Source organism: Spirosoma sp. SC4-14 (genome assembly GCF_037201965.1).
GTDB lineage: Bacteria > Bacteroidota > Bacteroidia > Cytophagales > Spirosomataceae > Spirosoma.
The window spans coordinates 7,453,782-7,511,452 of the sequence record NZ_CP147518.1 but is presented as its reverse complement, the minus strand read 5'-3'; the positions used below and the strand labels follow the sequence as shown (position 1 = coordinate 7,511,452).

Sequence of the window (57,671 nt, the reverse complement as noted above, 5' to 3'; positions counted from 1 at the left end):
CAAAGGTATTGTACGATAAAGGGTACATCCAGAACTATAAGTTCGACGATAGCTCTGCTCAGGGAACGATCAAAATCGCTCTGAAGTACAATCCAACAACAAAGCAGTCTGCTATTGTTGATCTACAGCGTATTAGCCGTCCTGGTCTGCGCCAGTATCGGGGAGCTGATAACCTGCCTCGTATCCTCAACGGATTGGGTGTAGCTATCATCTCGACTTCGAAAGGTGTAATGACCGATAAAGAAGCGAAAACGCTTAATGTAGGTGGAGAGGTATTGTGTTACGTGTATTAATCCGAACTGAACGATGTCACGCATAGGTAAGAAACCCATCGCCCTTCCAAGCAATGTTACGCTATCTGTAGATGGCCAGAACGTTGTGACTGTTAAAGGGCCAAAAGGCACACTGACCCAATCGATTGACCCGGACATTTCGGTAGCAGTCGAAGACGGGCAGATTCAGGTGTCGCGCCCGACGGAGCAGAAACGTCATAAAGCCCTGCATGGCCTATACCGTTCCCTGGTGAACAACATGGTACAGGGAGTAAGTGAAGGCTTCAAACTCAATCTTGAAATTATTGGGGTGGGTTATAAAGCATCCGTTGCTAACAATGTTCTCGAATTGCAACTTGGCTACTCGCATAATGTATACGTAGCTGTGCCATCAGAGATCAAGGTTACGGCTGTAACTGAAAAAGGCCAGAACCCAAAAGTTTATCTGGAAGGTTCAGACAAGCAGCTTCTTGGTGATGTAGCAGCTAAAATCCGCTCATTACGTAAAGTTGAGCCATACAAAGGCAAAGGTATCCGCTTCGTTGGCGAGCAAGTTCGTCGGAAAGCTGGTAAATCTTCTTCGAAGAAATAGTTTAAAGCCCCCTAACCCCCAAAGGGGGCGCTTGGCTTCCGAAAGCCGAATTTTTGGAAGTATTTCCCCCGCTGGGGGTTGGGGGGCTATATTTGGTCGGAATCAAATAAGATGGCAACAACGAAACAAGAAAGAAGACAACGGATTAAGTATAGCATCCGGGCAAAAGTATCCGGTACGGCTGAACGTCCTCGTTTGTCTGTTTTTCGCTCTAACAAAGCGATTTACGCTCAGTTGATCGATGATGTAGCAGGCAGCACAATTGCTTCTGCTTCTTCGGTTGAACTGAAAAGCGAAGTAGCTGGTAACACGATTGAAACCGCGAAAAAAGTTGGACAGCGGCTGGCCGAAAAGGCAGTAGCTAAAAACATTGATTCAATTGTGTTTGATCGTAACGGCTATTTGTATCACGGTAAAGTAAAAGCACTGGCCGACGCAGCCCGCGAGGGTGGCCTTAAGTTCTAAAGGATGAACACGAACGCAGCAAGACCGACAAAGTTTAACGAAGCCGACCTGAAAGAAAAGGTGGTAGCCATCAACCGCGTAGCGAAGGTGGTGAAAGGTGGTCGCCGGTTCAGTTTTTCGGCAATTGTCGTTGTCGGAGACGGTAACGGGGTCGTCGGATACGGCTTAGGCAAAGCCAACGAAGTAACAGACGCCATCGCAAAAGGCGTTGAAGATGCTAAGAAAAACTTAGTACAAATTCCGCTGTTGAAGCATACAGTACCTCATGAAATGGAGGGTAAATTCAGCGGTGGATTCGTACTGTTAAAGCCAGCTGCCCCCGGTACGGGTGTAATTGCTGGGGGTGCAATGCGCGCCGTTCTTGAGTCGGCTGGCGTGCGCGACGTATTAGCGAAATCAAAAGGTTCGTCAAATCCGCACAACGTAGTGAAAGCGACTCTGGATGCACTTTTGAAAATGCGTTTGCCTCACCAGGTTGCCTTCCAGCGTCAGGTGAGTCTGGCGAAAGTCTTTAACGGTTAATAGGAAAGGAGCAACAGACATGGCACGAGTACGCATTACGCAGATCAGCAGCACCATTAAGCGGCCGCTGTCTCAAAAGAACGCGATCAAGTCGTTGGGCTTGGGAAAAATCAACCGTAGTGTTGAGCTGGAATATAACGACTCTTTAAAAGGTGCAATCAATAAAATTCAGCACTTGGTAAAGGTTGAAGAAATTTAAGTATCTTTGCGATTCTTTTGGCTTCCTGAACGTTATAGTCTAGTACTATTGTCGTGTTGAGAAGTCAAAAGAATCATCTTTTTAATAATACCAACATGAATTTAAGTAACCTTAAGCCGGCAAAAGGTTCCGTTAGGGAGCGCAAGCGAGTCGGACGCGGTCAGGGATCAGGCATGGGCGGAACGTCTACGCGTGGTCATAAAGGAGCGCAGTCGCGCTCAGGGTATAGCCGCAAAACACACTTTGAAGGTGGGCAGATGCCTCTTCAGCGTCGTGTGCCAAAATTTGGCTTTAAAAATATCAACCGGGTCGAATATAAGCCTCTGAATCTTGATTCGATTCAGGCATTGGTTGATTTAACAAAAGCTACTGTTGTCGACATTGATTTCCTGCTTCAGCATGGATTGGTTGGCAAAAAAGATCTTGTGAAAATTCTGAGCCGTGGCGAACTGACATCGGCTGTAGAAATTCACGCACATGCTTTCTCGGTAAGTGCTAAAGAAGCCATCGAAAAAGCAGGCGGAAAAGCAGTTGTACCCGCTAAACCAGCGCAAGAGGAAGCCGCGAACTAAGTTGTGAGCACGGCGTTAGCCGCCTACGTTTATGAACCGACTGATCACCACGTTTAAGAATATTTTTGCAATCGACGAGTTGCGGAGCCGAATCCTCAACACGTTATTGTTTATTACGGCGTTTCGTCTCGGTTCCGCAATTGTGCTACCGGGCGTTGATCCTAACAAACTAAATCTGAACCCTCAGGGTTTACTTGGTCTGTTAGACACTTTTTTGGGTGGTGCGTTCAGTAAAGCGTCAATTTTTGCATTGGGCATCATGCCGTATATCTCGGCATCGATTGCTATTCAGCTACTTACCCTGGCTTTGCCTTACTTCCAGAAAATGCAGAAGGAAGGAGAATCGGGTCGGAAACGGTTGAATCAGATTACACGGGTACTTACAATCGGTGTAACGACTGTGCAGGCTATTACGTACGTAAATACGACCATCCCTGCCGATGCTCTGTTAATTAGTCGTAGTCTGTTTACGATCTCATCAGTCTTTATTCTGACATCAGGCACTATTTTCTGTATGTGGCTGGGTGAGCGTATTACTGATAAAGGGATTGGTAATGGGATTTCGATGATTATCATGATTGGGATTGTATCCCGCCTTCCGGGTGCCATCATTGGTGAATCTCAGTCGCGCGGATCAGGTGGAATTCTGCTTTTTGTACTTGAATTGGTGGCCCTGTACTTTGTTGTAATGGGTGCTGTAGTACTTACGCAGGCTGTTCGCCGTATTCCCATTCAATATGCAAAACAGGTTATTGGCAATAAAGTTGTTGGCGGTCAGCGTCAGTATTTACCCTTAAAGCTAAATGCTGCCGGTGTAATGCCAATCATTTTTGCTCAGGCATTGATGTTTATTCCTGGGTACGTATCGGGTCTGTTTGCAGAAAAAAGTGATTTTGCTGCAGGTATCCAAAATGCTTTCCAAAGCTATACGACCTGGCAATATAATGTTCTGTTTGCCTTGCTGATTATTATCTTCACATTCTTCTACACCGCAATTTCGGTTAACCCAACCCAAATTGCTGATGATATGAAGCGTAGTGGTGGCTTTATTCCAGGCGTGAAACCAGGTATCCAGACTTCCGAATATATTGGTACAGTGCTGGACCGGATTACATTGCCAGGTGCCGTAATGTTGGCTATTGTTGCTATTTTGCCTGCCATTGCTAATCTGCTGGGCATGACCAGCGGCTTTGCTCAATTCTTTGGCGGAACTTCACTGCTTATCATGGTTGGCGTAGTACTTGATACTTTACAACAAGTTGAAAGTTATCTGTTAATGCGTCGCTACGAAGGATTAATGAAGTCTGGTCGGGTACAGGGACGGACAAATGAGACAGTTGCTGCCTGATAAAAAATGGCGAGTTCTGACAAAAAGGATAAAATGATTTATTACAGGAGCGATGAAGAAATTGCCCTGATAAAAGTCAGTGCCCAACTGCTGGGGAAAGCTCATGCTGAAGTAGCAAAGCTGATCCGGCCGGGTATACAAACCAAGGAACTTGATAAGGTAGCGGAAACGTTTATTAAAGATAATGGTGGGTATCCATCGTTTCTAGGATATAATAAGTTTCCTGCTTCACTGTGTATATCGGTTAATGATGTAGTAGTACACGGATTTCCGAGCCGATATGAGCTTCGTGATGGTGATATAATATCCATTGATTGCGGAGTTAAACTAAACGGTTACCATAGCGATAGTGCTTATACATACCCTGTTGGCGATGTAAATTCGGCAACACGACGGCTGCTCGAACGAACAAAAGAGTCGCTCTACATTGGTATAGAAAAGGCTGTTGAAGGAAACCGGGTTGGTGATATTGGTTATGCTATCCAGACGTACACAGAAAAATTTGGGTATTCGGTAGTCCGGGAATTGGTCGGTCATGGTGTTGGGCAAAACCTTCACGAAGCCCCAGAAGTACCGAATTATGGCAAACGAGGGCAAGGTCCAAAATTACGGGAAGGAATGATTCTGGCAATTGAGCCTATGATCAACTTTGGTAAAAAAGGAATTGTTCAGGAACGGGATGGATGGACCATCCGTACTATTGACCGTAAACCTTCAGCTCATTTTGAACATACAGTAGCGGTTCGGAAAGGCAAAGCTGAAATTCTGACTACATTCGAATACATTGAAGCAGTTACCGCAAATACAAGCCTGATGGTTGAAAATCAGGCCCTGATGGCGGCATAAAGCGAATATGGCAAAGCAGACTTCTATAGAGCAAGACGGTGTAATTTTGGAGGCATTATCAAATGCAATGTTTCGGGTCGAACTAGCAAACAAGCATGAAGTAATTGCTCATATCTCTGGTAAAATGCGGATGAACTACATCAAAATTCTGCCTGGAGATCGCGTAAAGTTGGAGATGTCGCCTTATGATTTAAGTAAGGCACGGATTGTGTACCGATACAAGTAAGTGAAGAACGTAGAATGTAGGGTAAAGAATAGTTAGTTCAGTAAGCATTTACTCTTCATTTTTCCGCTTTTCACTCTTAACTCTAATAACATGAAAGTTAAAGCATCCATCAAGAAGCGCAGTGAAGACTGCATCGTGATCCGTCGGAAAGGGAAGCTGTACGTGATCAACAAAAAGAATCCCCGTTACAAACAAAGACAAGGCTAAGAATGGCACGTATCGCAGGTGTTGATATTCCGGACAAAAAGCGTGGCGAAATCGCGCTGACATACATCTATGGCATTGGCCGCAGTCGGGCAAAGAAAATTCTGACCGACTCAGGTATCAGTGTTGATAAAAAAGCCAGCGAATGGTCGGATGAAGAAGCAAGCGCAGTGCGGAATGCTATTTCAAACGAGTATAAAGTTGAAGGCCAACTACGTTCAGAAGTTCAATTGAGCATCAAACGTTTGATGGATATTGGTTGCTACCGTGGGCTGCGTCACCGCAAAGGATTGCCCGTTCGTGGTCAGCACACCAAAAACAACTCTCGTACTCGTAAGGGTAAGCGTAAGACTGTTGCTAACAAGAAGAAAGTCACCAAATAATTAATTGGTCGTTTCGAGTCATAGTTAGTCATGTGGGGTTATTCAGCCGAATAACAAATTATGGCGGTTTTATGACATTGACGATTACCTAAAACAATGGCTCAAGCAAAGCGCAAAGACAAAGCGAAAAAGCGGGTAGTAGTTGTTGAACCCGTTGGCCAGGTACATATCCGGGCTACTTTCAACAACATCATCATTTCGATCACCAACATGAACGGCCAGGTTATTTCCTGGGCATCAGCTGGTAAAATGGGTTTCCGTGGTTCTAAGAAAAACACACCATATGCTGCTCAAACTGCCGCTCAAAACTGTGCTGCTGTAGCCCACGATCTGGGTATGCGCAAAGCAGAAGTGTTCGTGAAAGGTCCAGGATCTGGCCGGGAGTCGGCAATTCGTACCATTCAGAATTCGGGTATCGAAGTAACCACAATTCGCGATATTACTCCGCTGCCACACAATGGTTGTCGGCCACCAAAACGTCGTCGCGTATAGTTACGGATGACATGAATAGGGACAGGCGACATTCGGTTGTGTCTGTCCAAATGTTTCACAATTATTCATTCATTAAAGAATGGCACGTTACATTGGGCCAAAAGCCAAAATCTCGCGCAAGTTCGGCGAACCTGTTCTGGGGACGAGCAAAGCGCTCCAAAAGAAAAATTACGGACCGGGTATGCACGGTCGTGGGCGCAAGCGGAAGCAGTCTGAATATGCCCTCCAGCTAACAGAAAAACAAAAGGTAAAATACACCTATGGTATCCTGGAGCGCCAGTTCCGGGCATTGTTCCACCGCGCACAGGTTCGCGAAGGAATTACGGGTGAAAACCTTTTGAAATTGTGTGAAGCTCGTCTGGACAATACCGTTTATCGTCTGGGCATTGCTTCTTCACGTCGTGAAGCACGCCAGTTAGTATCGCACAAACACATTGTTGTTGATGGCGAAGTAGTCAACATTCCTTCTTATTCGTTGAAACCAGGTCAGTTGATCGGTGTTCGTGAAAAGTCGAAATCGCTCGAAGCAATTACTTCAAGCTTGTCGGCTCGCAGCACAAAGCGCTACAATTGGGTTGAATGGGATGGTCAGCAAATGACGGGTAAATTTATTAGTTACCCCGAGCGGGATCAGATTCCAGAGAACTTCAACGAACAGGCAATTGTCGAATTGTATTCGAAGTAATCAGCTGGCAAACCCACATTGGGTTTGCTGGAATTTATATATAGTTTGCAGTTACTCAGGGTTCGGTTTTCAGAGCCGATGCTTAGCAGACCTAACTGAAACTGGAAAACTGATAAACTGAAAACTCTTTTTTTGAGTCTTCACGCCAAGGCAGAGAACTGCTGTAAACAATACGAAACGTATGTCAATTTTAGCGTTCCAAATGCCCGACAAAGTCGTAGTGGAGAAAGCTGACGACTTTCACGGGGTATTTGAATTCAAACCCCTTGAAAAAGGATATGGTGTGACAATCGGTAATGCGCTTCGGCGCATTCTGCTGTCATCGCTGGAAGGATACGCCATCACAAGCGTAAAGTTCCCCGGTGTGTTGCACGAGTTCTCTTCTATTGAGGGCGTCGTTGAAGATGTAACCGAAATCATTCTGAACCTGAAAATGGTTCGTTTTAAGAAGATTTCGGATATGGTTGATAACAAAATTACGGTCAACATCAAAAAGCAATCAGTCTTAAAGGCTGGTGATATATCTAAATTCTCGCCTTCGTTCGAAGTGCTGAATCCAGAACTGGAAATCTGCCACATCGATGATACCCGGGATTTGGAAATGGAAATTTTTGTGGAAAAAGGCCGCGGCTATGTTCCGGCCGATGAACCACGCGCTAACGAACTGCCATTTGGTCATATCCCAATCGATGCTATCTATACGCCCATTAAAAACGTAAAATATAGCGTTGAAAACACTCGGGTTGAGCAAAAAACAGACTTTGAGCGACTGTTGTTAGACATCGAGACAGATGGCTCAATCCATCCTGAAGATGCTCTGAAAGGCGCTGCCTATATCTTAATTCAGCACTTCATGCTGTTCTCTGACCAAACGATGACGTTTGAAACGGCCAAGCCTGAAGAAGAAAACGTAGTTGATGAAGAAGTACTGCATATGCGGAAGCTTCTGAAAACATCGCTGGCTGATCTGGATTTGTCAGTTCGTGCCTATAACTGCCTCAAGTCGGCCGACGTTCGCACGTTGGGCGATCTGGTTCGGTTGGAAATTTCCGATATGATGAAATTCCGCAACTTTGGTAAAAAGTCGCTGACGGAATTGGAGCAACTCGTTGCAGAAAAAAACCTGACGTTCGGTATGGACGTCTCTAAGTACAGATTAGACGAAGATTAAGACTGCATTGGGCCATAGGGCTTGGGGCATAGGGACATAACCTTCGCCCTATGCCCCAAGCCCTAAGCCAAGATAACAATGAGACACGGTAAAAAAGATAACCACCTCGGCCGGACACACTCGCACCGCGAAGCGATGTTGCAAAACCTGGCGTCGTCGCTTATCCTGCACAAGCGGATTGAGACGACCGTTGCGAAGGCGAAGGAACTCCGCAAATTTGTGGAGCCAATTTTAACGCGGGCCAAAGATGACACCTATCAGAATCGTCGGATGGTGTTTCAGACGTTGACCAACAAAGAAACGGTGAAGGAACTGTTTGGAACGGTAGCTGATAAAATTGCCAGCCGTCCAGGGGGGTATACCCGGATCATTAAGCTGGGAAACCGGTTAGGCGATAACGCTGAAACCTGTTTGATCGAACTGGTTGATTTCAACGAAGTATTGATTGCTGCTGCTGCTGAAAAAGCTGCGGCTACAACAAGAACTCGTCGTAGTCGTCGTGGTGCTACTTCACGTCAGGTTGCTGAAACGGCTCCTGTAGCAGAAACAGAAGCGCCATCGGCAGAAGTTGTTGAAGAAACACCTGCGGCTGAAGACGCTGCGGTCGAAGCGGCCCCTGTAGCTGAAACCCCTGCTACGGAAGCTCCGGCCGATGAAACTCCGGCTACCCCTGAAGCCTCGGCTGACGAAGAAACGAAGGAAAGCTAATGAACGAATTTTCGCTCATTCAAAATAGGGGTTAGCCGTTATGGGTTAACCCTTTTTTTTAGTCTACTCAAGTTAAAAACGTATCCATGAAACATACGCAGCAGCCCGAAGCTCTATTGGTTTTGCAGGACGGTACCGTATATCGAGGACTAGCTCTTGGCAAAAAAGGAACAGCAGGTGGTGAAATTTGCTTCAATACTGGTATGACCGGCTACCAGGAAATTTATACCGACCCATCTTATTATGGACAGGTGATTATTAACACCACATCCCACATCGGTAATTACGGTGTGCTCAATAACGCAGAGCAAGAGTCGAATGGTATAAAGATCCGGGCTATGGTCTGTAACTTCTTCTCTAATATTCATTCGCGTTATACGGCCGATGGGTCGTTGCAGGATTATTTCGAACGGGCCAATATTGTTGGCATCCATGGAGTCGATACCCGTCAGTTAGTACGATACATTCGGTCAAAAGGCGTAATGAACTGCATTATTTCGTCGGAAATTCTTGACCCTGCAATTCTGCTGGCCGAACTGCACAAAGTACCGGATATGGAAGGCCTTGAGCTTTCGTCGGAGGTTTGTACCAAAGAAGCCTATGAACAGGGCGATCCTGAAGCAAAACTGCGGGTTGCCGTATTGGATTTAGGTGTGAAGCGTAGCATCCTGACCAACTTTAACGAGCGGGGCGTATTCTGCAAAGTATTTCCAGCTAAAACACCCTATAGCGAACTGGAAGCCTGGAAGCCAAATGGCTATTTCATCGCTAATGGACCTGGTGATCCAGCCGCCATGCCTTATGCGGTTGAAACCGTTAAACAGGCCCTGGAGGTCGAAAAACCGTTGTTTGGTATTTGCCTCGGTCACCAGATTCTGTCGCTGGCCAGTGGTATCTCAACCTATAAGATGCATAATGGACACCGTGGCTTAAACCATCCCGTTAAAAACCTGATTACGGGCCATTGCGAAGTAACATCGCAAAATCACGGATTTGCAGTTAAAGCCGAAGAGGTTATGGATCAGGCAAATGTTGAGCTAACCCATATTAACCTCAACGATAAAACTATCGAAGGAATTCGTCGGAAAGATAAACCCGCTTTCTCGGTGCAGTACCACCCGGAATCGTCGCCCGGACCGCACGATTCGAGGTATCTGTTCGATCAATTCGTGCAGATGATGAATGAGTAATCAGAAAGCCTGGAAAAATCCAGGCTTTTTTTATGAATCAGTTTTTTGCCAGAACTGCCGGCTCCATAATCGTTTGAACGGCCACTTCCGGACGTGAAGGGCAACGGGCAGGTAGGCATGAGCCTGTTTAATCGATTGCTGGTAATAAATATCGTCGTCAGTGAGTACCAGCGACTGATAACTATCGTCGGTTTTAACCGTTAAATCCGCAAAAGGTAGTTCGGGTTGCCAGTTGGAATATTGCTGTGCCAGGCGATTTTTTAAAAGTGAGTTGGTGGTTAAAATAGTGTTTGCCTGATAATGCGGTCGGAAACTGCCCTGAGCAACATCGAGTGCATAAGCCAGATACGCCTGTAATAAGCGTGGGCCATCATTAATAGCATTGCTTACAGTCAGTTGATCGGGCCAGAGGCTGGTAATAACATAAACGCGCTCTTTAGCCCTTGTTACGGCCACATTCAGGCGGTTAGCACCACCACTGCTGTTCAAACTCCCAAATTGCATGGAGAGCCGCCCTCGTTCATCGGGAGCATAACCAATGGAAAAAATAATGACATCGCGCTCATCGCCCTGAACGTTTTCAATATTTTTTACAAACAGGTGTTGCTTTGTCCGATCGGTTGACATTTGCGTATCGGCATGCTTTTCGAGTAAATCCTGAATAAGTTGCTGCTGAGGATAATTAAATGTAACAACGCCAACTGAGCGGTCTGGCAATTCAGTTGCCAGATGGTCGATCAGCTCAACGATAGCTTCGGCTTCGATAAGATTCGTATTGTGCTGCCAGGTACCTTTAACATTCCGATAATGGATTGCGGGCTGCCGACGATTTGCATCGTCGAAATAGGGAAGAAGCTGAAGTTTGTTTTTATAAAAATGCTGATTGGAAAACGTAATCAGATCGAGTGATCGGCTCCGATAGTGTTCTGTCAGCGATACCTGCGGTAAATTCTGAGCCGCCAGTTCAAGAAGCGATTCAACTTCAAGTGTTGTTGTTGCTAATTCGTTCTCACTATCGGGGTCATCCAACTGAACCCGGTACAGATCATTCGGGCGTAGTTGCTGATTGTCGCCCGTTACAACAATTTGCTGCCCCCGGAACATGGCAGGAATGCCATTCTCGGCAAAACATTGCGAGGCTTCATCAAATATAACCAGATCGAATAATTCATTGCGAAGTGGAAACATAGCCGATACCGATTCGGGAGAAGCCAGCCAGCAGGGAACCAGTTTAAACACTTCGTCGGCAAACGACTCCATAAGCTTGCGGACTGGCCATATAGCTCGTTTCTTTGTCGTTTGATGGAGCAAGTCTCGATAGGTAATTACATTATTCAGCCGGTTAAATGTCAGATTTCGATAGGTTTGTTCCCGGAGTTTAACCAGCAAAATATCCTGACTAAGCAATTGCTTTCGTTGAACGCTTTCCTGCAATGATGCTTCCAACTGAGCCATCCTGAGCGACGATACACTACGAAGCACCGGGTTTATTTGTTCAATATGAGTAATCCAGGCTAAACAGAGCGAATTGTGAAATGTTGAGATCCAGTTGGCAGGAGTAATTGAGGATAGTTGCCCAATCACTGTATGCTCGATGGCTGAAAACCCTTCATACTGCCGATCGGCTTCTACCAGTAAATCAAAATCATACCGAAGCGATTGCTGGAGCTGGGTAGCAAACGAATGGTCATTCCAGATGTGCTGGAGTTGCTGATCAGTTAAATAAAGCTGAGCTTGCAGACGGCGTTCGTTAACCGTTTTGGCGATCTGAAGTAGAGTTTGAACGCTATTTCGAAAGGACTGAGCCGTTAACCAGGCCGATAGCGGAAGTTGAGCAAGTGGTTTTAAATCAACCAACCGTTCGGTTAAGTGAACGGCCCGGCGCAAAAGCCGTAACCCATCGGGCCGTTGGGTCAACGGTAAATTGGCTAGCAGTGGAGCAACTTGTTTACCGATCGCATCGAGTTGGATGCGTTTCTGAACTTTACGGAGTAGTAATTGCAGATCTTGTTCCGATAATGTCAGATGATTTGCCGAGACGAGTTGCAGGAGCTTTGCTTTACGCGGATCGGTAAGGAGCCACCACTTCCAGCGGGCCCACGATGAGCGTAAGGGCAAAATTTCTGTCAGCAGCAACTCCGCTTGTGTAGTTTCCTGCACCACCAGCGATAACTCTGGCCCTGGGGCTGCCAGGGCTGTTTCCCAATTCTGGGCCAGAGATTCTAATTGGGTTTCATGAATCGCAAGCGCAGGATGATTTAGGTTCAGACGTAGGAATTGGCTGGTTGCCCATAGATCGTTATCTACAGCCTCGTCCAGCAAGGCAAGTATGGCCGTTAGATCCCAGTCGTGCAAATGCCAATCGGCCAATTCGTCTAAAGAAAGTGAGCGATCAGCAAGAGTAGTGGTTTGTAAGGTGCTTTCCTGTGCTGTTTCGACCCATTGATGAAGTGTTTGGCCGATCTTTGACATATCCAGTGCTGAACGATTTGAAAAGCTTTTTCGATCGTTCCAGGGATGATTGTTGCCTAACCGTTGCCGATATGCCGCATAGGCGCTGAGTTGTTGCTCGAACTTATCCACACTGTCAACAGGGAAATGTGGATAAGTTTCGTCTAACCCGATCGACGGAAGCTCAGGATTACTGCTTAGGTAAAGCTCTTTGACGGATACACCACAACTACTGGTGTCGAATAAGGCCTTTTTGAAATCGTCCAGTTCGCGAACCGTTTCATCGATTTTGCGGCTCTCCTGCTCAAAGTCACGTTCCAGCAGAACTGTGTTCAGACTATTATTCTGTTGTTTGTAGGCATCGATCTGTTCAATCTGGTGAGCAATTTGTGCATACAACGCCCGACGGTCGTCCTGAAAGTCATGGATAAGGGCCAGGAAAGGAGCCATACCCACCTGCTGTAGTCGTTCCTGTACGACATCGAGAGCTGCACGTTTCTGGCAAACCAGCAGCACCCGTTTCCCATTGGCAGCCGCATCGGCCATTAGGTTGGCGATAAGCTGCGATTTGCCGGTGCCAGGTGGCCCTTGCACCACCAGCGATTGTCCAGCTTTTACGGTTCGTAAGGCGGCTTCCTGCGATGCATCGAGCGGAAGGGGAGTGTATAGGTGGCGTTCGTGAAAGGAGAATTGTGGTGTTCGACGTAAGGCGACAGGGGATAAGAACGAGAACGAAGGCTCCATCTGGGGTTCGCTATCAGGTTTGTCCAACTCCTCGGTTTTGCCGCCTGGTTCCTCACTTTGGGCAATCAGTTCGTCGTAGTCGGGGACTAAAAATGATCCGGCCTGCGGAAAAATGCCAAGTATAGCTTCCTGATAAATCTTTAATTCGCCCGTATGTTCGAGTTGGGAAAGGCTTTTGGAGGTTAGTTTATTAAAAAACTGAAGAGTATCTGTAAAGGAGTCCTGATTGAAGTTAATTTCGAACGGGCTGGTTTTTAACCATTCATAAAGTTGGGTACGAAAGACGAGACTATCGCGGTCGAAATCATCGAAACGCTTTTCCAGACTATCGTTCGGAATGCTGATCTGGTTGAAATGGCCATAAGCAAGTGCAAATGCGGGATTGAGAAAAGCCAGTTCGTCGCCACGGCGAACCAGTTTCCAAACTTTACCCTGTTGCTCGATCTGCACAGGAAAGAACAGGAGCGGTGCATGAACAACCGTGTCATCGAGAAACTTCCCGCGCACAAAAGGCCAGCCAACGTATAAATCTTCCGTGCCGCGCTCTTCTGTGATGAAGGCTGCTGTTCGGGCGATCCGCCGAAGTTTTTGGCTAACTTCGTTACTGCGTTCCTGCCGGGCATCGAGCACATCGCAAACGGCTACGGCCGCTTTCCGACCAATTATGTCTGCAATCAGACTAAATGATGGCCTGTTGAGCAAAAAATCGGCTTCGTGGAGATCCAGAAATTGCGACGCTGGCAGGCCCGTAAGCAAAAGAGACCGATTACGGCTACTAAGATTAGTTAATCGTCGGCGAAAAACACGCAGAATGGCTGAACGCTGATTCATCGGATTGCTTTAATGCGCTATACTTACCCGGTTGGTATTCGCGTAAGCAGAGCGCATCAAATTAATCACAAAAATCAAGCTTCGGTTTCTTTTTCTGGAATTAGCCATGATGCCAGTACGCTCACCCCCAGAATAAGAACGATAACATAGAGCGAATATGCAGGTTTGAAACCTAGTTCGGCAAGCCAGTGTTCGCCAAGCATTTTGGCCCCAATGAACGTTAGCAGCACCGCCAGACCAACTTTCAGGAAACGGAATTTACTCATAATGCTCGACAGGAAGAAGAACATAGACCGAAGGCCCATAATGGCAAATACGTTCGAGAAGAAGACGATATAGGGATCTTTAGTAATCGAAAAAATAGCCGGAATCGAATCGACAGCGAAAACAAGGTCGGTAAACGCAATAACGATTACGATAATAAATAGTGGTGTTACGAAAACCTTTCGGTCCGATTTTCGGCGGATAAAGAAATGGTCGGTCACATTACGGTGATAAACATTCAGGTATTTACTGACAAAACGGACGACCGGGTGATTGTTTGGTTCGATAGTTTCATCTTCGTCTTTCTGAAAAAAGAGTTGAATGCCAGTATAAACCAGAAAGGCACCAAACAAATACATGATCCATTCAAAGCGCTGAATCAGTGCCGACCCCAGAAAAATAAAGATCATACGCAGAATGATAGCGCCCAGAATGCCCCAGACCAGAATTTTTTTGTAATACCGCTGCTGAACACCAAACGAATTGAAAATGAGGATGAAGACAAAGATATTGTCGGCCGATAACGAATATTCGACCAGATAGCCCGTAATATACTCCAGAGACATATTGGCCTGAAACCGTGCTAAACTGGCAGTAAAATTGCTTGGTATCAACTCTACATGCTCAGCGTATTTATCCCGAATTTCCTGAAGCCGGGCCATGTCGGTAATACCATGAATGAGATAACCAAAGTTCTGTAGAAAAAAGTAGAAAGCTATAGAAAGAGCAACCCATATTGCACTCCAGATCGCGGCTTCTTTAAACTCAACAACATGACTTTTTTGCTTGGAGAATGCTCCCAGGTCTACGGCCATAATGAAGAGGACAAAGGCTGCAAACGCAAGGAAGAATAAGGTTTCGTTTGAGAGCATAAAAAAAAGGCGAAGAGAAAACTAACGCCAGTTGACTAGATAGTTGAATCAATACGCAAATCTACAAGCAATCTGCCGAAGCTTCTGGCTTCTATCCACAAATAATTGGCATAATGCTATCAACGTCTTAGTTTTGGACTATGTTTAATAATAAAAAAGTTATTGTAGTGATGCCCGCCTATCGGGCAGCTCTTACACTGGAGCGTACCTACCGTGAAATTCCATTCGATCTTGTTGACGACGTAATTCTTGTTGACGATGCCAGTCCTGACAATACCGTCGATGTAGCTCGCCAATTAGGAATTCGCCATGTAATTCGGCACGATAAAAATAAAGGCTATGGGGGAAATCAGAAAACCTGCTATGCCAAAGCGCTGGAACTTGGCGCTGATATAGTAGTAATGCTACACCCCGATTATCAGTACACACCCATGCTGCTGCCTGCCATGATTTCAATCATTGGCAACGGACTCTATCCGGTTGTATTTGCTTCCAGAATTTTGGGAAAGGGCGCCCTGAAAGGCGGAATGCCCATGTATAAATATATTGCCAACCGCTTTCTGACATTTGCGCAAAATCTTCTGATGAATCAGAAGCTGTCGGAATACCACACGGGGTATCGGGCATTTTCGGGTCAGGTTTTACAAAATCTTGACTTTACGCACAACTCCGACGATTTTATTTTCGATAATGAAATGATTGCCCAGATTTTTTATAAGGGCTACGAAATTGCAGAAGTGACCTGTCCAACCAAATATTTTGAAGAAGCCTCGTCGATCAATTTCCGCCGAAGCTCTATTTATGGCTTGGGTGTGCTACGAACATCGTTGTTCTATTTCCTTACGAAACTAGGGCTAATGCGCTGGAAGATTCTGACCTAGCCGGAGTGGTTTCGGCCACGAGCGCTTCGAGTATCATGGCTTCCAGGGTCAGACCGGGACCAAATGCACAGCTTAGTATATTCGGCCGTTTCAGGTCTGGTTCAACAACTCCCGAAATCAGATCATCCCAAATTGCCTTCAGCACGAACAGAACCGTAGCCGACGACATATTGCCGTATTGCCTGAGCACAGTATAGGCATATCTGTTATCGTTGGTAGTAATGCCCAGTTGAGCCTCAATAACTTCCAGAATTCGGCGGCCACCGGGGTGAAGTGCAAACTGGCCAATGGCATCCAGGGCTAGCTGACATTGGTGAAGCAATTGGCTAAGCAGTTGGCCAATGCCTTGCTGAATGTGACGAGGTACCTCTGAAGTAAGAGTCATTTCAAAGCCAAAATCGCCAATGTGCCAGGCCATTGCCTGTTTTCCTTCGGGCAGCAGATCGCAGTAAAACGACCGTAGCCGGAACGATTGTTCAGGTCTTGGCGTACTTTCGACCAGCACAGATGCTGAACCATCGGCAAAGAGAGCATTTGAGAGCAGGTAGTCCGTATCGGTTCGTTTCTGAAAATGAATGCTACATAGCTCGATGCATACAACCAGTACTTTGGCGCTGCTGTTGGCCTTAACAATAGCATTGGCAGCCTTGAGGCCATTGAAAGCGCCATAACAACCCATAAAATTGATGGCCAGCCGTTGGGTAGTTGTTGGTAGGCCAAGTGCTTCGATAAGCTCAATATCAGGACCAGGGGCATACATGCCCGTACAGCTAACCGTGATGAGGTGCGTAATCGATTGCGGATCGAATCCCGGATAACTAGAAAAGCAATCCTGAATGGCTTTTAAAGCTAGAGGTACCGCTTCCTGCCGATAGACTCCCATTCGCTGGCTAACCGTTGGAAATGGCTCCAAATCGGGTGTGTTTGGGTAAAACGTAAACGCGCCGGGCGACCTTGTGTAATCAGCCAGTACAGTGTGCCGCTTATCAATTCGAGTATAGCGATAGAGCGTCATGAGCCGTCGGCGGTCCTGGTCCTCAAAATGAAGTAAATCGGCCATTAGCTCAGCGGCCTGTTGCTGGGTAGAAAAATAAAGCGGTACTGCCGTGCCGATTGCATTAATATAACCGTCTGGTAAAGATTGCGTTAGGTCCATCCGATGGGTCGACTATTAATTCATAGAGTGCTATGGATGTATAACTATGCCGATTGCCGAAAGTTCTGTAAATTGACAACTCGCATCGCCATCACGTTATGACTGCCCGCACTATCTGGCTACACCTTCGCGTACCCTTCTCCGTTTTTCTATTGCCAATGTTCTGGTTTGCCGTAAGCCAGTCGGTGCATCCAGATCTGGGTAAATCGGTAGCCGTTTTGCTTATTGTTCACTTGTTGTTGTATCCGGCCAGTAATGCCTATAATAGCTATTTCGATAAAGATGAGGGCAGTATAGGTGGTTTGGAAAAACCGCCACCTGTCGATAAAGATCTCTATTGGGTATCGTGGGCGCTCGATGTTGTTGCATTGGTGCTGGGGAGCATTTTTGTAAACTGGCCATTTGTGCTCTATTTACTGGTCTATGGCTTTGTGACCAAAGCCTACAGTCACGACCGTATTCGACTGAAAAAATACCCAATCCTGAGTTGGTTGCTTATAAGTGTATTGCAGGGCGGCATTACGTACGTAATGACCTACATATCAATCAATGATTTGCCTCTATCGACGATTGGCCAGCCGAAACTTCTTTTAGGAGGGCTGCTGGCCACCCTGAATCTGATGGCGCTCTATCCGGTCACACAGGTCTATCAGCACGAAGAGGACGCCCGGCGTGGCGACAGAACCATTAGTCTGATGATGGGTGTTCGAGGTACATTTATTTGTGCAGTAGTGATGTATCTGTTATCGATGGTAGGTTTTTACATCTATTTTGAAGGAAGTTACCTCATTCTGATCTACCTGTTGTTCCTGTTGCCTGCCGTTATTTTCTTTCTGCGATGGTTTTCCCGGGTATACAAAGACCCTAATCAGGCTAATTATCGAACGACCATGCAGATGATGTGGATATCGAGTATTGGGCTAAACAGTTTTTTTCTTTTTTTGATTGCCTTAACTCGTTCGTAATCAGATTTGGAACGAGTTAAGGAGAAATTAATTGGAAAATTTTTCGGGTAATAGCTTGACAAACCAGCAAAACGCCCTAAATTTGCATCCACAATTCGCCGAGGTAGGGCGAATGATAAACGCGAAAGTAGCTCAGCTGGTAGAGCGCGACCTTGCCAAGGTCGAGGTCGCGGGTTCGAACCCCGTCTTTCGCTCCAAAAAAAGGCACCGACCAACGGTGCTTTTTTTGTAAAAACCGCTTCGGCGGAATAAAAGGTTGCCGGGATGGCGGAACAGGTAGACGCGCCGGACTTAAAATCCTGTGGTCCTTACGGGCCGTGCGGGTTCGATTCCCGCTCCTGGTACAAAACGCTCTGACAAGAGTAAGTTATAAAACGCAAAAGCCGCTGATAATCAGCGGCTTTTGCGTTTTCGAGAGTATATGATCCCCGATTCAATAGATCCGATATTGCCTAATGAACACAAGTTGTATGAGACCAGGGTTTAGTAAGCTTGTGCATCATTAGCAGCAAAAGGCAAAGAAGAAAGTCCCCAACATTGCTAGTAAACAATGTTGGGGAACGGGGAACAATGTTTGTGCATTACTTAATAGCTTTAGCTAATGGAAGAGCTCATTACCTATTTGCTTCAATTTGGACACCTTGCGGTTCAGCATCGGGAGTTGATTCAGGCGAAGGCCAAACGCAGAAACATTGCCAAAGGGACTTACTTTGCAGAAGCTGGGAAAATTTCCAATCAACTAGGATATGTTACAAAGGGGATTTTCAGGGTCTGTTATTACGATAAACTTGGCGACAGTTTCACCCGATACTTTATTTATGAGAATCGATTTGTTGTTGATATCAACAGTTTTCGTGATGAAATGCCCTCCACCGAGTACATTGAAGCCATCACAGATTGCCAGCTTTTAGTCTTTTCCAAAGAAGACTTTACTCAGCTTTCAGCTCTTATTCCCGGATGGCAGGATATATTCGTTAAAATCACGTCCTACGTTCTGGAAAATAAGTTGAAGTTCACTAGTAATATGATAGTACAGGACGCCCAGAAAAGATACCTGAACTTTCTGGATCATTACCCCGGATTGGCCAACCGTGTTCCGCTCAGTATGATAGCCTCTTATCTGGGCATTACCCCATCTTCGCTCAGCCGGATACGAAAAAATATCGTCTAGCGTATTTCTTGCCAATTGGCAATTGCATTTATACCCCTAGCGTTCAATTTTGCTCCATCATTAAAAAGCAACAGATGGAATCGGCTATTCTTTCCCTGCAGATTGAGTTCATCAAGGAGGTGGATAAGCTTAAGTATATCCTTCGTAAGACGAAGTTACTGAACAGCGACCGAAGGGAGAACGACGCTGAACACAGTTGGCATCTTGCCTTAATGGCTCTTGTGTTGGCTGAGCACGCGAATTTCCCGCTCAATATGCTTAGGGTGATAAAGATGCTGCTGATTCATGATATTGTTGAAATAGATGCTGGCGACACATTTATCTATGATACGCAAAAAAGCCATGATAATACGGTTGAAGAGCGGGCAGCGGCTAAACGGATCTTTGGCTTACTGCCTGAAGAGCAAGCCGCCGAATTCATAGCTGTTTGGGAAGAGTTTGAAGCGGGGCAAACCAACGAAGCCAAATTTGCCCGTGCTATGGATCGACTCGAACCTCTCTTGCAGAATGCGTCGAACAAAGGGGGAACCTGGGCTGAATTCAGCGTAAAGTATGATAAGGTGTATGCCAAAAAGCAAGTCATCCAACAGGGATCGACTCAAATCTGGCGCTATGCCGAGCAGCTACTTAACGACAGCGTTGAAAAAGGCATTTTAAAAAAGTAAGGTATCCAGATCCATCATGTTTGGCTATCCCATCTCCAACTGGAAGCGAAAGCTATTGACGGATCGATATGCCTTCTGGTAATCGGTATCGATTGAGCATGTTGTTCCGGCTGGCTCCATGCGCCAAATACGATATGGAGCCAGCCGGAATCAAATGGTCTCTGCTTAATTAAACGACCGTCTGAAGGCCAGGGGAGACAAGTGCGTTTTCGTTTTAAAGAGCTTACTGAACGATTGGGAGTGCTCGAAACCCAAAGCATAGGCTACTTCGCTGACCGATAAGTTGGTCGTAGATAAAATTTCTTTCGCTTTTTCGATGAGTTTATCATGAACATACTGCTGCGCATTTTGACCAATTAGGGATCGCAGCATATCACTTAAATAACTCGGAGAAAGATTGACCTGTTCGGCCAGGTAGTGAACCGTCGGTAAGCCCTGGTTTAAGGACAGTTCATCGGTAAAATAAGCTTCTATTACATCTTCCAGCTTTTGTAACAGATCACTGTTGACTGCTTTGCGGGTGATGAACTGGCGCTTGTAGTACCGATTGGCATAATTGAGCAACAACTCAATCTGAGCTATAATGACAGCCTGGCTTGAGTCATCGATTCGGCTGTGTAACTCATGGTCGATCATTTTAAAGATCCCAATAATGTTTCCCTTTTCCTCTTCCGAAAGGTGTAACGTTTCATGAGTCGAATAGGAGAAGAAACCATACTGCTTAATGGTTTTGGCCAGAGGATAGCCTAAAAAGAAATCAGGATGAATCAGCAACGTATAGGCAGAACAAACGCTGGCATCATTGTCGTTGTTGCCAATAAGCTGACCAGGCGAAGCGAATAACAAACCTCCTTCGTCAAAATCATAATGATGCTGGCCGTATTTTAATTTACCACTCAGCTTTGGTTTATACGATATTTTATAAAAACCCAGCACATGGTAGGGCGGAAACCTGACTCCTTCAACCTGCGAATGAGGGCCATTGATCAGACTTACCAACGGATGCAGAGGCTTCGGTAAGCCAAAGGCCCGGTGCGCGTCGGTTAGTGATTCAATTTTATAAGGGCTGTTTTCTTCTTTTTTCACCGCTAAGTACGAAAACATGATAACCGATGGAAAAACAGCTATCGGTTATCATGGATGATAATCGATTTTCTTAGTTCGGAGTTCCCTGATTGGATTGCCCCTGGGCCGTCTTCGAAACAGCTTCCCAGGCTTCCCAGGTTGCTAATCGCTCACTATAGGCATCGCGCACGGCAGGCAAATTATGACTACCCAGAAAGAACCGTAAAGGAGGGTTTTCGGCATCAACCACCCGAAAAAGCGCGTCTGGGGTTGCCGCCGGATTACCTCTTTCCAGGGCTCTTAAACGGTTGAAAAATTGCGCCTTAAAATCGGTATAGATATCGAGACCCTGGGCAAACTTTAAGGATTCCGGGCTACCGAATTCAGTGGCATAAGCCCCCGGTTCGATAAGGGTTACATTGATGCCAAATGGTTTAATCTCAGCGGCCAGGCTTTCGTGAATAGCCTCGAATGCCCACTTTGACGAACAATAGTAGCCAATCACCGGCAGTGTCACATGGCCCAGGTTGCTGGATACGCCAAGGATATGCCCACCCCCCTGCTTTCGTAGTAGCGGCAGGGCTGCCTGAATAACAGAAATCGGACCGAAAATATTCGTTTCATAAAGGGCATGAATAGCAGCAGCACTGGCTTCTTCAATGGTGCCAACTAGTGAATAACCGGCATTATTAAGAACGATATCTAACCTGCCGAAGTGCGTATGAGCTTGTTCGACAACCGTCTTTACCTGGTCGGGATTGGTCACGTCGAGTTCCAGCGTAAGCACGTTTTCGCCGAATTTTTCAGCCAGTTCATCAAGGCTTGCCCGTTTGCGGGCAGTGGCCACCACCTTGTCGCCCCGCTCAAGGGCAGCGTTGGCCCAAATGCGTCCAAACCCCCGGGAAGCGCCCGTAATAAACCAGACTTTAGTCGTTAGTCCAGGTATTTGAGCAGAGCTATTACCGGACGTTTCGTTTTGTTGTATCATAAGACATCGGTTAATGATACGGCAAAGGTCATTCGGAGGCAGTTGTCGTTTGTAGGCAAATTGAGGGGATTTGTAGTCGAAATGAGGAATCAGCCATTCCGGTCTATTGCAGAGCTAAAGCGGGTCGACAGCCACAAACGAATCTTCCCTAAACTGAATCAGCTTTTTTATGAAGGGTGTTAAACGTCGTGTCCAGTAAAAAGCAACCCGTTTGCTAAACCGATTTTGCCTGAAAAATAAACCAATCGTGGGGCGTAATGTAATGAAGCGAGTTCTGAAAACTTGTCGTTAAACTGGCTGCCGGGTAGAGTGGGGAACTTCGGCCTGCCTGGTAAACTTTAGTTAAAGGAAGCTCTAAACTCCAAAGGCGACTGATTGGTCTTTGCTTTAAACAATTTGCTGAATGACTGCGGATGCTCGAAACCTAACGTATAGGCGATCTCGCTTACCGACAGTTGAGTAGTAGACAACCTTTCTTTTGCTTTTTCAATCAGCTTTTCGTGAATGTGTTGCTGGGTACTTTGCCCGGTGAGTAATTTCAGAACGCGGCTCAGGTAACTTACCGATATGTTGAGCCTGTCGCACACCGATTGCACTGTAGGCAAGCCTTTGAGCGTAAGCTCCTCACTGGCGAAATAGTCATTAAGCAGGGCGTCCAGCCTTGCCAATAGCTGATGGTTACTGATTTTGCGAGTAATAAATTGACGATTATAGAAACGCTCTGCGTAGTTGAGCAATAGCTCGATTTGGGCAATGATAATGCCCTGGCTGTACTTATCAATGTTTGCGCGATATTCCTGTTGGATATGCGAAATAATGGCCTCAATTATTTTTTCTTCTTTATCCGACAGAAACAACGCTTCGTGTACAGTATAATCAAAGAATTCATAGTTCCTGATCGTTTTTGCCAGGGGCATACCCCATAAAAAATCGGGATGAATCAGCAAAAACCACCCCGATGCTATGGTGGGCAGTTGTATCGTTTCGAAGCCAATCACCTGTTTGGGTGCCGAGAAAAACAGAACACCCCCCTGAAAATCATACACCTGCTGGCCATACCGGTATGTTACATCGGTTGTATGCTTGATAGAAATGCAATAAAAGTCAAGGATGGTAAGGCTTGCTGGCAGCAGGGTAATATCTTCAATATTCACTACACTAATGAGCGGATGCTCTGGTTTGGAGAGGCCTCTTAGTTTGTGAAATTCACTGATGCTTTTGATCCTGCAAGGCTTACCCATCCTGCTATAATTTATTGATTGTAGGCGTTCGCAAATTCCTTTGCAAACTCGTTCAGTTTTATTTTACCCAACACAGGTCGATGCTGAAGGTAGTTTTCATATACGACACCGCTATGGGTTGCCGCCTGCATCCGCACCAGGTCATCTACCAGTTGGGCAGGCATGCCCGTTTGCAGCAAGCTGTTGCGAAATTGTTCATCCGATATAGTGATCCATTGTAAGTCTGGTTTGCCAATAGCTTCCCCCAAACTATGAGCAGCCTGGTTGCAGGTAAGTTCTTCGCTGGCTACATAGCGAATTTTCTTCCCCTTAAATGGGATTGTCAGTTCTTCGGCCGCTGCTGAAGCAATATCTTCGGGAGCGACAAAGGCAATCTTGTCTTCTCCTCCATAATTAGCCATAATGGCACCATACTGTTTTATCATGCCAATATAGCTATAGAAATTGCTGTAAAAAGAGCCTGGCCGTAGTTCAGTAACAGCTGTATCCGATAATTTTTCGAGCAATGTCCTTATATTAAATGAGGTTGTTATGTCGGCCGCCCAGCCACTCAGGAAAACGGCTTGCCTGATGCCTGCCTGGTTGATGGCTTGAACATAGTTGTCGCCAATTTTCTGGAAATATGCTTTCTGGTCGGCCTGGTTAAAATCAAATGGTATCATACAATACACTGCGTCGGCGCCCATAAACGTGGATACCAGAAAAGAGGCATCTTCTAACTTGCCGATAGCTGCTTTTGCCCCAAGTTTTTCAATGGCTTGTTGTTTGTTGGGATTGCTGCTGATAACGATTACCTCATGCCCTTTGGTAAGGAGTTCAGTTGCTAATGGTTTGCCGATGTTACCCAGTGACCCGGTTATGATAATTTTCATGTTTCTGGCTTTTTTATAGCGCAAATTTCGGTGTAGGCAAACCCATTTATGTAGTCTGATTTTGCTTTTCTGTAGCCGAAAATGAACCATATGACCTTGGGTACTGATCGTTCAGTTGGCAGGCTCACGATAGTAAATGATTTTTAGTCAAAAATTAACCGTAAAGAGATGCCTTTTGGCAAGCTTCTAGTTTAACAGGTTAAGTACAAATACCTCTTTTAATCTTTGCTCCCTCGAAAACAAGGTATAACATAACCATTTTTGTAGGGGACTGGAAACCCCTACGCTTTCCTGGCGGCTATGTTAGCAGGGCTGTTGCTTTTTTTTATTCCCGCTCCCGTTCTGAAATTCCAAAGACGGCATATAACAAACGGCCTTTGGAGTTTCAGAACACCCTGGACAGATTACATCAACGATCGGTAAATGGATAGGTATTGACCTGCGCTTTTATTCCAGCTAAACCGTTCGGCCTGCTCAATGATATAACGCTGCATGTTTGCTGCCTCATAGCGTTGCATGCCTTCCCTGAATGTTTTTTGAATAGCATTAGCCGAAAAATCCGGAAAATAGAACGCAACATTTCCACCAACCTCCGGTAAGGAAGTAAGACGGGAAATAAAGACTGGTTTCCCGAATTGCATGGCTTCAACGACCGGAAAGCCAAAACCCTCGGCAAGAGATGGATGCACAAAAGCCTTACAGTTGCGCAGATACCAGATCTTGTCCTGTTCTGAAACGGGTCCTGGCAGATGAAGTCGTTCATCGACCCCCAGCTCTTGCGCCTGCGCCTGCATTTGTGCCACATATTCCGGATCATCGTGATGCCCAAGAATAATCAGTTCCAGATCGGGGTGCGATTCGAGCAATGGCAACAGGACATGAAAATTCTTCTTCTTGTTTAAATACCCGATTCCTAACAGAAAATTGCGGTTAGGCCTATAACTCACTACGTCATTAGCGGTTTCGGATGCCTTATTGAGGCCATTGTAGATGACGTGTATGGGCTTGTTGCCAACGTTGCAATGAGTGAGTACATCGTTTTTTGTGAATTCTGAGATACAGACAATAGCATCGCTCTGGTCAATCAGCGCCTGGGTCCGAATCAGGCTTTGCTGCTGATAGGCTTCCGGCTTACCCTCATGTAACACATTCAGGTCGTGTATGGTTAGCACTACTTTTATGTTGGGATATCTGCGTTTATCGGGTATAATTCGGCCCGACTGAAACGGCGCGTGCCACACCTGACATTCTCGCAGAAACGGTTGAAACAGCTTATGCCATTTTCGTTCAACCAGATGATACGACTCTCCAATTAGCGATAGTTTCCGCTTGGGCGGAAGATACATCTTCATTAGCGACTGATTTTCGGCGGCCAGCAACATATTGATATGCTTAGCCAAATTCTGGCAATAGTGATACAAACCAGAATGCGGGAACTTCATCAGGTCACAATCGAGAATTATGCTTGACATAACGTTGATTAATAAGTTAATACGGGCCAGGCCCTTACAATCGCATTATTAGTCTTAACGCAACATTATTTCTATATAGTCGGTATTAGTAATATAGAAATTATCGTACGCTCCAACCCTTATCAATTTGAATTGATCCTTGTACCTACAAAGGTTCATTTATGACCCTAACCGTTGTAATAGGTTTAGCTTTTTTATCAACGGAACGTTGCAGAGAATAGAAAATAATTATCCAACTACTAAGGCCAGGACGTTATGACTCGTATTGTATTCGATTGTGAGCGGATGAAGTATGTCAATACCGGTTTGTATTACTACTGTCTCAATCTGGGAAGAGCTGTGCGGCAGAAATTAGATCAAGAGGAGTTGTCGTTGTTTATCCCCAGAGGAAAACAGGCAATGTTTGAACCTGGGCTTTCCTATATTGCTCAACACTCACTGCAAAAATTCCTGATGCCTTCGGTGAGCAAGTTCGATGTATGGCATAGCACCTATCAAAACACCAACTACCTGCCCCAGCGGAATAAAAAAATTAAAGTTCTGCTAACCATTCACGACCTCAATTTTCTGCATGAAGACAAGACCGAGGAAAAAAAAGCCCGTTGCCTTGAGCATCTGCAACGCAACATCGACCGCAGCGATGCTATTGTCTGTATCTCGGAGTTTAGCAAAAATGAGGTAGTTGCTAATTGTACGACCCACGGAAAGCCTATCTATGTGATTTATAATGGCACAAATGGCTTGCCTAAACCCGCGCTGGAAGACAAATCGTATCGGCCTACCACGCCGTTTTTGTTTAATATCGGCGTTATTGCCCCTAAAAAGAATCAGCATCGAATATTGCCTCTGTTGCAATCTGATCCGAAACTGGAATTGATTTTGGCGGGCAGACACGAGGATAAAGACTATGCTCGTTTTCTTAGACAACATGCCTCCGAATTGCAGGTAGAAAATCGGATGCACCTGGTGAATGAGGTTACGGAAGGCGAAAAATCGTGGTACTACCACAATTGCCAGGCAGTGGTGATGCCATCGCTGGCCGAAGGCTTTGGCTTGCCCGTCGCGGAGGCCATGTCGATTGGTAAGCCAGTGTTTTTATCGAAGCATACGGCCTTACCTGAAATTGGGAAAGACATGGCTTTCTATTTTCATGATTTTGAAAACATGCAGGAAGACTTTAAAGCGGGGATGTATCGCTACAACAAGGCCGGTAATCGCATGAAAGAAGCCATGAAAGCCTATAGTGCAAAGTTTAACTGGGAAGATTCGGCCCGGAAATATATTGACGTATATCGCTCGTTAACGTAAAAGCAGCAAAGCGATCTCACCCGATATCATAACACAGATTTAACCAATGAAGATTTATAGACGGCTAATGGTCTATGCCAGACCATACGGAAAGTTTGTCATTCCTTTTTTTATCTTCACCATCATCAGCGTATTCTTCAACGTGTTTCAGTTTGCGTTGATTATACCATTACTCAATTTTCTCTTCGACCCAATCAATACGGCCGATGCGGCCAGATATGAGTCGGTGCCCGCAGTTCGGTTTTCGCCCGATTATTTCAAGGATAGTTTTTATCACCTGATCTATTATTTCAAAACGACAAACCCCGTTTATGCGCTCTATTTTCTGGCAGGTATGATTGTGGTGGCCGTGGTCATGACAAACCTGTTCCGGTTTCTGGCCCAGCAGTGTCTGCTCAGTGCCCGAACGCTACTGGTGAAACGATTACGCGAAGCACTGTTTGCCAAAATCAATCACCTTCATCTGGGGTATTTCACAAAAGAGCACAAGGGCGATTTGCTGTCGCGCTTAAATGGTGATGTATATGCCATTGAAAATGTAGCATCCAGTTCCATTGAGGTTGTGTTCAAAGAGCCTTATATGCTTATTGGCTACTTTGTCGCGTTGTTTCTGATCTCAACCAAACTGATGGTTTTTACGCTGATTATTATTCCGATTTCGGCTGTTGGGATAGCCGCCGTAACCAAAAAACTTAAAAAAGAAGCCAAGGACGTGCAGTCGTCAATGGGGCGGATGCTGACCCTGATGGATGAAACACTGCTGGGTATGCGAATTATTCGTTCGTTTAATGCTACACCTTTTGTGATCAATCGGTTTAGCGAAGAAAATGATTTTTACCGCAAAGCAAGTCTGGAGGGTTTTAAGCGCCGGGAGTTGGCACCGGCCTTTTCCGAAGCCTCGGGCGTGTTTGTTGTAGCTTGTATTCTGGTATACGGCGGTAGCCTGGTTCTGAACAGTCAAAGTAATTTACAGGCGAGCTCGTTTATTGCCTTCATCGCCATTTTTTCGCAGGTGATTCGTCCGGCCAAGGCTATAGTGGTGGCAATAACCAACATTCAGCAGGGGCAGGCTGCGGGCGAACGGATTCTGGAATTACTGGACAAACCCGTAGAAATTGAAGATCGCCCAAATGCGAAAATACTCGATGGCTTTCGCCGGGATATTGTTTTCGACAATGTGAGCTTCAAATACGCCGAAAAGCCGGTGCTGAAAAATATTAATTTTCGTCTGGCTAAGGGGAAAAAAGTAGCCTTGGTGGGGCCTTCGGGCGTTGGCAAATCGACTATTGCCGATCTGATTCCCCGCTTCTACGAAGCTAGTCAGGGCAGCGTTAAAATTGATGGAACTGATGTGAGGGAGTTTACTATGGAGTCGTTGCGGCAACAGATGAGTTTTGTGACGCAGGAGATTATCCTCTTTAATGATACAATTTTCAATAATATTGCGCTTGGTAAACCCGATGCACGTCTGGAAGATGTGATTGAAGCCGCCAAAATAGCCAACGCCCATACGTTTATTATGGAAACCGAAGATGGCTATAATACCAATATTGGCGACAGAGGGATTCGCCTGAGCGGTGGCCAGCGTCAACGGCTGAGTATTGCCCGTGCTGTTTTCAAAAAACCGTCTATTCTAATTCTGGACGAGGCTACGTCGGCGCTGGACATAGAGTCGGAAAAGTCGGTGCAGGATGCGCTGGACAACCTGATGGAAGGCCGTACGACACTGGTAATCGCGCACCGGTTGAGCACTATCAAAGAAGCCGACGAAATCTTGATTATGGAGGGCGGAGAGATCATCGAACGGGGTAATCACGATGATCTTATCAACAATGAAAACAGTATTTACCGGCGCCTGAACACAATGCATGAAGTGCTTCAGTAGTACCGCTATTTGTTGTTGGCCAGATAGGCAAATGCCCGATCGAATTTGGCCAGTACGGTTTCCCAGGTGTAGTACTGTTGCACATAGGACTGGGCATTTCGGGCCATCTGCGTTGTATCCTGCGATAGAATCTGGTCGACTGCCTGCTCAAAATCTGCATAATTCTGGTATAGCAAACCGGCCTGACTTGCTTCAATATGATCGCGGAGTACGGCGCAGGCAGCATTGGCAATGACTGGTATGCCCACGGCAAAGCTTTCCAGCGTCACCATCGACAGGCTTTCGTAGGGCGATGGCATAACCAGTGCGTTGGCACCGGCCAGCAACGTGGCTTTCGTTTGTTCATCAACAAAACCAACGGGTTGAATAGCTGGGTGCTCGGGAATTGGCATAAAGGCTTGCCCCACCAGTATCAGTTTCAGCGATGAAGGGTTTTTCTCTTTATACCGGATAAACAAATCAAATAAGGTATCGCACCCTTTTGCCGGATCGATGCGGCCAATATAAAGCAGGTAATTGGTCTGGTTGCCCAGTAGATACGGAGTTAATTTTTCGGATGCAACATTGCCCGGTTCGATGCCTACCCCAACAATGTCGTTATAGATTGCTTCGTTCTGAAACTGCTGATGAACAAATTGTTTTTCGGCCGGAGTGAGGAATAAAATAACCCGTGGCTTTTGAAACAGTGGCCGAAAAACGGGCAAATAAATAGGCGGCTCGTCGTGGGCAGTAGGAATAAAAATCGACTTGTGGGGCGCAATTTGTAGGCCGGCAATAGTCGGATAGTATAGGTATGTAATAAAAATCAGGGCGTCGTAGTCCTGATGGTTGCGCTTCAGATAGGCAATCAGATCGGGCGTATACGGCCCCTGATAGGTTGCCCACAATCGGCTATAGCGTCGAACGGTTTTGCCTACCAGGGCTCGTCCCCACATGCGCAGCCAGCCCAGCCCCTGCCATTCTTCGGGCCGTGACCATTTTTTGAGTTTGTGTTCGGCTCGCGACGATGCTTTGACCTGTCGTTCATACTGAGTCGCGAATCGATGAACCTGTACTCCATTTATGCGGGTGGTTTCGGCCGGATACCAGTTAGCCCAGGTAACATATTCCAGTGCACAACTGGTTAGTACATCAACCTCATAGTTTTTGGCCAATCGCTCGGCCAGTACTCGGCAGAAATATTCGGCTCCTCCATTTACTTCTACGCCATAACGCTGGACAATGAACGCTATTTTTTTCATTACATCGAGTCGCTAATCATTCGTTTACGTATCTGAAAAGGCTTTCAGATAGGATAAACGCCAATTTATAACGAAGTAACGGGGCGAATAATACATGCTATAACGAACCAGTAGATCATAAATCGGCAGGGTAACCCCTGCCAAACAAGCCATTACCGTGTTTGGCAGGGGTAAAAAAAATATCAATCGTAATATTGCGATTAATATTAAAGCTGTTACTTTTGCACAATGGGACTGACAAAAACAGAACATTTTACCTCTGAGCAGAATCGACTGGCCGACCTGGCTAAAGCTTTTGCGCATCCAGCACGAATCGCTATTCTGCAAATGCTGATTGCCAAAAAAGCCTGTGTATGTGGCGATATGGTGGATAAACTCGATCTGGCTCAGGCTACCGTGTCGCAGCATTTGAAAGAACTGAAACGAATTGGGATCATTCAGGGAGAAATTAATCCGCCCCGCGTTTGTTACTGCATTAATCCGGTTGTTTGGGAAGAGGCTCAGCAAGCCTTTGGTGGACTTCTAAACTCATTGGTGACGGTGTCGTGCTGCTAGTGCATGAGCCACTATTTTTTTGAAGTGTTTAATCGTAATATTACAATATAACAATAAATAAGATGGAAACCGCAGAACAGATTAAGACCATTGTTCGCCAGAAATACGCAGCAATTGCCGAACAGCCAATCGACGGTACTGATACCCTTGGATGCGGTTGCGGCCCAACGTCCTGTTGTGGGCCTACAACCAGTGGCGAAGTGCCTATCGATATGGCCGTTGGCTACGATGAGTTAAAGGGCTATGTAGCGGATGCGGATTTGGGATTGGGTTGCGGTTTGCCTACCCAGTTTGCGCAGATCAAACCGGGCGATGTTGTCATTGATTTAGGGTCGGGTGCCGGTAACGACTGCTTTGTGGCTCTGGCCGAAACGGGTGCAACAGGGCGGGTAATCGGACTTGATATGACGCCTGCCATGATCGATCGGGCCCGAAAAAATGCTAAAACACTGGGTTACACGAATGTCGAATTCGTATATGGCGACATTGAAGACATGCCATTGGCAGACAATCTGGCCGATGTTGTTGTCAGCAATTGCGTGATGAATCTGGTTCCAGACAAGCAGAAGGCTTTTTCAGAAACATTTCGTATTCTGAAACCTGGCGGCCACTTCAGCATTTCGGATATTGTGTTGCAGGGCGAACTACCGGCCAGCCTACAACGTGATGCTGAGCTTTATGTTGGCTGTGTATCGGGAGCAATTCAGAAAGAGGCTTATTTGCAGCTTGTTGTAGACGCCGGATTCACAAACATACTTGTGCAAAAGGAACGCGAAATTGCACTCCCCGATGATGTACTGAAAAATTATCTTTCCGAAGCCGAGATTGCCGATTATCGTACTACAGCTCTTGGAATCTATAGCGTTACTGTTTTTGCCGAAAAACCGTCCGATACCGCTCCCCAACTTATAGAACCTGACAAAACAGCCACTGCCTTGTGCTGCGGACCCGATTGCTGCAACTAAGACAAAACAAAAACAGCCAATGAAACGAATTTTAGTTCTTTGTAACGGAAATTCAGCGCGTTCTCAAATTGCACAGGCCTATCTACAACATTTTGCCGGTAATAGGGCCGAAGTCTATAGCGCGGGTATAAAACCCAAAGGGGTGAATCCGCTGGCTATTCAGGTAATGGCCGAAGATGGAATCGACATTTCGCATCATACATCAAATCTTGTTGATGATTATGTAGATCTACCGTTCGATTTCGTAATTACGGTATGCGACAGAGCGCGGGAGCAATGTCCATTTTTTCCGAACGCAGGCAAACAAATACACCACAGTTTTCCCGAACCAAGCCATATGGAAGGTAAAGACAAATTAACGGCTTTTCGCCAAGTGCGTGATTTGATTAAAGCCTACAGTCAGGCGTTTGTCGATTTGCAGTTTGCTTCTTAATCTACAGCTCAATAAAACATGGCCATTCATATCGAAAATGCCCGACCAGAAGACAAGCCCGCTGTTATAGCCCTGCTCAGGCAGGGGCAGTTGCTTACCGATGATTTGCCGACCGATCTGTCGGACTTTCTGATTGCCAAAGAACAGAACAAGGTCGTTGGCGTAGCCGGTATTGAACGGTTTGGAGCTATTGGACTCTTGCGGTCTGTGGCTGTCGATCCTGATTTTCAGGGTCGGCAGATCGGGTCTCAACTGATTGGCCGATTACTGGATACGGCCAGCGCTAGAGAACTGGCCGATGTGTATTTAATCACAACCACAGCGGAGCAGTATTTTGGTCGGCATGGGTTTCTGCCGGTAGATCGTCTGGATGCTCCCCTGGCCATTCAGGCTACATCGCAGTTTAGCGGACTTTGTCCGGCTTCGGCCGTTGTGATGAAACGGATGCTTTAACTACAATTGAGCATGAATACGCCCAAACTGACGTTTTTTGATCGCTTTTTAACATTGTGGATTTTTCTGGCTATGCTCTTTGGGATTGGAATTGGCTTTTTTTTCCCGCAAGCGCCTACATTGATGAATGGCTTCAATGCTGGAGCCACCAATATTCCTATCGCTATCGGACTAATTTTAATGATGTACCCCCCTCTGGCTAAAGTACGTTACGAAGAACTGCCAGGCGTGTTTGCTAACATCAAAATCCTGTCTTTGTCGCTGCTACAAAACTGGGTTATTGGACCGCTTCTAATGTTTGGATTAGCCGTCGTTTTCCTTCCCGACAAGCCAGAATATATGACAGGGCTGATTATGATCGGCATTGCCCGCTGTATTGCTATGGTCATTGTATGGAATGATCTGGCTAAAGGAGATCGGCTATATGCGGCTGGGCTAGTGGCCTTTAATAGCATTTTTCAGGTGCTTTTTTACTCGATCTATGCCTATGTTTTTCTTACAGTATTGCCATCCCTATTGGGTCTGCATGGATACGAGCAAAGTCGTCTGGCAGCCAGCATAACCATTGGTGAAGTCGCTAAAAGTGTTTTTATCTATCAGGGAATACCCTTCCTGGTGGGCTTACTTTCACGGTTCCTGCTTACGCGCCTAAAAGGCCGACAGTGGTACGAACAAACGTTTTTACCAGCTATTAGTCCGATAACATTAATCGCATTACTGTTTACCATCGTTTTGATGTTCAGCTTAAAAGGTAAACTTATTGTATCTATTCCTCTGGATGTGTTGCGGATTGCGGCCCCCTTAACGGTCTATTTTATTATTATGTTCTTTTCTGCCTTTTACTTGTCGAAAAGAGCTGGAGCCGATTATGCCAGGTCAACATCACTGGCCTTCACTGCTGCTGGTAATAATTTTGAACTGGGAATTGCGGTTGCTATTGCTGTTTTCGGTATTAATTCGGGGGCTGCGTTTGCTGCAGTTATAGGACCTTTGATCGAAGTGCCTGTACTCATTCTGTTAGTCAATTTTGCGCTCAGACAGGAGTGGAAGTTTACATCATCATATAAAAAAGCCCTATAAAATTCTTTTATGAAGATTGCTTTATTTTCTGACATCCATGCCAATTTACCGGCTCTTGAAGCTGTCCTGGCTGATATTGATATGCGCGAGGTTGATGCGGTCTACTGTTTGGGCGATTTGGTTGGTTATAATGTGTGGCCCAACGAGGTAATCACCCAAATTCGCAAACGAGGTATTCCTACTATCGCCGGAAATTATGACTTCGGTATCGGTCGTGCATCGGATGATTGTGGTTGTGTATACCGCGAAGAAGAGGAAAATGCGATGGGGAAGGTTTCGATTGCTTATACCAATAAAACAATTGGCAATGACGAGCGGAGCTATCTACGCACTCTACCAACGCGTATTCGGGTGGATTTTGAGTTAAATAACAATACCGATCAACTCTGGAAACAACAGCCGCCCGTTTCGCTCCTGCTGGTTCACGGTAGTCCGCGACGAGTGAATGAGTATTTATTTCAAGATCGTGAGGATCGTAGCCTGGGGCGTATTCTGGAAGGTGCAGATGCCGACATTTTATGTTTTGGACATACTCATAAACCATTCTATAAAGTCGTCAGTGCTGAACCGGAAGGGCAGGAAACCTATTGGCGTCATGCTATCAATATAGGCTCAGTGGGTAAGCCTAAAGACGGTGACCCCCGAGCCTGTTATGTGTTATTAACAATTGGCGAAATGGCCCGCCCTGGTGGGCGTGACGGAGTTTATGTTGAGTTTGTTCGAGTGACCTATGATGTAGAGCGGGCAGCTCAGGCAATAGAACAAAGCGAACTGCCTGATCCATATGCCACTATGTTGCGAACAGCTTAAGGAGTTTATGTACTCTAGTCTCTATCGCGATGGAACAGGTTGTCTACGATGTAATCATTATTGGTGGCGGACAGTCTGGACTGGCAACGGCCTATCATCTACGACGGAGTTCGCTTAACGTGGTCATACTGGACGAACAGGCGTCGGCAGGCGGAGCGTGGCAACATGCGTGGCAGTCGTTGCGGCTATTTTCGCCCGCAGAAGCAAGTTCATTGCCGGGGTGGTTAATGCCACGAACCGAATCGATTTATCCCTCTCGGCAGGACGTTATTTCTTATCTCGCCGAGTATGAGAAACGATACAATTTCCCCATTGATCGGCCGGTGCAGGTGCAGACTGTGCAGTGGGAAAATAATGCGTTTCGTCTCCTGACAAATCGGGGGAGTTACTATTGCCGTGCTTTGGTGTGTGCTACGGGTAGCTGGAGCAATCCATATAGTCCGAATTATCCGGGAAAAGAAACCTTTAAGGGGCTACAGCTACACTCTGCCCAGTATGTTTCTCCTGATCTGTTAACCGGAAAACGGGTATTGGTGGTGGGCGGAGGAAACTCCGGTGCACAGATTCTGGCCGAATTATCGAAAGTGGCAAACGTAAGCTGGGTTACGCTGGAAGAGCCATCATTTCTGCCCGACGATGTTGATGGGCGTTATTTATTTCAGGCCGCAACGCAGCGCTATCAGGCGGGGGATACTCAGTCAGTGGGCAACCTGGCCAATATTGTGATGGTCGAGAGTGTGAAAGAAGCCCGTAGCCGCAATGTTCTACACGCAGTGCGGCCGTTTACTGGACTGACGCCAGATGGAGTTTACTGGCCCAATGGAACCCACGAAGCAATTGATGCAATTATCTGGTGTACGGGATTCCGGCCAGCCATTCAATTTCTGAATGGCCTGGGTATACTTACATCGGATGGGCGAGCCGACGTACAGGGGACCCGTTCCATAAAACAACCAGGACTGTGGCTGGTAGGCTATGGAAGCTGGACAGGATTTGCTTCAGCTACGTTGATCGGTGTGAATCGATCGGCCCGTCAGACGGCACAGGAAATTAGTGCGTTTTTGAGCCCAGCATCGGCCTGAATACCTAGCCGCCCGCTTGTTATTTTTTCAGAAAGCGCAATGTTCTGGTTCGGTCGCCGTCGCTGAGCTTTAAGATGTAAGGCCCAGCCGATAAGGTGCTTAGGTTCAGCGTTCCCTGAAACCGCTGATTAGTTGCTTTGAGTAAGGTTGGCGAACCATGGAGTCGTCCCTGCCCGTCAAGAACGCTAATCTGTACGTTGCGGGCATTGGGAAATGCATACTGCACCTCCAGCGAATGTTCGACCGGATTCGGATAGGCCAAAAATACCGAGTCTGGTTCTGGCGATATACTGGTTATTACCGACGAATAAATGGTACGCTGGGTCGACCAGCCTACACAGTTCTGCTGAGTGACCTGGACCTGATAGCTCCCCGGCTCACTGACCGACAGCCGGTTGGTTGTTGCCTTATTGATCGGAGAATTTGACTGATACCATTGATACTCATAAGCCGTTCCTGTTGGCGCATACAGCGTTACGGCTGCTCCCCGCAGTAGCGTCAGCTCCGTTTCTTCGGGTTGTAGTGGAATATTATTGACCGTTGTCCGGCGCAAAACAACCGAGTCGGAGAGGGTCTGGCAACCGTCTTCGGTAAGGCGTATCTGATAGCTGCCTTCCTCGCTGGCGGCCAGTGAGGTCGATTGTTGATTTGAAAGAACTGTTCCGTTTCGTAACCACTCGATTGGAGAATTTGTCGAAACTGTAGCCGAGAAAACTATCGGCTGATCATCCTGACAAAGCCATTGATCGGTAGAAGGGTTAATTTTCACGGTCGATTGCCGGGTTCGCACCTGAACGGGCGCCGACGTTACGGTGCAGCCGTTGGCATCGGTCATGCGTAGAGAATAAGCACCGGCTTCGGTGAGCCGATACGACGAGGCAGTTGCATTGACAATTGGCATACTATAGAGCAACCATTGGTAGTTGAATCCCGATTGGTTGCTGGTGCCAAGCACTAAGCTACTACCGTTGCAGAGAGTTGTATCACTTCCGGGCGAAATCGATACTGAAAAAGCACATGGAATGCGCTGTAATCCGCTTATAATGACCGAAAAAGGCTGGCCAGCGTAGGTCATCTTTCCTTTGTGTGATACGGTAATTGAATACGACTGCCCCGGCGTTGGGTTAGGAATGTAAATCTGTTCAACATTGTCGCGGATGTTATCGCCCATACGAGCCGGTTGCGATGGATTATTGGGGTCCAGTGTGAACGGAAGTGCAATGGAATGGCCATCGCTCAGGCGTATATCCAGATCATTGACCAGCCTGGGCGTTCGGTTGTTTACATAAGCCGGACCTACGGTAGTTGGTGCCCCTTCGGGATCGGTCCAGCACAGTGTTACAACCAATGGTTCGTTGCCCTGCGCAACAATACGCTGCGTAAAGATCCCGCCCGATTGTAGTGTTTTTTCGAGCACCAGATGCGCCCGATCCGTATTGAGCAATACACGGGCCGCTCCTTCCGCATTGAGCAGGCCCCAGCCTTGCCGATAGTCGGGTCCGGCTGCAGGCGTAGTCCGGCTAGCCGTATGAATCGCTAGTCCGCGTAAGGTTGCCGACCGCATAAATTGATTACTGCCCGTGGCGCTAGTTTTGGCACTACTTGCGGCAACTGCCTTTTGTTGTGAATAAAGCTCCTGCAATAAAACCAGCGAACCCGTAACATTGGCCGACGCCATTGAGGTGCCCGTATAGTTTCCGTACGATGCCGAATTATCGGCAAGTGTCGAAAAAATACTCGTTCCCATGCCTAGTAGATCAGGTTTGATACGGCCGTCGTCGGTTGGTCCCCAGCCACTAAAAGACGTTGATGCAATGGTTGGCGGCTGATTCTGCCTGTCGAATGTTACATCGGCAGCCCCTACGGTCAGCACATTTTTGGCCGTTGCTTCGCCCGGAATAACATCGTAGGCATCATTTCGACTGCGTGTCAGTGTGCTTTTATCGCTGGTGTTTTTTAGATAATAAGCTGTTCCGGCAGGTGGACCGGTTTCGGCCCGTTTGTTATCGGCCGACCGAACCATCAGATAAAATGGATTATTGTAGGCAATACGGTCGAGGTCATGCGCTTTTGTCGTATAAAATCCGAATAAATAATCTTCCGTAGCACTCATACTCGTATTACCCCACCATTCCCACTTCTGATTGGGGTCGGTTCCTGGACGGGATGGATTGTAAACCCATCCGGCAACCGGGCCATAGGCATGGTTCGATAGCAGCAGGTTGGGAGCCGCTATGGCAATTTCACTGAGATCATCGGTATAATCCCAAACGAGTAAGCTGGCACCGTAGGCCATGCCTTTTGCCTGTGGGTTGATGCCTCGGGCAATTAAGGTTCCTGCCAAATGGGTTGTATGGCTGTTTATTGAATCGGCCTGATCCTGTTGCTGAATAACACCAGTACCCGCAAATTCCTGATGAGTGCCGAGCACGCGGCCTCCGTCCCAGATTGCTACTTTACCGGCTAAGGCACTACTGTTCCCGGAAAGAGCCAGTTGCAGGCTACCACCTTTATAGAGTGATAGTGTACGGGTGGCTGATGAGGCCTCTGTGTTATGAAGTGTGTAATAAATTGGATGGCCAAGTGGGTCGACTTCCGTTAGTACAAGCCGTTGGGTGTTGGAATAATTTTTGTGGAGAGGCCAGTTGTGCTGCTGCGCTAACCGAAGGGTCTGAATACGCAAATTTTTGTATCGGCCAATGACCTCCGATTGCCACGGAAGAAGTGCGTTATTATGAGAATCCTGCGCCTGGATCGAACCCGAAAGACACAGCAAAACAAGGCACCGCACCGCGTAAAAAAGGCGTTTACGATTGCGGGGTGCCTTGTTTTGTCTAAACTTATTTTGCCGGTAAATCTGTGTCAGAGCCGTTTCGGTTATTGCTTACTGATTCGTCGAACCCATACATTTTGGGTCTCGTCATCTTTAATAACCACAAAAAACGTACCGCCCGGCAAGGTACTTACATCCAGTACCGTCGAATAATTTTTTCCATCCTGATGGAGTGCCGTAGTTAGGAGTGTGGCGCCTTTTAGATCGGTCAGGTGAACAGTAGGCGTTTGTTTGAACGAGTTCGCTGCCGACAGCGAAACCGTAACCTGGCTGGTGGTCGGGTTAGGGTAAACGCTGAGTATATTGTCGGCTAGGGTGGGCTCGGCCGCCAGAATGGTCAGATATACCTCGCTGGATATTAACTCCCCACACCCATTTACATTGCCTCGAACAGAATAACGGCCGGTTTGCGGAACGGCATAGGTTGTGCTGTTGGCTCCGCTAATAGCAACGCCGTTGAGTAACCACTGAATTCCCGAAACAGCATTAGTCGTTAGTGTAAAGCCATTTACACTAATGGTGGGAGTAGTGGCTGTTGTTACCGAAACGGATACGGCCGACGAAACAACCGGCGTACAGACCCCCGTTACCTGAACCGAATATTGGCCAGCCGATGCTACCTGAAATGCACGGTTGGTCGCCGAGGCAATGGCGGTTCCGTTTCGATACCACTGATAGGTTAAGCCATTGCCGGTGTTGGCCTGTAGGGTAATGGTTGAACCCGAACAGATACTTGTCGATGTATTGGGCGTGATCGATGCGGTAGTGGCAACGCCGGTTGTTGGCGTAACCGCAACCCGGCTCTCAGACGGACAATCGGCCGATTTGATTTGCAGATCGTAGAAATAATACCAGGCATTGGTGAGCGTATCGATAGTAGTCGACGAGCTTTGATAGAGCGATCCCTTCGTTGAGACAACGGTTTGCCCATTGGCTGTAGTTAGTCGGTATGGGAAACCCGACACGCCTACATTGCTGCGGAAAATAGCCGCGCTGTCGGCATAGTCGATATTGATCTGGTAGGTGCCTGCCTGCGGGATTTTTAGATTCAGCGCATAGACCGCACCCGGATCGTTCGGGTCGTCGGCCAGCATACCATTAGTTGCTGTTGCGCTTAGCGGTAAAGTACGGGTGGCCACTACCGGAATAGACACCGACGATACAGTTGAGCCACTTAGCGTGGTTACGGTAAACGTTAATGTACCCGAATGCCCTATGTAGAGTCGTGCGCTCGATAGCGTGATCGGAACCGTAGTGGTGATCAGTGGCGACGGCCCAAAATTATAGGCATAGCTACCTCCGCCAAAGTCGCTCTTTGCCACTGGCCCTAGCCGACCGCCGAATTCGTTCAGACCGGCGTAGAATGCTCCTCCTGCCGGAAGACCAGTATAAGAAACGCCGTTTCCGGCCGCCAGCAGGTTGCCACCCGTTGGGGCATCGTACCAGAATGCGGTTGCGTTGCCTTTGTTGGTCAAATAAAAAGCGGTATCGATGCCACAGGTTGTTGCCGCAAAAATACCACCCGTTGCGGCTGGGGCCACGGTTCGAGTCGTTACGAACTGATTATTGGCCGAATTCTGATCGCTGGCCAGGCCGGTTGTTGCGACAAACGTATAGGTTTGGCCGGGTGTTAGGGTTAGATTACCTGGAGATAGAGCCACCTGACCCGCGCCATAGGCTGGCAGTGTACCCAGCGTGCCCGATAGCGTGCCGATCGTATTTTTGGTAGCATCTATAATGGCGACCGTAACAGGTACATTCGTTTGGGCCTGTGATCCATAGTTTTGTACTTCTACCGATATAGTCAGGTCCGATGTCGCACATAAATTGTCAATGGGGGATAGTAAACTGGCGGCTCCTACATCATTGGAAGTCTGAATCACCCGAAGCAAATAGTCCTGTGTTTCGCCATTGCCATAGGTACCACATGGATTCACACTGGCGGGGTCGCTGGTTTCGGTTGCTACAATACGGAGCCGAATGAGTTGCCCCAGGCTTACGCTCTGAGGAATGGTGATGTTTGTCGTAAAAACACCCGGCCCGTTCAGTACACCCGACGTTGCCATGTTATCGCCCGCATCCGTAAAATCGCCATTAGCATTCCAGTCGGCAAACGCTTTAACAACTACATTTTTAGCGGTTCCACAACTGCCGGTTGTTACCGATAGCGGAAGCGTCTGATTGGCCTGAACCGTTCCAACGGTTTGTTTGGTGAAATCAGAATAGGTCGTGCAGCCACTGGCGTTCGTTTGATTGATGGTGCTGAAGCTTACCGCATTGATTTTTGTATCGGCCGACGAACTGGCCGACGATGCACAGTAAGCCTGTCCGCCAACACCGCTCACGATTAGTGCATAGTCCTGTTTGTTGCCACTGAGCGTTGCCTTATTGGAAATAACAATCGTGTAGGTTTTGCCAGGAACAGCATTTTCGATGTAGACCTGTTCGATATTGTCACGAATGTTATCGCCGGTAGTAGCGGCCTTGCTGGGATTGTTAGGGTCGAGAATCCAGGGAGAGTTGGTTGTTGTATCGTTGATAACACGGAGATCGAGGTCATTCACCAGCTTGGGCGCACGGTCGTTGACGGTTGAGGTTGGCGTACCGGCCGGATCAGTCCAGCAAATGGTAGCAACCAATGGTCCATGCCCTGACGCCACAACCTGGATCGTATCGCGTTGCCCTTGTGCTAATGTCCGCTCGCTGAGCAGGTTTGTTTTATCGGTATTGCCAATAACGCGGGCCGCTTTTTCGGTATTGAGTAATCCCCAGCCAAACTGGTAATCGGGACCGGGCGATGGACCTGCTTCATAAGCCGTATGCAATACTAGCCCCCGTAAGGTAGATGAGCGCATATATTGCCCCGGATTAAGCTGGGCATAGTATTCCTGAAGTAGCAGTAATGACCCCGACACATTGGGAGTAGCCATTGAGGTGCCACTGAGCGATACATAAGCACTATCGTTACTGGAATTGCCCGACAGAATATTGACACCGATACCAACAATATCGGGTTTGATACGCCCATCGTCGGCGGGCCCCCAGCTACTAAAATCGGCTAATACCACATCGCCAGGGCGGTTATAGCCATAGGTCGGATAGTTGGCAGCACCGACGGAGAGAATGTTTTTGGCAACGCCATTGGTCGAAATCTGGTCATAACCTGTCTGTAGGTCACGCGGAACTTTACTGACCTTATTATTATGATTGACCATCACATACGACTCTCCGGCTGTATAACCGCTGGCCGCATGATCATTACCAGCCGACTTGACGATCAGATAATAGGGTGCCGAGTTGGCAATTTTATCCCACGACTGGGCCTGGGAGTCATACTGGCCAAATTTATAATCATAAACCCGGCTAACCGTTGTATCGCCATACCATTCCCATTGAGTTGATCCCGATCGGGCCGAGTTGTATTGATAACCAGCCTGATAGCCATATGAATGGTTCGAGATAAGCAGGCTGGAGGCCGCAACTGTCATTTCAGATACATCGCTGTTGTAGTCCCAGGCTTGCAGGTTCGCACCGTAAGCCATTCCTCTTGCCTGCGAATTTACTCCTGCACCAATCATCGTTGTGGCTACGTGGGTAGGATGTTCTTCATCGTCGGTGGTTGTGCTGGCTTTATCATTCTGGGTAATTCGGCCTTTTAGTTCAACGTGTGTTGACCGTACGGCTGCCCCATCCCAGATACCCAGTTTGTTCTGTACCGAGGCACTAGTTCCCGACAGGTTTAAGCCGAGGCTACCTCCCGAATAGAGCGACGATGTGCGGGTAATGTTTGCTACCTGCGCATTGCCAACGTGAGTAGTGTGGTAAAGCAGATTGCCATGATCGTCGACGCCTGCTAGTGTTACAATCTTGCCATTTCTATGAATTTGGGTAATTGGCCGTCCCAGACTTTTTGCCAGCGAAAGCGCGCGGCTATAGTTAGCATCCTGGGTTTTCTGAATCGTCTGCCGAAGCTTATCCAACTGCTGCCGTTGCGTAGCAGAATAGGGTAACTGTTGAGCAGATAAACGGCCAGTGACAACCAGGCATAAACCTACCAGGAGTCGGCCAGTATAAGACCATAAACGGTATAGCATAAAAAAACAGAAATAGGTATGGATTCGCCCCATTGACGAACTGCATTATCTAGTACGAGAAAACTATGCTTCCTGTTGCGTGGTCCTCATGCGCTGACTCAGATTAACTTTTTTTTAATAGATTGTTCTCAGGATCTTTCCGAAAGGGCCGTTGGTGAATTGGGAGAATAAGTTTTTCTACATTGCTAAACTCATGGGAGTAATTTCTTGATAAAATGTATGACTGTTATGAAAGTAGCGTATTCATTGTCTACACTTCTAATATTGATTGCAGTGGCAAGCTATGCCCAGGAAGGTAATCCTCCACCTTGTACAGAAGTCAAGGAGGTGAAAATTGCTACAGACCCCATAAAGAGAAAAGCTCTTTTTAGTTTTATACAATCTTGCATTCGAGAACATTGGTTTAGTCTGGAATATGATAAAGGAATTGTGCATCTATATGAATATCATAATAGCCAGAACGAGTTATGTTGGCGTCTGTATCCCAGAATAGATGATTTATATAAAGATAATCCGCCGAATCGGTTTGCGGATTTTGATGGTGATATCATTTTGATTTATGATGCCGATTCAACAGGTCGAGTGCAGAAAACAGTAGGTGATAAGGCTTCTTTGAATCAATGCTTAGAAAAAATTATTGGAGATAGAGTGTTTAGGCGTCCGATTACAAAGAAGCGATGGACGAGCGCCGTCATACCTCATATTAATGAAAAACAGAGAGAGGGCAACAGGAGATATGGGACCGGTGGAGTGGGAGAAGTAATTATTCGTTTTAACAAAGATGGATCGTATAAGATTTCGCCTTTAGGCTAATCTAGCCACTTGTTAGCTCTATTGAAAGTTCAACTCATTGGTCCGTTCGGTTGATTGTAGTGCGAAACACTGGTCGGACTATCAGTGTATTTGTAATAGGAAAATTTAATCTCCTCGCTCTTAAACGTTTATCTATTTCGTTTGTCTGAATACTACAGTTAGTTGCTAAGATGTATGGACAAACAAACCCGACTGCAACAGGTACGCTACCTCTATAGCCGCGCTGGTTTTGGCGGTACACCCGCCGAACTGGACGATGCCGCCCGAAAATCAGTCCGAAAGGTAGTTCGGCAACTGATCAACGACAGTGCGAACATAACGGAACTGCGCGTGGTAGAACCCGGCGAAAACGTTACGAAAAAGGAGTTGAAGGGCATGGCTCGCGATGGACAACTGGACCGGGCCATGCTGAAAGAACGCATCCGCGAAAATGCCGGGAAAGTTCGGGATCTGAATCTGCAATGGCTCGACCAGATGGCGTCGGGAAGGGGTGCCTTGCGCGAAAAGATGGCACTATTCTGGCACGGGCATTTCGCCTGCCGGACGATGGGGCAAAACCCGCTCTTTATGCAGCACTATGCCAACACCATTCGCCGGAATGCGCTGGGTCGGTTTGGCGATCTACTGATGGCCGTTTCGAAAGAACCTGCCATGTTACAGTTTCTAAATAATCAGCAGAATCGAAAAAATGCACCCAACGAGAATTTTGCCCGCGAAGTGATGGAGCTGTTTACCCTCGGCCGGGGTAACTATTCGGAGCACGACATCAAAGAAGCGGCACGGGCGTTTACGGGCTGGCAGTTTACGCCCGATGGCCAGTTTGTGTTTCGGGAGCGCGTACATGACGAAGGCGAAAAGACCGTTTTCGGCAAAACCGGCGCCTTCAAAGGTGAAGATGTGATTACTATGTTGCTCGAAAACCGGCAAACAGCTCGCTTCATAACAAGCAAGATTTACCGATTCTTTGTGAACGAAACGGAGGACAAAAGTCGGGTTGATCAACTAGCCGATGCGTTTTACACGAGCGGCTACGACATCGCCGGACTAATGGAGACTATTTTCACCGCCGACTGGTTCTATGACGCCAAAAATGTGGGAACACACATCAAATCGCCGGTTGAATTATTGGCCGGGATGCGCCATACATTGGGCTTAACGTTCGATCAGCCGCAACCGCAGATTTTTGTACAGCGAACCCTCGGTCAAATGCTGTTTTATCCGCCCAACGTTGCTGGCTGGCCCGGTGGTAAAAACTGGATCGATTCGTCGAGTCTGCTGTTTCGGATGCAGTTGCCAAACTATGTGCTAAAAGCGGCTGAAGTAACAGTTCGTGCTAAGGATGAGGGCGACGTGAACGTTCAGGCACTGGCCCGAAAAGGCGGTCAGCAGTTTCATGTAAAAGTAAACTGGGAGGGTTTTGAAAACGCGTTTGCCCACACACCGGATGTACAATTGACAGAAGCCATAGCCTCCGCCCTGCTGCCCTTTCCGCTCTCTTCTGATCAGCAGACACTTATCAACAAACAAACTAACCTAGCCCAGTCGCGTTCGGAGCGTATTCATGCGCTAACCGCAGCTCTTATGAGCTTACCCGAATATCAACTCACTTAATGGTGAAAGAGTGAAAGAGCGAAAGAGCGAAAAGGATTCCAAATTTCGCTCTTTCAACCTCCGTTGCGGCACTCTTTCACTCTTTCGCTCTTTATACCATGAACCGCAGAGATTTCATCAAGCAATCGGCCCTGACTACGGCTGGAACCATGCTGATTCCGCATTTCCTGAAAGCCTACGAAGCGCAGGCACTGACTGGGCTAGACGCATCGAACGGTAAAATTCTGGTTATTGTGCAGCTTTCGGGTGGTAACGATGGCCTGAATACGGTGGTGCCGTTCCGCAACGACATCTACTACCGCGAACGACCCACTATTGCGATCCGGCCCGAGAAGATTTTGTCGCTCAACGACGAAATTGGCCTGCATCCAGCCCTGCAACCCTTAAAAGCGTTGTACGACGATGGATTGGTAACCGTAATCAACAACGTAGGCTACCCAAATCCCGACCGGTCGCATTTCCGTTCGATGGATATCTGGCAAACGGCCAGCGACTCGGATAAATACGTGCGCACGGGCTGGATAGGTCGTTATCTGGATGCGGCCTGCGCCGGAAAAGAACAGCAGCCTTTCCGAACCATCGAAGTAGACGATACACTGAGTCTGGCGCTAAAAGGCGACCAGTTGAATGGACTGGCCGTACTCGACCCGAAAAAACTCTATAATCAGACCCGTAATGGTTTAGTGACGAAGCTGAGTCAGGAGCGCCACGACGAACATGAGCCAGTAGCTTATTTGTATAAAACCCTGGCCGAAACCGTTTCGTCGGCTGAGTATGTTTACGACAAGGCTAAAATTCAGACATCGACAACGACCTATCCCAATCATGAGTTGGGAAATCGGCTGCGCACGGTGGCACAGATGATTCAGTCGGGTGTTGGCACGAGCGTTTATTACGTATCGATCAGCGGATTCGATACGCACATCAATCAGCCGGGGCAGCAGGAACGGTTGTTAGGGCAATATGCCGAAGCGGTCAGCGCCTTTATGGCCGATCTGAAAGCGGTTAATCGCCAGCATGATGTGTTACTGATGACGTTTTCTGAATTTGGTCGGCGCGTAAAACAGAACGCCAGCAATGGTACCGACCACGGTACGGCGAACAATATTTTTCTGGTGGGGGGTGGACTGCCATCGCGTCGGGTACTAAACGAGGCCCCCAATCTGACAAAACTGACCGACGGCGATTTGACGTATTCCGTCGATTTTCGGCAGATTTACGCAACGCTGCTCCGCGATTACCTCCGGGCCGACGACGTAGCTATTCTGGGCCGTAAGTTCGACTCGTTAAAAATTGTTTGATCAGCGGATGGGGGCAGAATCTGTTGAGAGATTAGCGGAAGATTGAAGCCGGGAGAAACCAGGTTAGGCAAGTCCGGCTTCAATCTTCTTAATCAAGTCATTGACGTCAGGCAAAGGAATGTCGAGAGCTGTTGCAATCGTTTTCGCATCCATTTTGAGTTTTAGCATACTCTTGATAGACCTTAACGTTGCCAGTTGCATTCCTTGCTCAATACCTTTTTCTATCCCTTCATTAATCAGGCGTTCGGCAGTGCTCATAGCTATATCGCCGGTTCGGCGGGAAATTTTACGAAAAATAGTCACTACCTGCTCTTTTGTCAAGTTCGTACTCCAGTAAACATACAGAAACGAGGTTTCGATAAATGTACGGCCAACAGGCTCCTGAGCCAGTCGATCAAATGCGTCAGCGAAGTCGTCGAAGAGTTTTAAAAGACGTTGCTGCTTACGACTATGCTGTAGTAGCAACGCTGTAAGGCGAGCATAATCTGTTTTTAATTTTTCGAGAAGTTCTTCTGTATGTGAACCCAGATTGAGCAGTATATAGTCGAAGGAAGGTATGAACGGCAAGAGGTCGGCGTTGAGAGCGTCGAAATAGTCGGGTACAGTTTTTTTTACCCAGTTTCGTTCGCCGTGATACACAATAATTGGTAGAACAGGCGATAAGGATTGTTTGGCTTTTAACTGGCTGGTCCAATAGTTGAGCAGGTACTGATTCAACTGAAAATGCGGATGCTCTTCGATATAGCTCTTATGCTCAAGTAGTAAGACTAATCGAATGGACCGGTTTGCGTATTGAACCGAAAACAGTAAATCGACAAAGTGTTCGCCTAACTGAGCATCTATATAGGAATCAACTTCGCGGACCAGGGTCGAAAAATCGATCTGCTGCAAAATAGAATCGGGCAGACAAGCCTGGGCAAAGTCGGCTAGAATATCGGGACGGGAGAATGTCTCCTTAAAAAATTTGTCGTGCGGCTTTTCGAGGGGCATATCAGTACGGCAGGGTGTGTTAAATGTACCATTTTCCATAAAACGGTAATGATCGCAAATAAAATTTAACCCTAATCTTGAGCAATTGTGACACATACTGCGTTATTTCGCAGAGAGTCAATTTGTATCCATATAAATGGTAGGAATTATAATGGGAAGCCTCTCCGACCGCAAGGTCATGCAGGAGGCTGCCGATATATTAACCACGCTGGGCGTATCGTGGGAAATGGACATTGTTTCGGCCCACCGTACTCCCGAAAAAATGGTTGAGTATGCCAAAACAGCCCGCGACCGGGGACTCCGGGTCATTGTTGCCGGAGCGGGTGGTGCTGCTCATTTGCCCGGTATGGTTGCATCGCTGACAACGCTTCCTGTGATTGGTGTTCCGGTCAAATCAAGCAATTCTATCGATGGCTGGGATTCCGTGCTGTCGATTCTTCAGATGCCTGCCGGAGTACCGGTCGCAACAATGGCGCTCGATGGTGCACGTAATGCAGGTATTCTGGCGGCCCAGATTATTGGTAGTGCCGACGAGCAGGTTGCGCAGAAATTGGCTCAGTTTAAAGAAGAATTGAAAGAGAAAGTAGCTGATATGAGCCGTCAGCTAACGTCGTCCTAATACCCTAATCCATAACGTTGATCAATGGAAGTCGATAAACAAACAACAAATCCACGGCCAAGCGGAAATTCCAGCCTGCCAGCTCTTACACTCGTTGTGTTAGTCGGTCTCATTGCAGCTCTGCTCTACGTTGGCTACGAATATATTTCGGACGATACGAATGGATCGGATGAGTTGACCAATGTGGCACTCGATACCACAACGCAACAGCCACTGGCCCAGAATACGGATAGCGATATGCTGATGGCACCTGAGGAGACCGACACATCCACTGAACCCGCACCGGTAGATTTGTCGCAGGCAACACCACCCGCCGATGCCCCGGAAGCAAATCCGGAGGCCGAGAAAGTAGCTGAAGAAAATCGCGAAACAACCGATGGGCTTCCTGGGCCTGGCGAAAAAGCAAAAACGCCAACCAGTAAACCCATTGCCGAAGCGCCCAAAAAAGAGGTAAAACCGGTTGACGAAAAGCCTAAACCGGAAAAACCAAAGGAAGAGGTAGCCGAAAAGCCCGATATGACCAAGCCTAAACTAAAACCGGGTGGTGTTACGAGCACCTATACGGTGGGCGCTGGCGAAACATTCTATAGTGTGGCAACCCGCTACAACATGAAGTTAAGTACGCTGAAGGCAATGAACCCTAATGTGTCGGAGAACGATGTGAAGGCGGGTGTTACAAAGCTGAATGTTAAGGCCATGGCTGTGCATACCGTTGGGCCGGGCGACATACTACGCGTTGTGGCTCAGAAATATGGCGTCAGCAAAGAAGCGCTGATGCGGGCTAACAAGAAAGACAAAGACATTGCCACCCGTGGCGAAAAACTGATTATTCCTTTTCCAGATAAACAGTAAATATTCGGTAATAAGCAGAAGGGCAGCGTTGGCTGCCCTTCTGCTTATTACTACTTCTTCTCATAAACCAGCCCTACCGTAAAGCGAAGGTCATTGTGCTGACGGCCGGGTACAATCAGACTTTCGTAGGCATTCGCCAGTGTAGACCGTAGGCTGGTTGCAGCCGTTAATTTCACCTGAACGCTCAAACTGGCATTCCAGCGAACATTGTACTGACCCAAAGCGGGTTGGTAGAACGCCGTATGGGTAATGGTGAATCGGTTGTTATCGAACGTATACTCGCCGTAGAGCCGGGCCGAATTTCGGAAAATATTGATGTCGTCCAGCTCCATAAAGTCGGTGTACTCCTGCATAACTACATCCGTAATGGAAATATAGGCTCGTTTACGATTGAGTAACTTGTAGCCCGCTCCGGCTGCCACCGTCCACCGATGATTAATTTGTCGGAGATTACTACGTTCATACGAGCCAAAAGCCAGATAGTATAGTCGTTCTTCCGACCGTAGCGTTGTTCGTAAATCGCCAAACCACTCACGTTCGGCCAGTAAACCATTTTGCTTGCCATATACAAACGACGGATTACTGGATAGTTTGAAGTAATTACTCAACTGATAGTCGATCGCGCTGGTTAGTTGAAGCAAGGCCCGATCAACGTTGCCGGATGTGATAGTACCGTCGGCAGTGAATCGATAGCGGAGTGTACCAACCATTGGTTTAGGCGGGGCAGCTTTACCCGTATCTGACCGAATAGCAGCCTTACTGGTGTCTGTTTTGCTGGCCTTTATTGAGTCGGGAGCTGAGGGACGTAGGGGATCGGGCTGCTCAACAATTTGGGCGAAAAGACCAGTGTAATTTGATAAAAAAAGAAGCAGGAAGGCAAAAATCTGTATATTTTTCACGGGTTGTTGAGATGGTAATTAACGCAACTTATGAAAAAACTATAGATTTGACCGACGGACAACACGCCTATTTATCCTTGAACATTCTGTTGAAGCTATGCTACAGTCGATTGAATTGCTGATTGATAGCAGCGCAAATTCTAACCTTTTTCACTCAATCTGCTAACCTTATGATCCGCTGGGGAATCCTGGGACCGGGCCGTATCGCCCACAAATTTGCGCACGATTTACTAACCCTACCCGACGCGCAATTATATGCCGTAGCATCGTCTAATCAACAGCGGGCCAGCGAGTTTGCCGGGCAGTATGGTGCCCTGCACGCGTTTGGCACTTACGAAGAGTTACTGACCTTGCCTGATCTGGACGTTGTGTATGTTGCTACTCCTCACACGCTTCACTACGAAAACGCTCTGATGCTGCTCAACGGTGGAGTAGCTGTCCTGGGCGAAAAACCATTTGCTATGAACGGCCAGCAGGTTCTGGAAATGGTGAAAACCGCGCGGCAGAATGAGGTGTTTTTGATGGAAGCCCTTTGGAGCCGCTTTATGCCCGGTATTGTAAAGGCGCTCGACTTGGCTCAGTCAGGAGCTATCGGCAAAGTCGTTTCGGTGAAAGCCGATTTCGGGTTCAAAGCACAGTTTTCGCCCGAGGGACGATTATTCAATAAAGCACTGGGTGGCGGGGCTTTGCTCGACATTGGTATTTATCCGTTGTTTTTATCGTACCTGATGCTGGGTAAACCCAGCTCGATTAAAGCTGCGGCCACATTCGGTAGCACAGGCACCGACGAACAATGTGGCATGGTGCTGACCTACAGCGATGGGCAACTGGCCCTGCTCGACTGTACGTTACAGGCCAAAACAGATTGTATCGGCATTATTCAGGGTGAGTTAGGGCAAATTCGGATTCATTCCCGTTTCCACGAAACAAAAGGAATTACGCTTCAGGTAGAAGGGCAGGAGCCCACGTTATTTGATTTTGAACGCAGTACCTTCGGATATGATTATGAAGCTAAGCATGTGATGCAATGCCTGACCGAAGGCCGCACCGAAAGTCCACTATGGTCGCTCGATGACAGTATCAATCTGATGACATTGCTCGATGCCGTTAGTGCCGAAGCAGGCATTACTTACGAGCCTTTGACCTAGGGAGGAGAAGAGTGGAGAATGGCGAAGGCGTTCTGCCTCTACTTCCTTTTTCCTTACCTTTGCCGCATGACAGACCGTTATGCACAGCGCGGAGTTTCCGCCAGTAAAGAAGATGTTCACAACGCCATTGCCCAGCTCGACAAAGGCTTGTTTCCGAAGGCATTTTGTAAAATTGTTCCTGATACACTAGCTGGCGACCCGGCCTATTGTACCATTATGCACGCCGATGGGGCTGGAACAAAATCGTCGCTGGCATATCTCTACTGGCGCGAAACGGGTGATCTGAGCGTTTGGAAAGGCATTGCCCAGGATGCTGTTGTGATGAATACCGACGATTTGATCTGCGTTGGTGCAACGGGGCCCATGCTGCTGTCGTCGACCATTGGTCGAAATAAAAATCTTATTCCCGGCGAGGTGATTGCTGAAATCATTAATGGCACCGAAGAAGTGCTGCAAATGCTTCGCGATCATGGCCTGGAAATCTACAGTACAGGGGGCGAAACCGCCGATGTAGGCGATCTGGTGCGCACTGTCATTGTCGATAGCACAGTTATTGCCCGGATGCGACGCGATCGGGTGATCAGCAACGACCGTATTCAGGCGGGTGATGTGATTGTCGGTCTGGCTTCGTTTGGGCAGGCGAGTTACGAAACCAGCTACAATGGCGGCATGGGTAGCAATGGCCTGACGTCGGCGCGACACGATGTACTGGCTCACTATCTGGCCGAAAAATACCCCGAAAGTTTCGACCCTGCTGTCGACCGCACGCTGGTTTATAGCGGCTCGAAACGCTTAACCGATACCATTGGAGTTAGTAATAACGAATCTATCACCGTTGGGCAACTTATTCTGTCGCCAACACGGACCTATGCGCCAGTGGCCAAAGTTCTGCTGGAAGAACTACAAGCACGTATTCATGGCATGGTGCATTGTTCGGGCGGTGCGCAAACGAAAGTGCTACACTTTATCGACAATCTGCATGTGGTGAAAGATAATCTGTTTCCAGTTCCTCCGCTCTTTCAGCTTATTCAGGAGGAAAGCGGTACGAGCTGGCAGGAGATGTACAAAGTCTTTAACATGGGCCACCGTCTGGAGGTCTATCTACCCCAGAAACTGGCGCAATCCGTCATCGACATTTCCCGGTCGTTTGGCGTAGAAGCTCAAATAATTGGTCATGTTGAGGCTGCTGAAAGTAAAAAAGTGACCATAAAATCTAAACAGGGTACTTTTTTGTATTAACTCAATTGTGAAATTAATATAAGTAGCTAGATTGCAGGTGTTTGTAACACCATGCCAATCTAGCCTTATATGAGGACTTTATACCTTCTATTAGTATTTGCTTTATTTGCGGTAAACGAAGTAGTTAATGCTCAAACTCTGCCCTTTACTGCTACTTGGAGTTTTGAAGGAGACGATACGGGTACATCTTCCAATTCATTAGTTTCTACGTCAAACGTAAGCTACGTTAGCGTAAATAAGTTTGGCCCTAATCCGTATACATCAGGGTATGTTGGCTTAAGTGTTAATGTACAAAACTGGTCGACTTCGCTTTGCAATCAGACAGAGTATGTTCAGTTTTCGGTGCAACCAGGTGGTACTCCAAACCCTGCAACACTTACTTTTTCTTTGTTGACATTTGCTTTTTCGCGGTCGCAAAATGGCCCCCAGCAAATCAGTGTTAGATCCAGTATAGATGGCTTTGCAAATGATATATATTCTCAGTCAGTCACAACTTCTTATCAAACCGCTTCGATTAGCCTGAGCGGTTCTGCGTTCAGTAATGTGAGTGGCCCCGTTACCTTTCGTATCTACGCCTGTAGTCCAATTTCGGGTGGGGCTACCTTACATTTAGATGAGATTCAACTAAACGGACAATCACTCCCTGTCAATCTGGTTTCTTTTACGGCAAAACCTCAAGGCGAGCACGTTCAAATCAATTGGGAAACAACCTGGGAGCAAAACGCCGATTTGTTCGAAATTCAGCGAAGTCAGAATCTGGGCGAGTTTACAACCGTAGGCAAGGTAATTGCTAAAGGCAATACCGACCAGCGTCAATACTATAGCTTCCGCGATGAGCACCCGCTGGATGGGGCTAACTACTACCGACTAAAACAGATTGACCGCGATGGGCAGATTGCTCATTCCAAAATAATGTCGGTGGTTATGGACGAGCTAACCCCGTCGCTGGAACTACTGGAAAACCCTACCGATGGGCAGGCTATTCAGCTTGCAGTCCGGAATTTGCAAGGGGCTGCCTATTATCTGACAACTTTGTTGGGAAATGAAATTCCCTTATCAGTAATTTCTCAAATGAATAATACTGTTTTGCTGATACCGATTCAGCCGCTGAATCCGGGAATCTATTTACTACGAGCGCAAAGTCAATATAAGCGATTGGCACAGAAAGTGGTTGTGCGATAAGCAGTAACAGGATTGTTACGGATGACTATAGCCATAAAGCTTCGTCTGAAATACATGGCAGAAAGTCATCAATACGCTTAATAATCGCTAAATTATCATGATCTGGGTTGTTCGACAATCAGTACACATTCTTTGTGGGCTACTCGTATTAGTTGCTTTCCAGGGGATGTTGAAGGCTCAAACCTGCACCACTGTGCAGGGAGGAAACTGGAGTTCGGCTTCAACCTGGAGTTGTACGGGGGGAGCAACTCCACCGCCGGATGCATCGTTTACAGGTACAATTATCATTAATAAAGCCATCAACTTTGATCAGACACTGACTATATCAGGTTCGACCTCGATAAGCGTTAGTTCAGGCGGTTCCATCGATTTTGGTAATAACAAAGTACTAACATTATCGAATCAGCAATCGGCTATTTATCTCGCTTCTGGTAGCTCCATTTCGGGCGGGAGCGCCAATTCGCAGATAGTAATTGGAGCATCGCCCAACTATACATTTGGCCCTTTTAATGGACACGGTTCCATTAGTGGGCCTAATATTTTAACTAGCTCCGGGCTTCCCGTGAATCTGGTTTCTTTTACGGCTAAGCCGCAGGGCGAGCACGTTCAAATCAATTGGGAAACAACCTGGGAGCAAAACGCTGATGTATTCGAAATCCAGCGAAGTCAGGATCTGGGCGAGTTTACAACCGTAGGAAAAGTAGCTGCCCAAGGCAATACTGATCAACACCAGTACTATGGGTTTCTGGATCAACACCCCCTTGACGGTGCTAATTATTACCGGCTAAAGCAGGTTGACGAGGATGGGCAGGTAGCTTTATCCAAAATTCAATCGGTAGTTATGGATAACTTAACCCCGTCGCTGGAATTGCTGGAAAACCCTATTGATGGGCAGGTAATTCGGGTGGCAGTTCGGAATTTGGTGGGTGCTACTTATCAGCTGATAACCTTAACCGGGAAAGAATTGACGACAATACGTAATCATCAATCCGATGCGACGCTGGTGATTGTGCCGGTTCAGCCGCTATCATCAGGGGTTTATTTACTCCGTGTCATGGCAGATGGTGAACAGCTTGTTCGAAAAGTACTGGTGCGGTAAATAAGCCGTTCAATTGGTTTGCGTGGCCTTCAACCTCCCGAAAGCACAATGTTTTCGGGAGGTTTTTTAGTTGATTCCAGAACGAAGCCATAACGACAACAGAAGGTTTGTACTACACAAGGGCTGGCTCTTCTTCGATCATAGTAGCTGGTTTTACGGCTACACTTGGTGGAAGCAGTTTATACAGTACGGGGGTAACCACACGCGATAGTAGCGTACTGGAAATAAGCCCGCCAATAAGCACCCAGGCCAGCGGTGAATACAGAGGATTTCCTTCCAGAGCGAGTGGCAAAAGCCCGCCAATGGCCGTTAGTGAGGTTAGTACAATTGGCACAAAGCGAACTTCGCCAGCATGTTCGATTGCTTCGACCAGCGGCATACCTTCCTGCCGGAGCTGATTGGTGAAATCGACCAGTAGAATCGAGTTTTTAACTTCAATACCGATCAACGCAATCAGACCGATTACGGCTACGAATGAAAATGGATTTCCGGTGAAGTAAAGGGCTAATACGGCGCCAATGATACCCAGTGGAATAACCGACAGAACAATCAACGTGCTTTTGAATGTACCAAACTCCAGCACCAGCACCGCAATGAACCCAAAGATAGTGATGAGGATAATAGTGCCTAACCCCCCGAAGGATTTGGCCCGACTTTCCAGCTCACCGGCCGCCTGATAGCTGAACCCGGTGGGGAGTTTCATTTTGTCGAGTTTTGAGAGCACATCGTTGAACACATTATCGACCAGATAGCCCGTTTTAACAAAGCCCGTAATGGTCACGTACCGGTCTTTGTCGTAGTGGCGAATCTGATTGGTGCTGCTCTCGAATTCCAGATCGGCAATCTGGCGCAGTGGCACGGCCGAGCCGGTTAGTGTATTCACATAGAGGCCGTCGAGAACGCGTTGGTCTGCTACTTTACCCTTTGGTAAGGTAACATTGATGGTGTAATCATCGCCATTGAGTTCTTTGAATGTCCCAACATTCAGACCCGCTACGGCAAGCCGGATGGTGCGGTTTACATCGGCAATCGAAATGCCCAGCAGACCCGCTTTTTCTTTGTTGATCCGTACGCGCAAATCGGTTTTCTGGTTCGCCAGAGGGTTATTTACGTAGATTAGACCCGGTGTTTTTTTGAAAGCAGTCTCGACCCGGGCAGCCATAACTTTCAGCGTGTCGAGGTTTTCGCCGAAGATCCGAATTGCTACCGGAGCCTCCTGGTCGGGGCCCTGCTCAAAATCTTTCACCTCAATTTTGGCGTTCGGGTGGAGTTTGAAGCGTTCCCGAAGCTTATCGATCAGTACCCGTTTTTCCGAGGGTTCCATATCAACCAACTGCACATAAAACTGAGCATAATTAGGCGATTCGTTACGCTGAATGATGTTGTAGTATATCCGTGGCTGACCACGACCAACGTTTGTTGTAACGTATTTTATGTCGGGCTCACGTTTTAGCTGACCTTCCACATAACGGGCTACCCGATCTGTTTCGGAGAGACTGGTGCCATCGGGTGTTTCAATATTGATCAGAAACTGCGGTTTTTCGGAAGCCGGAAACAGACCAAAACCAACAATTTTGAACATATACACAGCACCCATAAAAAGTACGCCGGCAAACAACAGCGTAACGACCGGATGGCGCAATCCCCAATGCAACAACCGACTATATGAACCGCTGATCAGCCGTTTGAGGGCACGCATAAAAAGATTGCCTTCCGGATTATGTTCTTCTTTCAGGATACGGCTCGACAAAAATGGTACAATCGTCAGCGATACGAAAAGCGAAGCCAGAATGGTAGTAACAACGGCCATTGGCAACGAACGAATGAAATCGCCGGAGGCTTCGGGCAGGAACAGGAGCGGCAAAAAAGCCAGAATCAGCGTAGTAGTACAGCCAATGACGGCCAGCGTAATTTGTTTGGTTGCTTTAATAGCTGCTTCCCGTTTCGAAAAGCCTTCGCGAAGGTATCGTTCAATGTTTTCGACCACCACAATGGAATCATCGACCAGAATTCCGAGGGCGACAATAAGGCCAACAATGCTCAACTGATTAATACTGAAACCCAGAAAATCGAGCCCCGACAAACCAATGGCTAATGATAAGGGAATGGAAATCATAACCACCACCGCAGCCCGAAAACCCAGCGGAAGCAGGGTGAGCGAAACCAGCAAAATAGCCAGGGCAAAATCACGAACGAAGTGATCGAGTCGTTTATTCACGCTAACCGTCTGGTCGAAATTTTTAACCAGCGTAATATGAGGAGGAAGCGTTTTAGCGAAACGATCAATAACGGGGTTCAACTGCTCGCCAACTTTAGCGATGTTTTCGCCGATTTTTTGCCCAGCCGTAACCAAAACAGCCCGATGACCATTCAGGCGCGTAATGTGCGTTTCGTCTTCGTAGTTGAAATCAACATCGGCTACATCGCGCAGGTAAATTATTTTCTGACCATTGGTTGAAACAATGGTGTTGCGAATTTCTTCCAGTGACTGATAATCGCCCGATGTCTTAACATTAAACTTGCGGGTTCCGGCCTGAATGTTTCCGCCCGGAATATTCAGGTTTTCTGCCTGCAAAGCACCAATTACCCGGTTTACCGCAATACCGTTCTGAGCCATCTTTTCGATGTTGAGCGCTATACGTACGACCGACGCCGGATAGCCCCAGTCTTCGGCATTTTTTAGGCTTTTTATCTTCTCAAACTCTTTTTTGAGATCGTCGGCATAATCGCCCAACTCTTTGGATGATGCCACTTCCGACAATAGAGCTACCTGCACAATGTTCACATCCGTCGGCGAAAACTTTTTGATGTCGATCCGGTAGATGTCGGCAGGTAATTCGGATTTGAGAGCGTTTACTTCACGGATAATCTCCTGATATTTTTCGTCGGGGTCAACATCGTAGTCGTATTCGAGCCGAAATACGGCCAGCCCATCGTCTACGTTGGTAATCACGTGGTTCATGTTTTCGAGGGCATTGAATCGGGCTTCGCCCGGATCGACAACCAGCTTTTCCATGTCGAGTGCATCGGTGCCAGGGTAAATAACAGCTACCGCAAAACTAGGAGCCGTAAATTCGGGGTCTTCGCCCCTGGGCATATTCAGCAGTGAGTTGATGCCGAGCGCAGCCACGCCTAAAAACAGCACCAGCATAAACTGCCAGTTTTTGACAGAAAATTCGGACAGCATACTGTATAATGATTTAGCTTGTTTTTAGTTCTTCACAACCACGCTTGATTCTTCGGTCAGGTAAGCCGATCCGGCTGTAATAACGGCGGTTTCAGTTGGCAAACTATTTGTTAACAGAACCTTGTCGCCATCCAGAAAGCCAATTTGTACGGGAAGTTTTCGGACGTGTTTTTTGTCATTTGCCAGCGTATAGACGAATCCTTCCTTACCATTTCCCTCAACAATCGACTCAACGGGAACCAGGGTGTAATTGCGGCTCTGGGCAGGAACAAGCGTTACTTTGGCAAATAAACCCGGCGCAAATTTTACCTTGCCGGGATTGATCCGAATCTCCACTTCATAGAGTTTGTTGACTGGATCGGCAGCCTGGGCCAGTTCGCAGACGAGGCCACTAAACGTTTGGTCGGGATAGGCATCGAGCCGTATGCTGGCGTGGTTACCCAGGCGTAGCCGTGCCCAGTCTTTATCCGATACACCAA

Annotated in this window: 53 protein-coding genes and 2 tRNA genes (2 of these 55 cut by a window edge); 40 read left to right on the top strand and 15 right to left on the bottom strand. The window is 47.2% G+C overall.

Translation table 11 applies throughout. From position 1 onward, the window contains the following. From rpsH to carA, 16 genes are all read left to right on the top strand, one after another. Positions 1-293: the 3' portion of a 30S ribosomal protein S8 gene (gene rpsH / locus WBJ53_RS31035; protein ID WP_338873637.1), read on the top strand. The gene continues 106 nt to the left of window position 1, outside the view; the window shows 293 of its 399 coding nt (coding positions 107-399); the start codon falls outside the window, past its left edge; the stop codon is at positions 291-293. A 13-nt stretch (positions 294-306) separates the two neighbouring features. Beyond that, complete coding sequence (rplF, locus tag WBJ53_RS31030; RefSeq protein WP_338873635.1) at positions 307-864, top strand: 50S ribosomal protein L6; 558 nt, start codon at positions 307-309, stop codon at positions 862-864. Positions 865-975: 111 nt separating this feature from the next. Then, positions 976-1,329 (top strand): 50S ribosomal protein L18, encoded by a 354-nt coding sequence (gene rplR / locus WBJ53_RS31025; RefSeq protein WP_338873633.1) that lies wholly within the window; start codon positions 976-978, stop codon positions 1,327-1,329. Between the two features lie 3 nt (positions 1,330-1,332). After that, entirely contained in the window at positions 1,333-1,851 is a 519-nt protein-coding gene (rpsE, locus tag WBJ53_RS31020; protein WP_163941476.1) for a 30S ribosomal protein S5, read from the top strand. 19 nt (positions 1,852-1,870) lie between these two features. Next, positions 1,871-2,050, top strand: a complete 180-nt coding sequence (rpmD, locus tag WBJ53_RS31015; RefSeq protein WP_338873630.1) for a 50S ribosomal protein L30 — start codon at positions 1,871-1,873, stop codon at positions 2,048-2,050. Positions 2,051-2,145: 95 nt separating this feature from the next. Continuing rightward, on the top strand, positions 2,146-2,622 hold the full coding sequence (rplO, locus tag WBJ53_RS31010) for a 50S ribosomal protein L15 (RefSeq protein WP_338873628.1): 477 nt from the start codon (positions 2,146-2,148) through the stop codon (positions 2,620-2,622). Between the two features lie 31 nt (positions 2,623-2,653). Next, positions 2,654-3,970 carry a preprotein translocase subunit SecY gene (gene secY, locus WBJ53_RS31005; protein ID WP_338873626.1) on the top strand — a complete coding sequence of 439 codons (1,317 nt, stop codon included), beginning with the start codon at positions 2,654-2,656 and terminating at the stop codon, positions 3,968-3,970. Between the two features lie 33 nt (positions 3,971-4,003). Further along, positions 4,004-4,816 (top strand): type I methionyl aminopeptidase, encoded by an 813-nt coding sequence (gene map, locus WBJ53_RS31000; protein WP_338873624.1) that lies wholly within the window; start codon positions 4,004-4,006, stop codon positions 4,814-4,816. Between the two features lie 7 nt (positions 4,817-4,823). Further along, positions 4,824-5,042 carry a translation initiation factor IF-1 gene (gene infA / locus WBJ53_RS30995; RefSeq protein ID WP_163941485.1) on the top strand — a complete coding sequence of 73 codons (219 nt, stop codon included), beginning with the start codon at positions 4,824-4,826 and terminating at the stop codon, positions 5,040-5,042. Between the two features lie 90 nt (positions 5,043-5,132). Next, positions 5,133-5,249 (top strand): type B 50S ribosomal protein L36, encoded by a 117-nt coding sequence (gene ykgO, locus WBJ53_RS30990; RefSeq protein WP_009284800.1) that lies wholly within the window; start codon positions 5,133-5,135, stop codon positions 5,247-5,249. Positions 5,250-5,251: 2 nt separating this feature from the next. Then, a complete protein-coding gene (gene rpsM / locus WBJ53_RS30985; protein WP_338873609.1) occupies positions 5,252-5,629 on the top strand; it encodes a 30S ribosomal protein S13 in 378 nt (125 codons plus the stop codon). Positions 5,630-5,725: 96 nt separating this feature from the next. Next, positions 5,726-6,121, top strand: coding sequence for a 30S ribosomal protein S11 (gene rpsK, locus WBJ53_RS30980; protein ID WP_171737784.1), 396 nt, complete (start codon positions 5,726-5,728; stop codon positions 6,119-6,121). A 79-nt stretch (positions 6,122-6,200) separates the two neighbouring features. Continuing rightward, on the top strand, positions 6,201-6,806 hold the full coding sequence (rpsD, locus tag WBJ53_RS30975) for a 30S ribosomal protein S4 (protein WP_338873604.1): 606 nt from the start codon (positions 6,201-6,203) through the stop codon (positions 6,804-6,806). A 181-nt stretch (positions 6,807-6,987) separates the two neighbouring features. Continuing rightward, on the top strand, positions 6,988-7,977 hold the full coding sequence (locus WBJ53_RS30970; protein ID WP_338873602.1) for a DNA-directed RNA polymerase subunit alpha: 990 nt from the start codon (positions 6,988-6,990) through the stop codon (positions 7,975-7,977). Between the two features lie 78 nt (positions 7,978-8,055). After that, positions 8,056-8,685 (top strand): 50S ribosomal protein L17, encoded by a 630-nt coding sequence (gene rplQ, locus WBJ53_RS30965; RefSeq protein ID WP_338873600.1) that lies wholly within the window; start codon positions 8,056-8,058, stop codon positions 8,683-8,685. 86 nt (positions 8,686-8,771) lie between these two features. Further along, a complete protein-coding gene (carA, locus tag WBJ53_RS30960; RefSeq protein WP_338873598.1) occupies positions 8,772-9,875 on the top strand; it encodes a glutamine-hydrolyzing carbamoyl-phosphate synthase small subunit in 1,104 nt (367 codons plus the stop codon). A gap of 30 nt (positions 9,876-9,905) precedes the next feature. Here the strand turns inward: carA and WBJ53_RS30955 are convergent, their stop codons facing one another. Then, a complete protein-coding gene (locus tag WBJ53_RS30955) occupies positions 9,906-13,901 on the bottom strand; it encodes an AAA domain-containing protein (protein ID WP_338873596.1) in 3,996 nt (1,331 codons plus the stop codon). 74 nt (positions 13,902-13,975) lie between these two features. Then, the gene (locus WBJ53_RS30950) at positions 13,976-15,037 is read right to left on the bottom strand and encodes a TerC/Alx family metal homeostasis membrane protein (protein ID WP_338873594.1); all 1,062 of its coding nucleotides are present in this window, start codon (positions 15,035-15,037) and stop codon (positions 13,976-13,978) included. A 140-nt stretch (positions 15,038-15,177) separates the two neighbouring features. On the opposite strand from WBJ53_RS30950, the gene WBJ53_RS30945 reads away from it, so the two are divergent. Further along, positions 15,178-15,918, top strand: a complete 741-nt coding sequence (locus tag WBJ53_RS30945) for a glycosyltransferase family 2 protein (protein ID WP_338873592.1) — start codon at positions 15,178-15,180, stop codon at positions 15,916-15,918. On the opposite strand, the gene WBJ53_RS30940 is transcribed toward WBJ53_RS30945, so the two are convergent. Continuing rightward, positions 15,878-17,074, bottom strand: a complete 1,197-nt coding sequence (locus WBJ53_RS30940; protein ID WP_338873590.1) for a type III polyketide synthase — start codon at positions 17,072-17,074, stop codon at positions 15,878-15,880. The two genes, WBJ53_RS30945 and WBJ53_RS30940, sit on opposite strands and share 41 nt — an antisense overlap. A 98-nt stretch (positions 17,075-17,172) precedes the next feature. On the opposite strand from WBJ53_RS30940, the gene WBJ53_RS30935 reads away from it, so the two are divergent. The 5 genes from WBJ53_RS30935 to WBJ53_RS30915 all read left to right on the top strand — a co-directional run bounded on the left by WBJ53_RS30935 (position 17,173) and on the right by WBJ53_RS30915 (position 19,875). Further along, positions 17,173-18,039 carry a UbiA family prenyltransferase gene (locus WBJ53_RS30935; protein WP_338873588.1) on the top strand — a complete coding sequence of 289 codons (867 nt, stop codon included), beginning with the start codon at positions 17,173-17,175 and terminating at the stop codon, positions 18,037-18,039. Positions 18,040-18,160: 121 nt separating this feature from the next. After that, a tRNA-Gly gene (locus WBJ53_RS30930) sits at positions 18,161-18,236 on the top strand. Between the two features lie 61 nt (positions 18,237-18,297). Next, a tRNA-Leu gene (locus tag WBJ53_RS30925) sits at positions 18,298-18,383 on the top strand. Between the two features lie 257 nt (positions 18,384-18,640). Continuing rightward, on the top strand, positions 18,641-19,210 hold the full coding sequence (locus WBJ53_RS30920; protein ID WP_338873586.1) for a Crp/Fnr family transcriptional regulator: 570 nt from the start codon (positions 18,641-18,643) through the stop codon (positions 19,208-19,210). A 74-nt stretch (positions 19,211-19,284) separates the two neighbouring features. Further along, positions 19,285-19,875, top strand: coding sequence for an HD domain-containing protein (locus WBJ53_RS30915; protein ID WP_338873584.1), 591 nt, complete (start codon positions 19,285-19,287; stop codon positions 19,873-19,875). 165 nt (positions 19,876-20,040) lie between these two features. On the opposite strand, the gene WBJ53_RS30910 is transcribed toward WBJ53_RS30915, so the two are convergent. From WBJ53_RS30910 to WBJ53_RS30890, 5 genes are all read right to left on the bottom strand, one after another. Further along, a complete protein-coding gene (locus tag WBJ53_RS30910) occupies positions 20,041-20,961 on the bottom strand; it encodes a helix-turn-helix transcriptional regulator (protein ID WP_338877256.1) in 921 nt (306 codons plus the stop codon). Between the two features lie 70 nt (positions 20,962-21,031). After that, the gene (locus WBJ53_RS30905) at positions 21,032-21,928 is read right to left on the bottom strand and encodes an SDR family NAD(P)-dependent oxidoreductase (protein ID WP_338873582.1); all 897 of its coding nucleotides are present in this window, start codon (positions 21,926-21,928) and stop codon (positions 21,032-21,034) included. 338 nt (positions 21,929-22,266) lie between these two features. Further along, positions 22,267-23,169, bottom strand: coding sequence for a helix-turn-helix transcriptional regulator (locus tag WBJ53_RS30900; protein ID WP_338873580.1), 903 nt, complete (start codon positions 23,167-23,169; stop codon positions 22,267-22,269). An 11-nt stretch (positions 23,170-23,180) separates the two neighbouring features. Further along, positions 23,181-24,041, bottom strand: coding sequence for an NmrA family NAD(P)-binding protein (locus WBJ53_RS30895; RefSeq protein ID WP_338873578.1), 861 nt, complete (start codon positions 24,039-24,041; stop codon positions 23,181-23,183). Between the two features lie 404 nt (positions 24,042-24,445). Next, positions 24,446-25,513: a glycosyltransferase family 1 protein gene (locus tag WBJ53_RS30890; protein ID WP_338873576.1), complete on the bottom strand. Its 1,068-nt coding sequence runs from the start codon at positions 25,511-25,513 to the stop codon at positions 24,446-24,448. Positions 25,514-25,768: 255 nt separating this feature from the next. Between WBJ53_RS30890 and WBJ53_RS30885 the strand changes: the two genes are divergently transcribed. Together WBJ53_RS30885 and WBJ53_RS30880 are read left to right on the top strand one after the other, a co-directional pair. Further along, a complete protein-coding gene (locus WBJ53_RS30885; RefSeq protein ID WP_338873574.1) occupies positions 25,769-26,821 on the top strand; it encodes a glycosyltransferase family 1 protein in 1,053 nt (350 codons plus the stop codon). Positions 26,822-26,867: 46 nt separating this feature from the next. Next, positions 26,868-28,706, top strand: coding sequence for an ABC transporter ATP-binding protein (locus WBJ53_RS30880; RefSeq protein WP_338873572.1), 1,839 nt, complete (start codon positions 26,868-26,870; stop codon positions 28,704-28,706). 5 nt (positions 28,707-28,711) lie between these two features. On the opposite strand, the gene WBJ53_RS30875 is transcribed toward WBJ53_RS30880, so the two are convergent. Then, complete coding sequence (locus WBJ53_RS30875; protein ID WP_338873570.1) at positions 28,712-29,947, bottom strand: glycosyltransferase family 4 protein; 1,236 nt, start codon at positions 29,945-29,947, stop codon at positions 28,712-28,714. Positions 29,948-30,175: 228 nt separating this feature from the next. On the opposite strand from WBJ53_RS30875, the gene WBJ53_RS30870 reads away from it, so the two are divergent. From WBJ53_RS30870 to WBJ53_RS30840, 7 genes are all read left to right on the top strand, one after another. Beyond that, positions 30,176-30,502, top strand: a complete 327-nt coding sequence (locus WBJ53_RS30870; protein ID WP_338873568.1) for a metalloregulator ArsR/SmtB family transcription factor — start codon at positions 30,176-30,178, stop codon at positions 30,500-30,502. 62 nt (positions 30,503-30,564) lie between these two features. Further along, positions 30,565-31,467 (top strand): arsenite methyltransferase, encoded by a 903-nt coding sequence (locus tag WBJ53_RS30865; protein ID WP_338873565.1) that lies wholly within the window; start codon positions 30,565-30,567, stop codon positions 31,465-31,467. A 19-nt stretch (positions 31,468-31,486) separates the two neighbouring features. Further along, on the top strand, positions 31,487-31,900 hold the full coding sequence (locus WBJ53_RS30860) for an arsenate reductase ArsC (protein WP_338873563.1): 414 nt from the start codon (positions 31,487-31,489) through the stop codon (positions 31,898-31,900). An 18-nt stretch (positions 31,901-31,918) separates the two neighbouring features. Then, positions 31,919-32,353, top strand: coding sequence for an arsenic resistance N-acetyltransferase ArsN2 (gene arsN2 / locus WBJ53_RS30855; protein ID WP_338873561.1), 435 nt, complete (start codon positions 31,919-31,921; stop codon positions 32,351-32,353). Between the two features lie 12 nt (positions 32,354-32,365). Then, complete coding sequence (gene arsB / locus WBJ53_RS30850; protein ID WP_338873559.1) at positions 32,366-33,433, top strand: ACR3 family arsenite efflux transporter; 1,068 nt, start codon at positions 32,366-32,368, stop codon at positions 33,431-33,433. A 9-nt stretch (positions 33,434-33,442) separates the two neighbouring features. Continuing rightward, entirely contained in the window at positions 33,443-34,243 is an 801-nt protein-coding gene (locus WBJ53_RS30845) for a metallophosphoesterase family protein (protein ID WP_338873557.1), read from the top strand. A gap of 29 nt (positions 34,244-34,272) precedes the next feature. Beyond that, positions 34,273-35,325 (top strand): ArsO family NAD(P)H-dependent flavin-containing monooxygenase, encoded by a 1,053-nt coding sequence (locus WBJ53_RS30840; protein WP_338873555.1) that lies wholly within the window; start codon positions 34,273-34,275, stop codon positions 35,323-35,325. A 19-nt stretch (positions 35,326-35,344) separates the two neighbouring features. Here WBJ53_RS30840 and WBJ53_RS30835 read toward each other — a convergent pair whose 3' ends face one another. Continuing rightward, positions 35,345-38,116, bottom strand: coding sequence for a S8 family peptidase (locus WBJ53_RS30835; RefSeq protein ID WP_338873553.1), 2,772 nt, complete (start codon positions 38,114-38,116; stop codon positions 35,345-35,347). An 86-nt stretch (positions 38,117-38,202) separates the two neighbouring features. Next, positions 38,203-42,252 (bottom strand): S8 family serine peptidase, encoded by a 4,050-nt coding sequence (locus WBJ53_RS30830; RefSeq protein ID WP_338873551.1) that lies wholly within the window; start codon positions 42,250-42,252, stop codon positions 38,203-38,205. Positions 42,253-42,480: 228 nt separating this feature from the next. On the opposite strand from WBJ53_RS30830, the gene WBJ53_RS30825 reads away from it, so the two are divergent. From WBJ53_RS30825 to WBJ53_RS30815, 3 genes are all read left to right on the top strand, one after another. Then, positions 42,481-43,065, top strand: coding sequence for a hypothetical protein (locus WBJ53_RS30825; protein ID WP_338873549.1), 585 nt, complete (start codon positions 42,481-42,483; stop codon positions 43,063-43,065). A gap of 174 nt (positions 43,066-43,239) precedes the next feature. Continuing rightward, the gene (locus WBJ53_RS30820; RefSeq protein ID WP_338873548.1) at positions 43,240-44,676 is read left to right on the top strand and encodes a DUF1800 domain-containing protein; all 1,437 of its coding nucleotides are present in this window, start codon (positions 43,240-43,242) and stop codon (positions 44,674-44,676) included. Between the two features lie 98 nt (positions 44,677-44,774). Further along, positions 44,775-45,977: a DUF1501 domain-containing protein gene (locus WBJ53_RS30815; protein ID WP_338873546.1), complete on the top strand. Its 1,203-nt coding sequence runs from the start codon at positions 44,775-44,777 to the stop codon at positions 45,975-45,977. A gap of 63 nt (positions 45,978-46,040) precedes the next feature. Here the strand turns inward: WBJ53_RS30815 and WBJ53_RS30810 are convergent, their stop codons facing one another. Next, positions 46,041-47,006, bottom strand: a complete 966-nt coding sequence (locus WBJ53_RS30810; RefSeq protein ID WP_338873544.1) for an Rpn family recombination-promoting nuclease/putative transposase — start codon at positions 47,004-47,006, stop codon at positions 46,041-46,043. 97 nt (positions 47,007-47,103) lie between these two features. Here WBJ53_RS30810 and purE point away from each other — a divergent pair, with 97 nt between their 5' ends. Both purE and WBJ53_RS30800 read left to right on the top strand, forming a co-directional pair. Beyond that, entirely contained in the window at positions 47,104-47,586 is a 483-nt protein-coding gene (gene purE / locus WBJ53_RS30805; protein WP_338873542.1) for a 5-(carboxyamino)imidazole ribonucleotide mutase, read from the top strand. Positions 47,587-47,610: 24 nt separating this feature from the next. Next, positions 47,611-48,438: a LysM peptidoglycan-binding domain-containing protein gene (locus WBJ53_RS30800; RefSeq protein ID WP_338873540.1), complete on the top strand. Its 828-nt coding sequence runs from the start codon at positions 47,611-47,613 to the stop codon at positions 48,436-48,438. Between the two features lie 50 nt (positions 48,439-48,488). On the opposite strand, the gene WBJ53_RS30795 is transcribed toward WBJ53_RS30800, so the two are convergent. Next, on the bottom strand, positions 48,489-49,337 hold the full coding sequence (locus tag WBJ53_RS30795) for a DUF481 domain-containing protein (protein ID WP_338873538.1): 849 nt from the start codon (positions 49,335-49,337) through the stop codon (positions 48,489-48,491). Positions 49,338-49,507: 170 nt separating this feature from the next. Here WBJ53_RS30795 and WBJ53_RS30790 point away from each other — a divergent pair, with 170 nt between their 5' ends. From WBJ53_RS30790 to WBJ53_RS30775, 4 genes are all read left to right on the top strand, one after another. Next, on the top strand, positions 49,508-50,485 hold the full coding sequence (locus WBJ53_RS30790; protein ID WP_338873535.1) for a Gfo/Idh/MocA family oxidoreductase: 978 nt from the start codon (positions 49,508-49,510) through the stop codon (positions 50,483-50,485). A gap of 66 nt (positions 50,486-50,551) precedes the next feature. After that, positions 50,552-51,724 (top strand): AIR synthase-related protein, encoded by a 1,173-nt coding sequence (locus WBJ53_RS30785; protein ID WP_338873533.1) that lies wholly within the window; start codon positions 50,552-50,554, stop codon positions 51,722-51,724. Between the two features lie 69 nt (positions 51,725-51,793). Then, complete coding sequence (locus tag WBJ53_RS30780) at positions 51,794-52,906, top strand: T9SS type A sorting domain-containing protein (protein WP_338873531.1); 1,113 nt, start codon at positions 51,794-51,796, stop codon at positions 52,904-52,906. A gap of 97 nt (positions 52,907-53,003) precedes the next feature. Continuing rightward, entirely contained in the window at positions 53,004-54,005 is a 1,002-nt protein-coding gene (locus WBJ53_RS30775) for a T9SS type A sorting domain-containing protein (protein WP_338873529.1), read from the top strand. Positions 54,006-54,117: 112 nt separating this feature from the next. Here the strand turns inward: WBJ53_RS30775 and WBJ53_RS30770 are convergent, their stop codons facing one another. Further along, entirely contained in the window at positions 54,118-57,192 is a 3,075-nt protein-coding gene (locus WBJ53_RS30770; RefSeq protein WP_338873527.1) for an efflux RND transporter permease subunit, read from the bottom strand. A 24-nt stretch (positions 57,193-57,216) separates the two neighbouring features. Further along, on the bottom strand, positions 57,217-57,671 hold the final stretch of the coding sequence (locus WBJ53_RS30765) for an efflux RND transporter periplasmic adaptor subunit (RefSeq protein WP_338873525.1). 601 nt of this gene lie beyond the right edge of the window; 455 of the gene's 1,056 nt are visible here — the last part of the coding sequence; its start codon lies off the right edge, out of view — the gene reads right to left on this strand; its stop codon occupies positions 57,217-57,219.

Excerpts from the sequence above, each read along its gene's own strand:
- rplF (WP_338873635.1), top strand. The coding sequence starts at position 307 with ATGTCACGCATAGGTAAGAAACCCATCGCCCTTCCAAGCAATGTTACG.
- rplR (WP_338873633.1), top strand. The coding sequence starts at position 976 with ATGGCAACAACGAAACAAGAAAGAAGACAACGGATTAAGTATAGCATC.
- rpsE (WP_163941476.1), top strand. The coding sequence starts at position 1,333 with ATGAACACGAACGCAGCAAGACCGACAAAGTTTAACGAAGCCGACCTG.
- rpmD (WP_338873630.1), top strand. The coding sequence starts at position 1,871 with ATGGCACGAGTACGCATTACGCAGATCAGCAGCACCATTAAGCGGCCG.
- rplO (WP_338873628.1), top strand. The coding sequence starts at position 2,146 with ATGAATTTAAGTAACCTTAAGCCGGCAAAAGGTTCCGTTAGGGAGCGC.
- secY (WP_338873626.1), top strand. The coding sequence starts at position 2,654 with ATGAACCGACTGATCACCACGTTTAAGAATATTTTTGCAATCGACGAG.
- map (WP_338873624.1), top strand. The coding sequence starts at position 4,004 with ATGATTTATTACAGGAGCGATGAAGAAATTGCCCTGATAAAAGTCAGT.
- infA (WP_163941485.1), top strand. The coding sequence starts at position 4,824 with ATGGCAAAGCAGACTTCTATAGAGCAAGACGGTGTAATTTTGGAGGCA.
- ykgO (WP_009284800.1), top strand. The coding sequence starts at position 5,133 with ATGAAAGTTAAAGCATCCATCAAGAAGCGCAGTGAAGACTGCATCGTG.
- rpsM (WP_338873609.1), top strand. The coding sequence starts at position 5,252 with ATGGCACGTATCGCAGGTGTTGATATTCCGGACAAAAAGCGTGGCGAA.
- rpsK (WP_171737784.1), top strand. The coding sequence starts at position 5,726 with ATGGCTCAAGCAAAGCGCAAAGACAAAGCGAAAAAGCGGGTAGTAGTT.
- rpsD (WP_338873604.1), top strand. The coding sequence starts at position 6,201 with ATGGCACGTTACATTGGGCCAAAAGCCAAAATCTCGCGCAAGTTCGGC.
- WBJ53_RS30970 (WP_338873602.1), top strand. The coding sequence starts at position 6,988 with ATGTCAATTTTAGCGTTCCAAATGCCCGACAAAGTCGTAGTGGAGAAA.
- rplQ (WP_338873600.1), top strand. The coding sequence starts at position 8,056 with ATGAGACACGGTAAAAAAGATAACCACCTCGGCCGGACACACTCGCAC.
- carA (WP_338873598.1), top strand. The coding sequence starts at position 8,772 with ATGAAACATACGCAGCAGCCCGAAGCTCTATTGGTTTTGCAGGACGGT.
- WBJ53_RS30955 (WP_338873596.1), bottom strand. The coding sequence starts at position 13,901 with ATGAATCAGCGTTCAGCCATTCTGCGTGTTTTTCGCCGACGATTAACT.
- WBJ53_RS30950 (WP_338873594.1), bottom strand. The coding sequence starts at position 15,037 with ATGCTCTCAAACGAAACCTTATTCTTCCTTGCGTTTGCAGCCTTTGTC.
- WBJ53_RS30945 (WP_338873592.1), top strand. The coding sequence starts at position 15,178 with ATGTTTAATAATAAAAAAGTTATTGTAGTGATGCCCGCCTATCGGGCA.
- WBJ53_RS30940 (WP_338873590.1), bottom strand. The coding sequence starts at position 17,074 with ATGGACCTAACGCAATCTTTACCAGACGGTTATATTAATGCAATCGGC.
- WBJ53_RS30935 (WP_338873588.1), top strand. The coding sequence starts at position 17,173 with ATGACTGCCCGCACTATCTGGCTACACCTTCGCGTACCCTTCTCCGTT.
- WBJ53_RS30920 (WP_338873586.1), top strand. The coding sequence starts at position 18,641 with ATGGAAGAGCTCATTACCTATTTGCTTCAATTTGGACACCTTGCGGTT.
- WBJ53_RS30915 (WP_338873584.1), top strand. The coding sequence starts at position 19,285 with ATGGAATCGGCTATTCTTTCCCTGCAGATTGAGTTCATCAAGGAGGTG.
- WBJ53_RS30905 (WP_338873582.1), bottom strand. The coding sequence starts at position 21,928 with ATGATACAACAAAACGAAACGTCCGGTAATAGCTCTGCTCAAATACCT.
- WBJ53_RS30900 (WP_338873580.1), bottom strand. The coding sequence starts at position 23,169 with ATGGGTAAGCCTTGCAGGATCAAAAGCATCAGTGAATTTCACAAACTA.
- WBJ53_RS30895 (WP_338873578.1), bottom strand. The coding sequence starts at position 24,041 with ATGAAAATTATCATAACCGGGTCACTGGGTAACATCGGCAAACCATTA.
- WBJ53_RS30890 (WP_338873576.1), bottom strand. The coding sequence starts at position 25,513 with ATGTCAAGCATAATTCTCGATTGTGACCTGATGAAGTTCCCGCATTCT.
- WBJ53_RS30885 (WP_338873574.1), top strand. The coding sequence starts at position 25,769 with ATGACTCGTATTGTATTCGATTGTGAGCGGATGAAGTATGTCAATACC.
- WBJ53_RS30880 (WP_338873572.1), top strand. The coding sequence starts at position 26,868 with ATGAAGATTTATAGACGGCTAATGGTCTATGCCAGACCATACGGAAAG.
- WBJ53_RS30875 (WP_338873570.1), bottom strand. The coding sequence starts at position 29,947 with ATGAAAAAAATAGCGTTCATTGTCCAGCGTTATGGCGTAGAAGTAAAT.
- WBJ53_RS30870 (WP_338873568.1), top strand. The coding sequence starts at position 30,176 with ATGGGACTGACAAAAACAGAACATTTTACCTCTGAGCAGAATCGACTG.
- WBJ53_RS30865 (WP_338873565.1), top strand. The coding sequence starts at position 30,565 with ATGGAAACCGCAGAACAGATTAAGACCATTGTTCGCCAGAAATACGCA.
- WBJ53_RS30860 (WP_338873563.1), top strand. The coding sequence starts at position 31,487 with ATGAAACGAATTTTAGTTCTTTGTAACGGAAATTCAGCGCGTTCTCAA.
- arsN2 (WP_338873561.1), top strand. The coding sequence starts at position 31,919 with ATGGCCATTCATATCGAAAATGCCCGACCAGAAGACAAGCCCGCTGTT.
- arsB (WP_338873559.1), top strand. The coding sequence starts at position 32,366 with ATGAATACGCCCAAACTGACGTTTTTTGATCGCTTTTTAACATTGTGG.
- WBJ53_RS30845 (WP_338873557.1), top strand. The coding sequence starts at position 33,443 with ATGAAGATTGCTTTATTTTCTGACATCCATGCCAATTTACCGGCTCTT.
- WBJ53_RS30840 (WP_338873555.1), top strand. The coding sequence starts at position 34,273 with ATGGAACAGGTTGTCTACGATGTAATCATTATTGGTGGCGGACAGTCT.
- WBJ53_RS30830 (WP_338873551.1), bottom strand. The coding sequence starts at position 42,252 with ATGCTATACCGTTTATGGTCTTATACTGGCCGACTCCTGGTAGGTTTA.
- WBJ53_RS30825 (WP_338873549.1), top strand. The coding sequence starts at position 42,481 with ATGAAAGTAGCGTATTCATTGTCTACACTTCTAATATTGATTGCAGTG.
- WBJ53_RS30820 (WP_338873548.1), top strand. The coding sequence starts at position 43,240 with ATGGACAAACAAACCCGACTGCAACAGGTACGCTACCTCTATAGCCGC.
- WBJ53_RS30815 (WP_338873546.1), top strand. The coding sequence starts at position 44,775 with ATGAACCGCAGAGATTTCATCAAGCAATCGGCCCTGACTACGGCTGGA.
- WBJ53_RS30810 (WP_338873544.1), bottom strand. The coding sequence starts at position 47,006 with ATGGAAAATGGTACATTTAACACACCCTGCCGTACTGATATGCCCCTC.
- purE (WP_338873542.1), top strand. The coding sequence starts at position 47,104 with ATGGTAGGAATTATAATGGGAAGCCTCTCCGACCGCAAGGTCATGCAG.
- WBJ53_RS30800 (WP_338873540.1), top strand. The coding sequence starts at position 47,611 with ATGGAAGTCGATAAACAAACAACAAATCCACGGCCAAGCGGAAATTCC.
- WBJ53_RS30790 (WP_338873535.1), top strand. The coding sequence starts at position 49,508 with ATGATCCGCTGGGGAATCCTGGGACCGGGCCGTATCGCCCACAAATTT.
- WBJ53_RS30785 (WP_338873533.1), top strand. The coding sequence starts at position 50,552 with ATGACAGACCGTTATGCACAGCGCGGAGTTTCCGCCAGTAAAGAAGAT.
- WBJ53_RS30780 (WP_338873531.1), top strand. The coding sequence starts at position 51,794 with ATGAGGACTTTATACCTTCTATTAGTATTTGCTTTATTTGCGGTAAAC.
- WBJ53_RS30775 (WP_338873529.1), top strand. The coding sequence starts at position 53,004 with ATGATCTGGGTTGTTCGACAATCAGTACACATTCTTTGTGGGCTACTC.
- WBJ53_RS30770 (WP_338873527.1), bottom strand. The coding sequence starts at position 57,192 with ATGCTGTCCGAATTTTCTGTCAAAAACTGGCAGTTTATGCTGGTGCTG.